48 protein-coding genes (2 of these 48 only partly in view) are annotated in these 57671 nt (G+C 68.3%); 27 read left to right on the plus strand and 21 right to left on the minus strand.

All coding sequences use genetic code 11. The annotated features are described in order from the left end of the window. The 4 genes in view from MYL53_RS10920 to MYL53_RS10935 are tightly spaced (at most 40 nt apart) and all read left to right on the plus strand, a layout consistent with a single transcriptional unit that may run on beyond the window. Positions 1-660, plus strand: the final stretch of a protein-coding gene (locus MYL53_RS10920) for an ABC transporter permease (RefSeq protein WP_247853882.1). The gene continues 1041 nt to the left of window position 1, outside the view; the window shows 660 of its 1701 coding nt (coding positions 1042-1701); its start codon lies off the left edge, out of view; the stop codon is at positions 658-660. 8 nt (positions 661-668) lie between these two features. Beyond that, complete coding sequence (locus tag MYL53_RS10925) at positions 669-1319, plus strand: ATP-binding cassette domain-containing protein (RefSeq protein ID WP_247853885.1); 651 nt, start codon at positions 669-671, stop codon at positions 1317-1319. A 40-nt stretch (positions 1320-1359) separates the two neighbouring features. Further along, the gene (locus MYL53_RS10930; RefSeq protein WP_247853886.1) at positions 1360-1998 is read left to right on the plus strand and encodes a sigma-70 family RNA polymerase sigma factor; all 639 of its coding nucleotides are present in this window, start codon (positions 1360-1362) and stop codon (positions 1996-1998) included. After that, complete coding sequence (locus MYL53_RS10935; RefSeq protein WP_247853888.1) at positions 1995-2186, plus strand: zf-HC2 domain-containing protein; 192 nt, start codon at positions 1995-1997, stop codon at positions 2184-2186. The genes MYL53_RS10930 and MYL53_RS10935 overlap by 4 nt, the downstream gene beginning before the upstream one ends. On the opposite strand, the gene MYL53_RS10940 is transcribed toward MYL53_RS10935, so the two are convergent. The 10 genes from MYL53_RS10940 to doeA form a co-directional block, all read right to left on the minus strand. Next, positions 2171-2848 (minus strand): haloacid dehalogenase type II, encoded by a 678-nt coding sequence (locus MYL53_RS10940; protein ID WP_247853891.1) that lies wholly within the window; start codon positions 2846-2848, stop codon positions 2171-2173. The two genes, MYL53_RS10935 and MYL53_RS10940, sit on opposite strands and share 16 nt — an antisense overlap. A 201-nt stretch (positions 2849-3049) precedes the next feature. Beyond that, positions 3050-4459 carry an aminotransferase gene (locus MYL53_RS10945; RefSeq protein WP_247853892.1) on the minus strand — a complete coding sequence of 470 codons (1410 nt, stop codon included), beginning with the start codon at positions 4457-4459 and terminating at the stop codon, positions 3050-3052. Positions 4460-4748: 289 nt separating this feature from the next. Further along, positions 4749-6230, minus strand: coding sequence for an NAD-dependent succinate-semialdehyde dehydrogenase (locus MYL53_RS10950; RefSeq protein WP_247853896.1), 1482 nt, complete (start codon positions 6228-6230; stop codon positions 4749-4751). Between the two features lie 183 nt (positions 6231-6413). Next, positions 6414-9191: an aminotransferase class I/II-fold pyridoxal phosphate-dependent enzyme gene (locus MYL53_RS10955; RefSeq protein ID WP_247853897.1), complete on the minus strand. Its 2778-nt coding sequence runs from the start codon at positions 9189-9191 to the stop codon at positions 6414-6416. 178 nt (positions 9192-9369) lie between these two features. After that, the gene (locus MYL53_RS10960) at positions 9370-10359 is read right to left on the minus strand and encodes a C45 family autoproteolytic acyltransferase/hydrolase (RefSeq protein ID WP_247853898.1); all 990 of its coding nucleotides are present in this window, start codon (positions 10357-10359) and stop codon (positions 9370-9372) included. A gap of 59 nt (positions 10360-10418) precedes the next feature. Further along, a complete protein-coding gene (locus MYL53_RS10965; protein WP_247853900.1) occupies positions 10419-12038 on the minus strand; it encodes a biotin carboxylase in 1620 nt (539 codons plus the stop codon). 38 nt (positions 12039-12076) lie between these two features. Then, entirely contained in the window at positions 12077-12946 is an 870-nt protein-coding gene (locus MYL53_RS10970) for a carbon-nitrogen hydrolase family protein (RefSeq protein WP_247853902.1), read from the minus strand. A 169-nt stretch (positions 12947-13115) separates the two neighbouring features. Continuing rightward, positions 13116-13595, minus strand: coding sequence for an Lrp/AsnC family transcriptional regulator (locus MYL53_RS10975; RefSeq protein ID WP_247853903.1), 480 nt, complete (start codon positions 13593-13595; stop codon positions 13116-13118). Positions 13596-13716: 121 nt separating this feature from the next. Further along, positions 13717-14751 (minus strand): N(2)-acetyl-L-2,4-diaminobutanoate deacetylase DoeB, encoded by a 1035-nt coding sequence (doeB, locus tag MYL53_RS10980; RefSeq protein ID WP_247853906.1) that lies wholly within the window; start codon positions 14749-14751, stop codon positions 13717-13719. Positions 14752-14761: 10 nt separating this feature from the next. Beyond that, positions 14762-15961, minus strand: coding sequence for an ectoine hydrolase DoeA (gene doeA / locus MYL53_RS10985; RefSeq protein ID WP_247853908.1), 1200 nt, complete (start codon positions 15959-15961; stop codon positions 14762-14764). A 206-nt stretch (positions 15962-16167) separates the two neighbouring features. On the opposite strand from doeA, the gene ehuR reads away from it, so the two are divergent. From ehuR to MYL53_RS11010, 5 genes are all read left to right on the plus strand, one after another. Then, positions 16168-17571 carry a MocR-like ectoine utilization transcription factor EhuR gene (ehuR, locus tag MYL53_RS10990; RefSeq protein ID WP_247853912.1) on the plus strand — a complete coding sequence of 468 codons (1404 nt, stop codon included), beginning with the start codon at positions 16168-16170 and terminating at the stop codon, positions 17569-17571. A gap of 17 nt (positions 17572-17588) precedes the next feature. Beyond that, positions 17589-18524 carry a 2-hydroxyacid dehydrogenase gene (locus tag MYL53_RS10995; protein WP_247853915.1) on the plus strand — a complete coding sequence of 312 codons (936 nt, stop codon included), beginning with the start codon at positions 17589-17591 and terminating at the stop codon, positions 18522-18524. 124 nt (positions 18525-18648) lie between these two features. Next, positions 18649-21090 carry a membrane-bound PQQ-dependent dehydrogenase, glucose/quinate/shikimate family gene (locus MYL53_RS11000; RefSeq protein WP_247853916.1) on the plus strand — a complete coding sequence of 814 codons (2442 nt, stop codon included), beginning with the start codon at positions 18649-18651 and terminating at the stop codon, positions 21088-21090. A gap of 139 nt (positions 21091-21229) precedes the next feature. Further along, on the plus strand, positions 21230-21799 hold the full coding sequence (locus MYL53_RS11005) for a nicotinamidase (protein WP_247853917.1): 570 nt from the start codon (positions 21230-21232) through the stop codon (positions 21797-21799). Positions 21800-21810: 11 nt separating this feature from the next. Next, the gene (locus MYL53_RS11010; protein WP_247853918.1) at positions 21811-23166 is read left to right on the plus strand and encodes a nicotinate phosphoribosyltransferase; all 1356 of its coding nucleotides are present in this window, start codon (positions 21811-21813) and stop codon (positions 23164-23166) included. A 27-nt stretch (positions 23167-23193) separates the two neighbouring features. On the opposite strand, the gene MYL53_RS11015 is transcribed toward MYL53_RS11010, so the two are convergent. After that, entirely contained in the window at positions 23194-23751 is a 558-nt protein-coding gene (locus tag MYL53_RS11015) for a DJ-1/PfpI family protein (protein ID WP_247853919.1), read from the minus strand. Positions 23752-23951: 200 nt separating this feature from the next. On the opposite strand from MYL53_RS11015, the gene MYL53_RS11020 reads away from it, so the two are divergent. Further along, positions 23952-24608, plus strand: coding sequence for a hypothetical protein (locus tag MYL53_RS11020; RefSeq protein WP_247853920.1), 657 nt, complete (start codon positions 23952-23954; stop codon positions 24606-24608). Positions 24609-24699: 91 nt separating this feature from the next. Continuing rightward, positions 24700-25632 carry a LysO family transporter gene (locus MYL53_RS11025; protein ID WP_247853921.1) on the plus strand — a complete coding sequence of 311 codons (933 nt, stop codon included), beginning with the start codon at positions 24700-24702 and terminating at the stop codon, positions 25630-25632. A gap of 147 nt (positions 25633-25779) precedes the next feature. On the opposite strand, the gene MYL53_RS11030 is transcribed toward MYL53_RS11025, so the two are convergent. Continuing rightward, positions 25780-27297 carry a carbohydrate porin gene (locus MYL53_RS11030; protein WP_247853922.1) on the minus strand — a complete coding sequence of 506 codons (1518 nt, stop codon included), beginning with the start codon at positions 27295-27297 and terminating at the stop codon, positions 25780-25782. A 354-nt stretch (positions 27298-27651) separates the two neighbouring features. Between MYL53_RS11030 and MYL53_RS11035 the strand changes: the two genes are divergently transcribed. The 15 genes from MYL53_RS11035 (at position 27652) to MYL53_RS11105 (ending at position 45752) form a co-directional block, all read left to right on the plus strand. Beyond that, a complete protein-coding gene (locus tag MYL53_RS11035; protein WP_247853923.1) occupies positions 27652-28920 on the plus strand; it encodes an ABC transporter substrate-binding protein in 1269 nt (422 codons plus the stop codon). Between the two features lie 15 nt (positions 28921-28935). Then, entirely contained in the window at positions 28936-29910 is a 975-nt protein-coding gene (locus MYL53_RS11040; RefSeq protein ID WP_247853933.1) for a carbohydrate ABC transporter permease, read from the plus strand. Beyond that, a complete protein-coding gene (locus MYL53_RS11045) occupies positions 29907-30749 on the plus strand; it encodes a carbohydrate ABC transporter permease (RefSeq protein WP_247853935.1) in 843 nt (280 codons plus the stop codon). Before MYL53_RS11040 ends, MYL53_RS11045 begins: the two co-directional genes overlap by 4 nt. Before the next feature lie 26 nt (positions 30750-30775). Continuing rightward, complete coding sequence (locus tag MYL53_RS11050; RefSeq protein WP_247853936.1) at positions 30776-32398, plus strand: alpha-glucosidase family protein; 1623 nt, start codon at positions 30776-30778, stop codon at positions 32396-32398. A gap of 47 nt (positions 32399-32445) precedes the next feature. Next, the gene (locus tag MYL53_RS11055) at positions 32446-33552 is read left to right on the plus strand and encodes an ABC transporter ATP-binding protein (protein WP_247853937.1); all 1107 of its coding nucleotides are present in this window, start codon (positions 32446-32448) and stop codon (positions 33550-33552) included. Between the two features lie 70 nt (positions 33553-33622). Beyond that, positions 33623-35287, plus strand: coding sequence for an alpha-amylase family glycosyl hydrolase (locus tag MYL53_RS11060; protein ID WP_247853938.1), 1665 nt, complete (start codon positions 33623-33625; stop codon positions 35285-35287). A 73-nt stretch (positions 35288-35360) separates the two neighbouring features. Beyond that, positions 35361-36650 carry an ABC transporter substrate-binding protein gene (locus tag MYL53_RS11065; RefSeq protein ID WP_247853940.1) on the plus strand — a complete coding sequence of 430 codons (1290 nt, stop codon included), beginning with the start codon at positions 35361-35363 and terminating at the stop codon, positions 36648-36650. A 72-nt stretch (positions 36651-36722) separates the two neighbouring features. Beyond that, complete coding sequence (locus tag MYL53_RS11070; protein ID WP_247853942.1) at positions 36723-38369, plus strand: alpha-amylase family glycosyl hydrolase; 1647 nt, start codon at positions 36723-36725, stop codon at positions 38367-38369. Between the two features lie 94 nt (positions 38370-38463). Next, positions 38464-39513 (plus strand): LacI family DNA-binding transcriptional regulator, encoded by a 1050-nt coding sequence (locus MYL53_RS11075; protein WP_247853943.1) that lies wholly within the window; start codon positions 38464-38466, stop codon positions 39511-39513. 85 nt (positions 39514-39598) lie between these two features. After that, positions 39599-41035 (plus strand): ATP-binding protein, encoded by a 1437-nt coding sequence (locus MYL53_RS11080; RefSeq protein WP_247853945.1) that lies wholly within the window; start codon positions 39599-39601, stop codon positions 41033-41035. Further along, positions 41032-41745: a response regulator gene (locus MYL53_RS11085; protein WP_247853947.1), complete on the plus strand. Its 714-nt coding sequence runs from the start codon at positions 41032-41034 to the stop codon at positions 41743-41745. The genes MYL53_RS11080 and MYL53_RS11085 overlap by 4 nt, the downstream gene beginning before the upstream one ends. Positions 41746-41859: 114 nt before the next feature. Beyond that, positions 41860-42525, plus strand: coding sequence for a hypothetical protein (locus tag MYL53_RS11090; protein WP_247853949.1), 666 nt, complete (start codon positions 41860-41862; stop codon positions 42523-42525). A 182-nt stretch (positions 42526-42707) separates the two neighbouring features. Continuing rightward, the gene (betT, locus tag MYL53_RS11095) at positions 42708-44759 is read left to right on the plus strand and encodes a choline BCCT transporter BetT (RefSeq protein ID WP_247853951.1); all 2052 of its coding nucleotides are present in this window, start codon (positions 42708-42710) and stop codon (positions 44757-44759) included. 141 nt (positions 44760-44900) lie between these two features. Next, positions 44901-45266: a DOPA 4,5-dioxygenase family protein gene (locus tag MYL53_RS11100; RefSeq protein WP_247853953.1), complete on the plus strand. Its 366-nt coding sequence runs from the start codon at positions 44901-44903 to the stop codon at positions 45264-45266. A 12-nt stretch (positions 45267-45278) separates the two neighbouring features. Further along, positions 45279-45752 carry a CreA family protein gene (locus tag MYL53_RS11105; protein WP_345740372.1) on the plus strand — a complete coding sequence of 158 codons (474 nt, stop codon included), beginning with the start codon at positions 45279-45281 and terminating at the stop codon, positions 45750-45752. 117 nt (positions 45753-45869) lie between these two features. Here the strand turns inward: MYL53_RS11105 and adhP are convergent, their stop codons facing one another. Both adhP and exaC read right to left on the minus strand, forming a co-directional pair. Continuing rightward, positions 45870-46895, minus strand: a complete 1026-nt coding sequence (gene adhP, locus MYL53_RS11110; RefSeq protein ID WP_247853954.1) for an alcohol dehydrogenase AdhP — start codon at positions 46893-46895, stop codon at positions 45870-45872. Between the two features lie 155 nt (positions 46896-47050). Further along, the gene (exaC, locus tag MYL53_RS11115) at positions 47051-48571 is read right to left on the minus strand and encodes an acetaldehyde dehydrogenase ExaC (RefSeq protein WP_247853956.1); all 1521 of its coding nucleotides are present in this window, start codon (positions 48569-48571) and stop codon (positions 47051-47053) included. Positions 48572-48727: 156 nt separating this feature from the next. Between exaC and MYL53_RS11120 the strand changes: the two genes are divergently transcribed. Then, a complete protein-coding gene (locus tag MYL53_RS11120; RefSeq protein ID WP_247853957.1) occupies positions 48728-49423 on the plus strand; it encodes a response regulator in 696 nt (231 codons plus the stop codon). Here MYL53_RS11120 and MYL53_RS11125 read toward each other — a convergent pair. The 7 genes from MYL53_RS11125 to MYL53_RS11155 form a co-directional block, all read right to left on the minus strand. After that, positions 49408-50769, minus strand: coding sequence for an ATP-binding response regulator (locus MYL53_RS11125; protein ID WP_247853959.1), 1362 nt, complete (start codon positions 50767-50769; stop codon positions 49408-49410). The genes MYL53_RS11120 and MYL53_RS11125 overlap by 16 nt on opposite strands. Beyond that, a complete protein-coding gene (gene nosP, locus MYL53_RS11130; RefSeq protein ID WP_247853961.1) occupies positions 50753-51904 on the minus strand; it encodes a nitric oxide-sensing protein NosP in 1152 nt (383 codons plus the stop codon). The genes MYL53_RS11125 and nosP overlap by 17 nt, the downstream gene beginning before the upstream one ends. 109 nt (positions 51905-52013) lie before the next feature. Further along, a complete protein-coding gene (locus tag MYL53_RS11135) occupies positions 52014-54191 on the minus strand; it encodes an ATP-binding protein (protein ID WP_247853963.1) in 2178 nt (725 codons plus the stop codon). Between the two features lie 17 nt (positions 54192-54208). Further along, the gene (locus MYL53_RS11140; RefSeq protein ID WP_247853965.1) at positions 54209-54751 is read right to left on the minus strand and encodes a putative pterin-binding protein; all 543 of its coding nucleotides are present in this window, start codon (positions 54749-54751) and stop codon (positions 54209-54211) included. Between the two features lie 85 nt (positions 54752-54836). After that, on the minus strand, positions 54837-55652 hold the full coding sequence (locus MYL53_RS11145; protein WP_247853967.1) for a DUF2189 domain-containing protein: 816 nt from the start codon (positions 55650-55652) through the stop codon (positions 54837-54839). A gap of 158 nt (positions 55653-55810) precedes the next feature. Further along, a complete protein-coding gene (locus tag MYL53_RS11150; protein ID WP_247853969.1) occupies positions 55811-56239 on the minus strand; it encodes a universal stress protein in 429 nt (142 codons plus the stop codon). 12 nt (positions 56240-56251) lie between these two features. Further along, positions 56252-57671: the 3' portion of a TRAP transporter permease gene (locus tag MYL53_RS11155; protein WP_247853971.1), read on the minus strand. 1175 nt of this gene lie beyond the right edge of the window; 1420 of the gene's 2595 nt are visible here — the last part of the coding sequence; its start codon lies off the right edge, out of view; the stop codon is at positions 56252-56254.

Raw genomic sequence — 57671 nt, forward strand, 5'->3', positions numbered from 1 at the left:
GCCTGGCGCCAGGGACTCGCGTCTGGCGCCACGCCGCTGGCCCACACCGCGAGTCTGGGGCTCGCCTCGACCCTGCTGGCGCTGGCGCTCGCGATCGGCTGCCTGGAGGCCGAGGCCCTGCGCCGCAGAACGCTCGCGCCGAGGACGCAGCTGATCCTCTACCTGCCGCTGCTGGTGCCGCCGGTGGCCTTCCTCTACGGCCTGGTGCAGTGGCAGGCCCAACTGGGGCTGGCCGCCGGCTGGCTGGCGGCGGCGTTGGGCCATGCTTTGTTCGTGCTGCCCTATGTGTTCCTGACGCTTGCCGAGAGCTATCGACGGCTCGACCCGCGCTGGGGCCAGGTCGCCGCCGCGCTCGGCGCCTCGAAGGCGCGCGTGTTCTGGCGGGTGAGGCTGCCGCTGCTGGCCGCGCCGATCGGCGCAGCCGCCGCGGTGGGCTTCGCCGTCAGCGTCGGTCAGTATCTGCCGACCCTGCTGCTCGGCGGCGGCCGGCTGGCGACTCTGACCACCGAGGCGGTGAGCCTGGCCAGCGGCGGCGACCGCCGCCTGACCGCGGTCTTCGCGCTGGGCCAGCTGGCGCTGCCGGCGCTGGGCTTCATCCTGGCCGCCGGCCTGCCGCGGTGGCTGTTTCACCATCGCGTTTCTGATTCCACCGCGACATGAGCCACGCCATGCCCGAACCGAGCCCGCTGATCCTCGACGACGTCGTCATCACACGGAGCGGCCGCCCGCTGGTGGCCGTGGACGCCCGCATCGCCCCCGGCGAGGTGCTGACCCTCATGGGCCCTTCGGGCGTCGGCAAGTCGACCCTGCTGGCCCAGGTCGCCGGCTTCCTCGCGCCGGCCTTCGAGGCCGGCGGGCGCATCCGGCTGGGTGACGACGACCTGACGGACGCGCCGCCGGAGCGGCGCCGGCTGGGGCTGCTGTTCCAGGACCCGCTGCTGTTCCCCCACTTGAGCGTGGGCGGCAACCTGGCCTTCGGGCTGCCCGCCGGCGACGGCCGGGCCGAGCGACGCCGGCGGGTGGACGCGGCGCTGACCGATATCGGGCTGTCCGGCTTCGCCGACCGCGACCCGGAGACGCTCTCCGGCGGCCAGCGCGCCCGGGTGGCGCTGATGCGGGTGCTGCTGGCCGAGCCACGGGCGATGCTGCTCGACGAACCCTTCTCGCGGCTCGACGCGGCGCTGCGCGACGAGATGCGCCGGCTGGTGTTCGCTCGCGTGCGCGAGCGGGGCCTGCCGACCCTGATGGTGACCCACGACCGGGAAGACGCCGAGGCCGCCGGCGGACGCGTGATCACGCTCACGGCGCCCGGGCACTAGGCTGGGAACATGACGAGGACATGGACGACGAGGAGACACGGTGACCGCTCATTCCGATCCGGCCGACCACGAGTTCCCCGATAAGGAGCGCCCCCATGAGGAGCGCTCCGACGAGGAACGCCGACAGCGCCTGGCCGCGGTGCGCCCGCGCCTGGTGTCCTTCGCGCTGATGCATCTGCGCGATCGCACCCAGGCCGAGGACGCCGTGCAGGAGGCGCTGGCCGCGGCGCTGGAGAAGAACGCCAGCTTCCGCGGCCGGTCCGGCTACGAGACCTGGGTGTTCGGCATCCTCAAGCACAAGATCCTCGACCTGATGCGCGCCCAGCAGCGCCAGGGCCGCTGGACGCCGCTGGAGGACGAAGACACCGACGACGCCGTCGACCGCCAGTTCCACCGCGACGGCCACTGGAATCTCGAGGCCCGACCACGCAGCTGGGGCGAGCCGGAGGCGACCTTCGAGAGCGAGCGTTTCTGGCGTGTCTTCGACGCCTGCATGATCGCCCTGCCGGAGCACCTCGCCCGGGTGTTCTCGCTGCGCGAGCTGATGGGGCTGTCCACCGACGAGATCTGCCGGACGGTGGGCATCGGGGAGAGCAACTGCTGGGTGATGCTGCACCGCGCCCGCCTGCGCCTGCGGGCCTGTCTCGAGCGCGGCTGGCTTGAGGAGGACACCCCATGATGAAGTGCAAGCAGGCCACGCGCCTGATGTCGCTCGCGCTCGACCGGCCGCTGACCCGGAGCGAGCGGCTGTCGCTGCGGTTTCATCTGGCGATCTGCGGCGCCTGCCGGCGTTGTGAGCGACAGTTCACGCTGCTGCACCGGGTCGGCGAGCGCTACCGACCCGGCGACGATCACGACACCAGGTAGTCGGCCAGCGCCTCCAGGTCGGCCACGGTGACGTCCGGCTCGATGCCCCAGGGGTCGAACGGCGCCTCGGGATTGCGCCGCACCCAGGCCGCATGGAGGCCGGCATGGCGCGCGCCGATCACGTCGAAGGGATTGCTGGAGACCAGCCAGGTGTCGGCCGATTCGGCCTCGAGGCGCTGGCGCAGATGGAAGTAGACCGCCGGATCGGGCTTGAAGCGCTTCACCTCGTCGACGCTGACGATCTCCTCGAAGCGGTCGCGCAGCCCGGCCGCGGAGAGCAGCCGGGTCACCGCCTCCTGGCTGCCGTTGGAGAAGGCCACGCAGCTGACGCCGGCCTCGGCCAGCCGCGCCAGCGCCTGCTCGGCCTCGGGGAAGGCCGGCAGTCGGCCGTAGCTGCCCATCAGGTGATCCTTGTCGGCCTCGGAGAGCCGGGTCTGGAGCGCGCGATCGGTGTACTCCAGCGCCTCGCGGGTGCAGCGGGCGAAGTCCACGTAGGCGCCCATCAGCCCGCGACGGAAGCTGTACTCGAGCTGCTTGTCGCGCCAGCGGCGCGAGAACTCGGCCGCCCGCGACGGCTCGTCGAGGCGTTCCTCCAGTTCGGTGACCACCCCATGGGTGTCGATCAGGGTGCCATAGACATCGAAGGCCAGTAGCGTCGCCATGGGCGTCTTCCTCCACACGATAAACCTTTCCAAGACTGGGCCAGCATCGGGCCGGGCACAAGGGGACGAAGGGGGAAGGAGTGAGATGCGAGGTGCGAGGGGCGAGGTGCGAGGGGGAAGGAGACGAGGGGCGAGGGGCGAGGGAAGCGTCAACGAGAAACGCCGCGGCGAGGCCGCGGCGTTCGTGGAAGGCGAGCGCGATCAGGCGGTCTGCAGCACGCCTTCGCGGACCAGCTCGTCGGTGACCTTGTTCACCGCGCGCTCGGTGCGAGCGATGATCTCGTCGATCTCGTCTCGAGTGGCGACCAGCGGCGGGGCGAAGCCGAGGATGTCACCCTGCGGCATGGCGCGGGCGATCAGGTTCTCCTCGAGGGCGGCGGCGGCGATGCGCGGCGCGACCTTGAGCGACGGGTCGAAGTGGGCGCGCTTCTCCGGATCGGCGGAGAACTCCAGCGAGGCCAGCATGCCGACGCCGCGCGCCTGGCCGACGATCGGGTGGTCGCCGAAGGTAGCGGCCATGCGTTGCTGCAGGTAGGCGCCGGTCTCGGCGGCGTTGGCGGTCAGGCCCTCACGCTCGATGATCTCCAGGTTGGCCAGGCCGGCGGCGCAGCCCAGGGCGTGGCCGGAATAGGTCCAGCCGTGGCCGATCGGACCATATTCGCCGGTGCCCTGCTCCAGCACCCGCCACACGCGGTCGCCGACGATCACCGCGGACAGCGGCTGATAGGCGCTGGTCAGGCCCTTGGCGGTGGTCATCAGGTCCGGCTTGATGCCGTAGTGGTGGCTGCCGAAGTCGGCACCGATGCGCCCGAAGCCGCACACCACCTCGTCGGCGATCAGCAGCACGTCGTACTTCGCCAGCACGGCCTGGATCTCGTCCCAGTAGCCTTCCGGCGGCGGCACGATGCCGCCGGTGCCGAGCACCGGCTCGCCGATGAAGGCGGCCACGGTGTCCGGGCCCTCGGCCAGGATCATCTCCTCGAGCTTGCTCGCGCAGTGCCTGGAGAACTCGCGCTCGGTCATGCCTTCCTGCTCGGCGGCGCGGTGATAGTAATACGGCGCCTCGGTGTGCAGGATGCCGTTCATCGGCAGGTCGAACTGGTCGTGGAAGGCCTTGAGACCGGTCAGCGAGCCGGTGGCGATGCCGGAGCCGTGGTAGCCACGCATGCGCGAGATGACCTTCTTCTTCTGCGGACGACCGAGCACGTTGTTGTAGTAGCGCACGATCTTGAGCTGGGTCTCGTTGGCATCGGAGCCGGACATGCCGTAGTAGACCTTGGACATGCCGGGGCCGGCCAGCTCGAGGATCTTCTCGGACAGGGCGATCTGCGGCTCGTTCGAGTGCCCCACATAGGTGTGGTAGTACGACATCTCGAGGGCCTGCTGATAGATGGCCTCGGCCACCTCGGTGCGGCCATAGCCGATGTTGACGCAGTACAGGCCGGCGAAGCCGTCGATGAACTCGCGGCCGTCCTTGTCGACGATATGGATGCCCTTGCCGCCGGTGATCACGCGGCCCGGCGCGTCGCCGTGGGCGAAGTCGCGCAGGTGGGTGGAGGCGTGGAAGGTCACCTTGCGGTCGCGATCGATCAGATCCTGATGGGTGGTCATGCGTGTCTCCAGTTAGGCTCCCCGACTCCGGCGGGGAGGATGTTCGTCGTTCGTTATGTCAGGACCGGCCACCGCCGGTCCTCTGTTCCTGAACCCGCGCCGCTCGGGCACGGGTTGCTGAAAAACTTCTGCCTCAATACAAGAGAGCTCTGCGAGCGACGACCAGACAAGGCGGATCCTGGAGAGAACAGCGGAGTTTACGTTCTGTAAATGAGCATGTTCGATCGGACTCGCGCCCGAGACAGGATCCAACGACGTATGGTCGAGCGCAGCAGGCTCCCGGATAAAGCTAGCTCCCGGAAACGGAACCCAGGGCGCCGAGACAGTAGTACTTCGTCTCCAGATACTCGTCGATGCCGGTCACGCCGCCCTCACGGCCCAGGCCCGACTGCTTGACGCCGCCGAAGGGCACCGGCGGGCCGGTCATCTTCACCGAGTTGACCGAGACCATGCCGTACTCCAGCGCCCGCAGCAGCTTCCAGATGCGGCGGATGTCATGGGTATAGACATAGGCCGCCAGGCCGTACTCGGTGTCGTTAGCCATCGCAATGACCTCGTCGTCGTCGCGGTAGGCGGTGATGCCCGCTACCGGGGCGAAGTTCTCCTCGCGCCAGACCTTCATCTGCGGCGTCACCCCGGTCAGCAGGGTCGGCATGAAGAAGTTCTCGCCCGGCGCCTGATTCTGGTCGCCGGCCACCAGACTGGCGCCGCGGGAGACGGCGTCGTCGACGATGGACGCGGCCTTCTCCACCGCCTGGCGGTGGATCAGCGGACCCAGGTCGACCTCGCCGTCCAGGCCGTTGCCCACGGTCAGCGCCGCCATGCGCTCGGCGAACTGCTCGACGAAGTCGTCGTGGATCGATTCGTGCACCAGGATGCGGTTGGCCGCCAGGCAGTCCTGACCGGCGGTCTGGAACTTGGCCGCCACCGCAGCAAAGGCCGCTTCCTTGGGGTCCATGTCCGGGCCGACGATGAAGGGCGCGTTGCCGCCGAGCTCCAGCGACACCCGCTTGACGGTGTGGGCGCACTGCTCGATCAGCAGCCGGCCGACGCGGGTGGAGCCGGTGAACGACAGCGCCTTGATGCGATCCTCATCGCACAAGAGCTTCGAGACCTCGGCGGCGTCGCCCAGCACCACGTTGAAGATGCCGGCCGGGATGCCGGCCCGCTCGGCCAGTTCGGCCAGCGCCAGCGCCGAGAACGGCGTCTCGTGGGCCGGCTTGACGATCACCGGGCAGCCGGCGGCCATGGCGGCGGCGGCCTTGCGGGTGATCATCGCCAGCGGGAAGTTCCATGGCGTGATCAGCGCGGCGATGCCCACCGGCTCCTTGAGCGTGCCGAGCGCAGCGTTGGGGATGTGGCTGGGGATGGTCTCGCCGAAGGTACGCTTGCCCTCCTCGGCGAACCAGCGCACGAAGCTGGCGCCGTACTCGACCTCGCCGCGGGCGTCCGGCAGCGGCTTGCCCTGCTCGCGGGTCATGATCAGCGCCAGATCCTCGCGGTGGGCCTGCAGCAGGTCGTACCAGGCCAGCAGGCGCTCGCAGCGTTCGTCGGCGCGCAGCGCCCGCCAGTGCACGTAGGCCGCCTCGGCGGCGTCCACGGCGGCAGTGATCTGGGCCGGCTCGAGCAGCGGAATATGGCCCAGCAACTCGCCGGTGGCCGGATCGACGACCGCGTCCTCGCGGCCCTCGTCGCCGTGGGTCCATTTGCCGTCGACATAGGCGTACTGCCGGAACAGGCGCGGGTCGTCGAGCATGTTGGACAGCGTCATAAGCACCTCCCCTGAAACGCCGATGCAGGATCGTATCGGCGATGACATGGCTCCGCGGCGGTTGCCGCGTGATGGTGTCAGGGTAAGGCAGGAAGGCGGGCGGGAGTTTTTGAAGTCAGGCGCCGGGAACGAGGCGATTTTTCGTTCCGGCGCCGTAGAGTTGCGATTTTTTTTGTGCCGCCTTCAGTACGCCGGAGGCTCGGCCAGGGTGGCCTCGGTGAACACCAGCAGACCCAGTTCCGGGCGATAGCCGTGGATCTCCTTGACGTCCAGGGCCTGCAGGAAATGCAGGATCTCCTCGCTGACCACCTGCCCCGGCACCAGCACCGGAAAGCCCGGCGGATAGGGGATCACGAAGCTGGCCGAGACCACGTCCCGCCCCGCGCGCATCTGGGCCTGAAGCTCGCCGTTGACGAAGCTCAGGTACTCGGTGTTCTCCTCGTCGTAGCTCAGGAAGTAGGCGCTGCGGATGTCGCCTTCCTGGGTCTCGGCGCCGCGCCGGAAGCCGTCGTGGAAGCGGCTGAAATCCGGCAGCGGCGGCAGCTCCTGGGTCAGGGAGTGAACGCGGCGCTCGATGATCTTGCGCTCGGGACGACTGCTCTCTTCCCAGCGGTATTCGAGTTCCCTGGCGATCTTCATTAGCACGTCGAGCAGGTAGGCGATGGCCCCCCGGGAGGTGCCGATGTTGGTCATGAACAGCACGGTGTTGCGCGAGGTCTTGTTGATCTGGATACCGTACTTGTTCATCAGGTACTCGTTCTTGAAGGCATCGCCGTCGACCCCGGTGGCGCCGATGGCGATGGTGACCCGGGTGGGGTCGACCACGAACTCGTCGCGGGCCCAGGCCTCCTCCATCTGGTTCCAGCCGGTGACCGGGTCGTAGTAAGACTCGACCCCCGACTCCCGGTAGGCGGCGGGCACCATGTCGCTGTTCTTGAGCACCCGGAAATATTTCTGCAGCAGCGGCTGGGTATAGAGTTGCTCGCGCAGCGACAGCGCCGTCTCGACCTGGGCGTGCACCAGCTCAAAGCCCTCCATCTCCGCCTGCATCCGGCCCACGTCCAGCGAGGCCACGATCTGGTAGTTGGGCGAGGTCGAGGTGTGGGTCATGTAGGCCTCGTGGAACGGCGCCTCGACCTTCTGGCGGAAGTCCTGGTCCCAGACATGGATCATCGACCCCTGACGCAGCGAGGTCAGGGTCTTGTGGGTCGAGTGGGTGGCGTAGGTGCGGATGCGCACGAGGTCGGGGTCGGGCATCAGCGGCCGGTCGAGCCAGGTGGCGTCGTCCTCGGGATCGAGGGCGTCGAACTCGGCCTTCCAGGCCGCATACTCTTCCCGATAGGCCTCGCTGCGATAGCGGTCGCGCAGCGTACGCGCCGCGTGCATGGCGGTGCGCGGGCGATAGGTGGGGTTGAAGGAGGCAAAGGCGAACCAGGCCTCGTCCCACAGGAACACCAGGTCCGGCTTGATCGCCAGGCACTCCTCCATCACCCGCCGCACGTTGTAGACCACGCCGTCGAAGGTGCAGTTGGTCAGCAACAGCATCTTCACCTTGTCGAGGGTCCCGGCCCGCTTGTGTTCGAGCAGGGTCTTCTTGATCTCGTTCAGCGGCACCGCCCCGTACATCGAGTAGTCGTGGAGCGGATAGGAATCCAGGTAGCTGACGTGGGCACCGGCCAGCACCATGCCGTAGTGGTGGGACTTGTGACAGTCGCGATCGACTAGCACGATGTCGCGGGGCTTGATCAGCGCCTGGACCACGATCTTGTTGGCCGTGGAGGTGCCGTTGGTGACGAAGAAGCTCTGCCGCGCGCCGAAGGCCCGGGCGGCATACTCTTGGGCCTTCTTGATCGGCCCGTAGGGCTGCAGCAGGGAATCCAGACCGCCCGAGGTCGCCGAGGTTTCGGCCAGGAAGATATTGATGCCGTAGAAGTCGATCATGTGTCCCGCCCAGTGCGAGCGGGTCACCGATTTGCCGCGCGAGATCGGCATGGCATGGAAGACGCCGGTGGGCTTCTTGCTGTACTCGCGCAGGGCGTCGAAGAAGGGCGTGCGATAGCGGTCGTCGATGGCGCGCAGGATGGTGTGGTGTTGCTCGATATAGTCGGTCTCGCGATAGAAGATCCGCTTGAAGAAGCGCAGGTCGCGGCTCGCCGTGGCCTCCACGTCGCCGCTGGTAACCAGGAACTGGTCCACCTCGGGGCGCAGCTCGTTGATCATCGAGCTGAGCAGGATGCTGCGCTCCGCCTCCGAATGGGTCTCCAGCGACTGCTCGGACAGCCCCTCGAGGTAGCCGCGCAGGGCGCTGAGGTTGTACTTCGACTTGAAGGGGAAATCGAAACGGATCAGGCAGGCCTGGATGTTGGGATTGACCAGTACCGCGATCAGGGCGTCCTCGAAGCTGCGGGCGGTGACCACGTCGTAGACGAATCGGTCCTCGGGGCGGCGCAGGTTGTGGAAGGCCTCGCGGACCACCTCTTCTTCCTGTGGCGAGCAGTTGTCGACGATCAGCAGCTCGAAATAGGGCTGGGCCGAGCTGTTGGAGGCCGGGTGGCCGCGTCGCAGCTGGTTGAGGGCGTCCAGGGTCTCCAGGTCCTCGGCGTCGGCATCGGTCTCGCTCAGGTCGACGTGGCGACGCCGGTAGGACTCGCTGATCAGCGCGCGCACCAGACGCTTGACCACCTTCTCGAGCAGCACGTACTCCTCGCGGTCGAACAGCGCCCATATGTGCCGGAAGTCCTCCTTGGAGGGAAAGGCATGGTAGTCCTCGATGATCTCCAGGCGGGTGAGCTTGACGTCGATCGCCTTGATCAACTGGCGCTCGCCACCTTCGTCCTTGAGGCGCACCAGATGACCGAGATCGCGCTTTAGCGCGTTCCAGGTATCGGCGCGCAGCTGGGAAATCTTGTGGTAAAAGCCCAACGCGGTATATGACGTTTCGGTATGGCTGCTCTCGTGCATGGCGGTCCCCTCATGGCTCTTGTTCTGCACCCGTTCAGAGGGTGTTTACAAACTACTACGCTCGGCCATACGGCGTTGAAATCAGCCTCAAAATGCTCATTTACCAGCTCGTAAACTCCGCTTTTTCGGATGATTTCGCCTTGTCTTGCCGTCGCTCGTGACTTTTGTAAACACCCTCTCAGCCCGTATAGAGCCCCCGCGCCCCGTAGCGCACGGTGATGCGCTCCTCGGGAAAGTCGTCGAAGCCCAGTTCAAGGGCGAGCCCCGGCCAACGGAAGCTGGCTCGCCCCTCGGCCGGACGATAAACGGCGGTGTAGATGGTCCCCAGGCCACGGCCGTAATCGTGACGGAACAGCGGCGGCGCCGCGAAGGCAGACACGAAACGCGCCTCGCTGGTGCTCTCGTCGTCCACCAGGATCGATAGCTGGCGTTCGCGGATCAGCGTTTCCGACGCCAGGGCATGGGCATACCACTCGATCTTCTTCTGGTGATTGGTGGCCACCGGCACGCGGCGGATGCTGGCCCGGCGATCGGGCGCAATCATCGCCGTCACGTAACGGCCGGCCCGGTCGGCAACCGTGATGTTATAGGCCATGTGCGTGGGGACCCGGGCCAATACCTCGGAAGCCTGATGCACGTCGTCACAGGTCTCCAGCACGTAGCGCAGTATGATCGGCGCGCCGAAGCCGTCGCCCACCGCCTTGCGTCCGCCGAACGCCAGGGAGACCGTCAGCCCGGCGTCGTTCATGCCGTCGAGCACGCCCCACAGGCAATCGGACATGGCGATGACCCGGCGCTGGTTCCAGCGGCTGTAGAGGATGGTGCCCTCGCACAGCTCCGGCGGGTAGTCGTAGTTGCGGGCCAGCACCGTCGCGGACGGCCGGGCCAGCACTGCCTGGGAACAGCCGGTGATATAGGCCGGCGGACGATACAGGCTCAGCAAGCGAGCGCTGAGATCGCCTCCCCCGGCCAGCTCGCACAGGCTCCGATAGGTGCCCACCAGCTCGGGCATGTGGCGTCGCAGGGCGTTAAAGCAGGCCAGGTAGGCGGGCCGTTCGCGTTCGCCCTCGCTCAGATACCACTGCTCGTAGGCCGGCCAGTGGTAGTCGAACAGCGACTGCCACTTGGGACCCGGTGCCTCCTCCCGTACGGTGCGAAAGTCCAGCATCTTGTCCGGCCCGCCCCAGGGCGTCCTGCCCGGTGGCGGGCCGGGGTGGTGTCTCCCGCTCATAGGATCTTGAAGTTGCCGCCGCCGATGGCATGGCTGACGGCGATCTCTTCCACCACCGGGTCCTGGAGGGGCTGGCCGGCGAACTGGCCGCGAATGCCCTCGATCCACGCCTTGGCCCGCTCGGTGAGCTGGAAGTCGTCGTCCATCAGCCGCCCGCGGGTGATCAGAATGCCGAGATCCGCGCCCTCATAGCGGAAGTCTCCCTCGCCGCTGATGCGCAGGAAGAAGGCCTCGCGTTCGTTCTCGGCGGCGTGGGGATGGGAGTCGTAGTGGTCGTAGGCGATACTGCCGTCCGACTCCATTCGCCACACCCCGGAGGCCGGTGCCGCCGTGAGCAGGTCGACGCTCTCCTCGGTGTGCTTGATCACCAGCTGGCTCCAGCTGTCGATGCTGTCGGGATGCGACCAGCGCTCGTTGATCTCGGCGATGTCGAGATCGAAATCCTGGTCGGAAAACTCCAGCAGGTGAAACAGGAACAAGGGGATATCGGAGTGGGCGAAGGCCGCCACGTTGGTCAGCGAGCTGGCCCCGGTGACCCGCGGGTTGAGCTCGCCGAGATAGACGTCGCCGCCGTCCATGTCGATCAGAAAGTCGAGCTCGAAGTAGCCCCGGTAGCCCTCCTCGCGCAGCGCCTCGCCGAACTTGAAGGTGTACTCCCGGGCCTTGTCGCGCACCGTCTGGCTGAAGGCCCCGGCGAACATCTCGTTGCCGCACCAGCCGCCCTTGTAGGGCGTCAGCGACTTGAAGCCGACGAGCTCGGTCATCAGCGGGCCGACCACGGTCCCGCTGCGGGTGGCACAGGCCTCGATGGCCGAGCCTCGGCAGTTGATGCGCTTCATGATCTTGACCTCGGGCTCGGCCTCGATCTCCTCGGCGACCTTGTAGTAGTCGTCCTCGCTGGCGATGAAGAAGGTGGTATGCCCGGAGTCGCCGTAGGCGGTCTGCACCACCAGGTCGGTGCCGAGCTCGCGGCTGACGTCGAGCAGTTCCTGGTAGCTACCCACCTTGGCCAGCACGTTGGGCACGCTGGGCACGCCGGCCTTGTTGCCGATGCGCACGGTCTCGATCTTGTTGTCCATGCGCGAGCGCAGCGCCGCCGGCGGGAAGGCGACCTTGAGCCCCAGCTGGTCGCAAATCTCCTCGGTGTGCTCGTCGAACATCAGGAAGGTGGCGATGCCGCCGTCGTCGCCCTGGGCGCGGGACTGGATGAAATCGATCACCTCCTTGTGCTCCAGGAGGTAGTTGTTGATGTCCTCGATGCCCTCGAAGTCGCGGGGGAACTTCTCCCGGGGCACGAAGACGTTGCGCTGGCGCCGGTCGAAGCAGTCGATGTAGTTGATGTGGCGGAAGTTGCCGACCCAGTCGCCGATTCCCAGCAGGTTGAAGTTGGTCGCCGAGATGAAATAGATCGGCCGCTTGTTGTTGAGAAAATGACGACGGACATCGGCAATGCTTGTTATTTTGCTGCTCATCGTGGTCGCTCCCTGAGGGTCTTCGGAAGCCCCGCGTCCCGCCGCGGCAGGGGCGGAACGCTCGGGCTGGTCGCCGCCGGCGTCACCGGCGGCCGCGGACGAATGGAACAGGCGACGCAGGCCATCGAGGATTCGGGCGAACATGGGGGCTCCTCAATTCCGGAATTGTTCCTGCGAGACGGTCAGTACTCCTCAATATTAGTTCGTTGTGGCTTTTCGAGTGGCCCCAGGGTATCCAGGAAGGGCGAGGAGCCGCTCTCGTGGCGATACAGCGTGAAGTCGACGCGCCGGTCCCGGAAGCTCTTGAGCGGCTGCCCCAGGCCGCGCAGGCCAGTCTCGCGCTCGCGACGCACGCGGCTCAGATCGACCTCCACGGGCATGATCTCCTCGCCGGTGCCGGCCTGGTGGATGACGTCGCCGGACGGCCCGACCACGATGGAACGCCCGTTGCCGATGGCCCCGGCCCCGTTGATGTCAAAGAAGTAGCACTGGTTGACCGCGGCATTGGTCCGAGCGATCGACAGCTCGATGTCGCGGTCGATGGTATCGGTCATGGTCGGATGCAGGATCACCTCGGCGCCCATCGCCGCCAGGGTGCGGGTGGTCTCGGGGAACCACATGTCGTAGCAGATCGACACGCCGAAGCGCCCCACCTGCGGCACGTCGAAGACGACGAACTCCTCGCCGCTCTCGACGCCGGCCTCGTAGGGACGGAACGGAAACATCTTGCGGTAGCGCGACACGACCTCGCCCCGAGGGTTGATCACCGACAGGGTGTTATAGATGGCGTCACCGGCCTGCTCGAACATCGAGCCCGGAATCAGCCAGATGCGGTGTTTCTCGGCCAGGTGGCAGAACACCGCCTCGGCATGGCTGGGCAGCGGCTGGGCGTGATGCGGCGAGGCGCCCATCGGCATCAGCTCGCTGAACATCACCATCTGCACCTGGGGAAAGCGGCCCATCAGCACCTCGATGCGATGGCGCATGGCGTCGGTATTGTCGCCGTGATGCAGGGCGTGCATCTGGACACCGGCAATCGTGAAGTAGGACATGTCATACCCTCTGCGTCAGGCGATCTCGAATCACTGCAGGCGGCCGGCGCCACGCATCGTGCTACGCCGGAGGGATCGCCCGGCGTGGGGGAAACCCCACCGCTCCTCTAGCTTATGCCACGTGCGGCGGGGCGAATCAACGCAGCAGGAACGACGCCGCCTGCCGTCTTCAGTCGGACACGAAGTCGCCGACGGCAAATCCGCTGTCGGGCCGCTTGACGCGCTTGGTGACGATGTAGGTGAAATAGCGCTCGATGCCGACGTCGGACATCAGCCAGGCGTCGATCAGGCGTTGGTAGGCATCGATGGAAGCGGCCTCGAACTTGACCAGGTAATCGACGCCCCCGCCCACGGCCACGCACTCGGTGGCCTCCGGGGTGTCGCGGACCAGGGCCTCGAAGCGGGCGAAGCTCTCGGCGTTGTGGGTCTTGAGCTCGATCTGCACCCAGACCGGCGTGCGGGGCTTGAACACGGCCGGGTTGATCCGTGCCCCGTAGCCCTCGATGACGCCGGCCTTCTCGAGCCGCCGCACCCGCTCCCAGCAGGGACTGACCGAGAGGTTGATCGCCTCGGCCAGCTTCGACTTGGTGATGCGCCCGTCGCGGGACAGGATCTCGAGGATCTTGAGGTCGTAACGATCGAGCTTCATGTCAGACCACCATCCCAGCTGATTGCGCTCGGCCATGCCGCGTTGAACAGCGTCTCAAGATGCTCATTTCCCCCTCGTAAACTCCGCGCTTTCGGCGCTGTTCGCCTTGCCTGGCCGTCGCTCATTGGCGCTGGGGCTGATCGGCGTCGAGCGAATCGACCACCTCAGCGATCACCGCGATGGTGTCGCCCATGTTGACGTTGGCCGGGAAGCGGCGCGCCATCAGCAGGCCGTCGCGTTCGGCGCGGTACTCGATGGGCACGGCACCGCTGCGGGTCATGTCGTAGACCCGGGCGATCACCTGGCCGTTCTCCACCGTCTCGCCCAGCGCCACCGTCAGCTCGAGCAGCCCGGAATGCTCGCTCTGCACGTAGCAGCTGGCATCCGGCATATCGAGATAGACCTGGGGCTCGGCGGGCGTCTCGATCTCGCCCTCGACCAGCCCGAAGTGAACCAGGAAGTTGTGGATGCCGCGCTCGGTGATGGCCAGGCTCTGCGGCGTGGAAGTGCCGCCGCCGCCGAGCTCGGTGGCCACGAACACCTTGCCCTGGCGCTCCACGGCGGTGTCGAACAGCGCCTCGGCGTCGAGCTCGAACATGATCATGGCGTAGGGGGCGCCGAACGCCTTGGCGCCGTCCAGGGCGCGGCGTTGCTGGTCGGCATCGTCGAGCACGTGGGAAGCGGCGAAAGGCACGATGTCCAGGGTGCGGCCGCCGGAGTGCAGGTCGAGCACCGCATCGCTCATCGGCACCAGAATGCGGGTGAAGTAGTCGGCGATCTTCTCGGTGACGCTGCCGTCCGGGTCGCCGGGGAAGCTGCGGTTGAGGTTGCCGCCGTCCATCGGCGAGGTGCGCTTGCCGGCCTGGGCCGCCGGGGTGTTCATCATCGGCACGATGATCACCCGACCGCTGACCTCCTCGGCGGCGAGCGAGCTCGAGAGCTTCTGCAGCGCGGTGATGCCCTCGTACTCGTCGCCGTGGTTGCCGCCGGTCAGCAGCGCGGTCGGGCCCTCGCCGTTCTTGACCACGGTGATCGGGATCATCACCGCCCCCCAGGCCGACTCGTCGTTGGAGATCGGCAGCTTGAGGAAGCCGTGCTGGACACCGTCGGCCTCGAAGTCGACGGTGGCGGCGATGGGGCTCGGTCGCTTGCTCATGGGATGCTCCTTACTTGACGAACAGCTGGCGGGGGAAGTCGGCCAGCGTCTCGCAGCCGTCCTCGGTGATCAGGATGCTCTCGGTGATTTCCAGGCCCCAGTCGTCGACCCACAGGCCGGGCATGAAGTGGAAGGTCATGCCGGGCTCGAGGATGGTCTCGTCGGAGGGGCGCAGGCTCATGGTGCGCTCACCCCAGTCCGGCGGATAGCTGATGCCGATGGGATAGCCGCAGCGCGCGCCGCCGCGGTCGAAGCCGTACTTGTCCATGGCCGCGCCCAGCGCCATGGCGATGTCCGCGGTGCGGTTGCCGGGTTTCGCGACTTCGAGGCCGTGCTCGATGCCCTCGAGCAACGCCGACTCGGCGCGCACGAACTCCGCCGGCGGCCGGCCGAGGAACACGGTGCGCGACATGGGTGCGTGATAGCGCTTGAACACCCCGGCGATCTCGAAGAAGGTGCCCTCGCCCTCGCGGAACGGCGTGTCGTCCCAGGTCAGGTGCGGCGCGGCGGCGTCCTTGCCGGTGGGCAGCATCGGCACGATGGCCGGGTAGTCGCCGCCGTAGACCTTGCCGTGCTCGTCCTTCCAGCCCTCGATGCCGACCCGGTAGATCTCCGAGACCAGCTTGCTCTTGGGCAGCCCCGGCTCGATCACCTCGAGGATGCGCGAATGCATGCCCTCGACGATGCGCGCCGCGATGCGCATGTACTCTATCTCCTGGGCCGACTTGATCGCCCGGCACCAGTTGACCAGGCCGTTGGCGTCCATGAAGCGGGCGTGGGGCAGCTCGCGCAACAGCGACTGATAGGCCTTGGCCGAGAAGTAGTAGTTGTCCATCTCCATGCCTACCACGCCCTGGTGCCAGCCGCGATCGGGCATGATCGACTGGGCCAGATACTCCATGGGGTGCATGTCCGGATTCTGCACGTAGTGATCCGGGTAGTAGGTGAGGTTCTCGGGGTCCATCCAGCAGGTGCGCAGCGCCCCGTTGGCGTCCATGCGCCGGCCGTACCACACCGGCTCGCCCTCGAGCCCGAGCAGCACGCACTGGTGCACGTAGAAGGACCAGCCGTCATAACCGGTCAGCCAGGCCATGTTCGAGGGGTCGCTGATGATCAGCACGTCGATGCCACGGCTCGCCATTTCGGCACGGACCTTCCACAGTCGGCCGGCATATTCCTCGCGGGTGAAAGGAAGGGAAACCTGAATCATGAAATCGCTCGTCCAACGATCACGTCACCGATACCGGCCACCTCCATTCCTGGAGATGCCGGGGCGCCAAGGCGGTTGACGGCCATGCGAGGGGCCGCTTGAATTGTCATGATTGATGACAGCACAATGCATGACAATTTCAGTCAATGTCTTTCTGCCGATACTAGCACCCCCACTTGGCCGACGGTCAAAGGCTTTATTGGATCATGACAATCGACCTGACACCCTTTCTTCAGGACAGCGGTCCCAAGTACCTGGCCATCGCCCGGGCCCTCTCCGAGGCGATCCGCCAGGGCGAGCTCGCCCCCGGCACCCGACTGCCGCCGCATCGCCGGCTGGCCGAGACGCTGGGCGTGAGCGTGCAGACCGTCTCACGGGCCTACGCCCAGGCCGAGAAGATGGGCCTGGTGCAGTCGCGGATCGGCAGCGGCACCTGGATCAACGCCTTGGACGACGCCCGGGAGTCGGCCTACCTGCGCGGCCAGGAGCCGCGCCAGGAGAGCACGCTGGTCGACCTCTCCATCGCCCACCCGGTGTGCACGCCGGGTCACCAGCTGCGCTTTCGCGAGACCCTGGCCTCATTGGCCGAGCAGCTGCGCCCCGAGGTGATCGCCGCCAACCGCCCCATCGCCGGCCTGCTCCACCAGCGCGAGCGCGCCAGCGACTGGCTGGCCGAGCGCCTCGGCGTGCCGGGCGGCCCCGAGGACCGGGTACTCTGCAACGGCGCCGCCCATGGCCTGATGCTGGCCATCTCCACCGTGGTCCAGCACGGCGACCTGGTGCTCACCGAGGCGCTCACCGACCATGGCCTGATCGCCCTGTCGCGCACCCTGGGCTTCCAGCTGCGCGGCGTGGCCATCGACGAGCGCGGGGTGATTCCCGAAGCCCTCGACCTGGCCTGCCGGCGCCTGCGTCCCCGCGCCGTGTGCCTGACGCCCACCCAGCTCAACCCCACCGGGGCAACCATGGACGAGGCCCGGCGCGATGCCGTGGCCCGGGTGCTCGATCACCACGGCGTGTGGCTGATCGAGGACGACGTCCATGCCCTGCTCGAGCCGCCGGGGCTGACGCCGCTTGCCGCCCGGCTGCCGCACCTGTGCTTTCATGTCACCAGCCTGACCAAGGTCACCCTGCCGGGGCTGCGCGCCGGCTATCTCAGCGTACCCCGCGGTCAGCTGCACCACACCCTGCCGCGCATGCGCGCCACCACCTGGATGGCCACGCCGCTGATCTTCGAGCTGGCCGACGCCTGGATCGCCGACGGCACCCTGGCGCAGCTGGCCGACGAACAGCGCCAGCGGCTGAACGAGCGCCAGCGCCTGGCCAGCCGCCTGCTCGACGGCCACGACGTCAGCGCCCGCCCCTCCAGCCTGCATCTGTGGCTGTCGCTGCCCGCCGCCTGGCGGCCCGAGGAGCTGCAGCAGCAGGCCGAGCAGGAGGGCATGGCCGTCACCACCGCCACGCCCTTCATGGTCGAGCAGACCCCGGCGCCGCGGCGCATCCGCCTGAGCCTCGGCGCCGAGCCGGACCTCGAACGCCTGGAAGGCGCCCTGTCGCGCCTCGCCGCGCTGCTCGACGAGGCCCCGCCGCCGATGCAGATCATCTACTGACCCGAGGGAGAACGCCGATGCGAGTCCTGGTCCATACCGATGCCGCCGAGGCCTGGCGCGACGCCCTGGCCGAACGCCTGCCCGAGGCCGAGATCCTCACCAGTGCCGCCCCCGCCGACGAGCGCCGCCGCGCCGACTATCTGGCGGCCTGGAAGCCCCCTGCCGAGCTGCTCGGCGAGCTCACCGCGCTCAAGGGCATCGTCAACCTCGGCGCCGGGGTCGATGCACTGCTGGGCAACCCCGCCCTGCCCGCAGGCGTGCCCATCGTCAAGCTGCGCGACGCCGGCATGGCGGGGCCCATCGCCGACTACGCGCGCTACGGGGTGCTGCACTTCCAGCGCGACTTCGACCGCTACCGCCGCCAGCAGGCCCGCGGCGAGTGGCGCGAGAGCCCGCCGGTCGACAAGGCCGACTGGCCGGTGGGCGTGCTCGGGCTCGGCGCCATCGGCGCCAGGGTGGCGCAGGCGCTGGTCGACGACGGCTTCCCGGTGCACGGCTGGAGCCGTTCGCCGAAATCGCTGCCCGGCGTGACCTGCCATCACGGCGACGACGGCCTGCGCGACCTGCTGCCCGAGGTGAAGAGCCTGGTGCTGCTGCTGCCCGGCACGCCCGCGACCCGCGGCATCATCGATGCCGAGGCCCTGGCCGCCCTGCCCGAGGGCGCCAGCCTGATCAACCCGGGGCGCGGCAGCCTGATCGACGAGGCCGCGCTGCTCGACGCCCTGGGCGACGGCGAGGCCGAAGGCCGGCTGCGCGGCGCGCTGCTCGACGCCTTCCCCGAGGAGCCGCTGCCGGCATCGAGCCCGCTGTGGTCACATCCGCGGGTGCTGGTCACCCCGCATATGGCCGGCCCCACGCCGCTCGGCGAGGCACTCGACCAGGTGGCCGAGGCGCTGCGCGCCATGGCAGCCGGCGAGGAGATCGAGACCATCGATCCCGACGCCGGCTACTGATTCCAGGGTCGGCAGACGTGGGGTGATCCACCCGACTATTTTGATAGCTTCCAAACTAATTCAATCGCCTTGTGTTTCCCGGTGACTTAAAATGAGAGGCCTAATCACCGGAAGGATGCGAGGCATGAACGATACGAAACGGGGGGTATCCCCGCCCATCAAGGGGTTACTGATTCTCATAGGCGCCGTGTTCGCCTTGCTCGGGCTGGGGCTCGCCGTCGGCGGCGGCATGCTGATCGGCCGCGGCGGCAGCTGGTACTACCTGCTGATGGGCCTGGCGCTGCTGGCCACCGGCGTCGAGATCGTCCGCGGCGGCACCCGGGCACTCGGCATCTACGTGGTCGCCTTCCTGGCGACCGTGGCCTGGGCCTTCTGGGAGGCCGGCCTCGACTTCTGGGCGCTGCACGCACGCCTGTTCACCTTCGTCTGCGCGCTGTTCGTGCTGTTCCTGGTCCAGCCGCTGATCCTTCGGCGCGCCGGGCGTCGGCCCCAGAAGGGCGTCGCGCTCGGCGCCGCAGGTGCCACCCTGGTGGCGATCGTGGCCATGGTCTGGGGCATGTTCCAGCCCCACGGCATCCACAATGGCGTGGCCGCCACCGGCCAGACACCGGTCACCGACACCGATCGCCAGGTCGATTGGGATCACTACAGCTCAGATGGCAGCGGCAGCCGCTTCGCCGCTCTCGACCAGATCGATCGTGACAACGTCGACGAGCTGGAGGTCGCCTGGACCTTTCATACCGGCGACACGCCGCTGAGCCCGACGGGTGCCGGATTCGAGGACCAGACGACTCCGTTGCAGATCGGCGACTCGGTCTATATCTGCACCTCTTCCAACACCGTCATCTCCGTCGACGCCGATACCGGCGAGGAGAACTGGCGCCATGCGTTCCCGACCGACACCAAGACCTGGGTGCGCTGCCGCGGGCTGGCCTACTTCGATGCCGACAAGCCGGTCAAGCAACCCACCCTCGGCGATGCCTCACCGGTCCCCGAGCCGTCGCTGCCGGCAGATGCCAGCGCCTGTCGCCGCAGGCTCTTCATGAACACCATCGATGCCGAGCTGGTAGCCCTCGATGCCGAGACCGGCGAGCTATGCGAAGGCTTCGGCGACGGCGGCACCGTCGACCTGAAAGCCGGGCTGGGCAACGCCGAGGCGCCGCTGTACTCGCTGACCTCGGCGCCGACCGTGGCCGGTACCACCGTGGTAGTCGGCGGGCGCGTCGCCGACAACGTCGCCCTGGACATGCCCGGCGGCGTGATGCGCGGCTTCGACGTCATCACCGGCGAGATGCGCTGGGCCTTCGATCCGGGCAACCCGGAGCAACGTGACGCGCCGAGCGGCGGCGAGACCTACGTGCGCTCGACGCCCAACGTCTGGGCCGCCATGACCTACGATCCCGCCACCAACACGATCTTCATGCCGGTCGGTAACGCCGCCATCGACCTGTGGGGTGCCGAGCGCACGCCGGAAGACGAGGAATACGGTGGCACCATGCTGGCGCTTGACGCCACCACCGGCGAAGAGAAGTGGCACTACCAGACGGTGCGCCATGACCTCTGGGACTACGACGTGCCGATGCAGCCGACGCTGATCGATTTCCCCGACGGCGAGGGATCGACCACCCCGGCGCTGACCTTCGGCACCAAGGTCGGCCAGATCTTCGTGCTGGATCGCCTGACCGGCGAACCGCTGACCGAGGTCATCGACAAGAAAGTTCAGCCGGCGAATATCCCCAACGAGAAATACGCTCCGACCCAGCCAGTCTCCGTGGGCATGCCGCAGATCGGCGCCCAGCACCTGACCGAGGCGGACATGTGGGGCGCCACGCCCTTCGACCAGCTGATGTGTCGCTACATCTTCAAGGGCTACCGCTACGACGGCTTGTTCACCGCACCGGACACCGACTATTCGCTGTCCTTCCCGGGCTCGCTCGGCGGCATGAACTGGGGCGGCTTCTCCTACGACCCGACCGCCCAGACGCTCTACGTCAACGACATGCGCCTGGGCCTGTGGGTCCACATGGAACCGCAGGACGAGAACGCCGCGGCCTCCGACGGCGGCGAGGCCGTCAACGCGGCCATGGGCGCGGTGCCGCTCAAGGGCACGCCCTACTCGGTGGTCAAGGACCGCTTCCTGTCGCCGCTGGGCATTCCCTGCCAGGAGCCGCCGTTCGGCACCCTGACCTCAATCGACATGAAGACCCAGTCGGTCAACTGGGAGGTGCCGCTGGGCACCATCCAGGACACCGTGATGTTCGGCACCAAGCTGCGCCTGCCGATGCCGGTCGGCATGCCGACCATCGGCGGCTCGCTGACCACCCAGGGCGGCCTGACCTTCTTCGCCGCGACCCAGGACTACTGGCTGCGCGCCTTCGACTCCGCCACCGGCGAGGAAGTGTGGAAGGCTCGCCTGCCGGTCGGCAGCCAGGGCACGCCGATCGCCTATCGGTCGCCGGAGACGGGCAAGGAGTACATCGTCATCTCCGCCGGCGGTGCGCGCCAGTCGCCGGATCGCGGCGACTACGTCATTGCCTACGCGCTGCCGGACGCACTCACGAACTGAGCTCGACCGCCACGCACGACGATCCGCGGGGGCCTTCGGGCCCCCGCGTTACGTTGTGAGCCCGGCCTCCCCCCTACACGAACACCGGCGCAGGGCATACGCTGAAGAGGAGACGTCACCGACCTCGAAGGAGGAGCCGATGCCTCATACCCAGGTGAAATACGGCCCCACGGACGCGCTGCTGGTGGTCGACATGCAGAACGACTTCTGCGAGGGCGGCGCCCTGGCCGTCGCCGGCGGCAACGCCCTGGTGCCGGGCATCAATGCCGAGATCGCCGCCGCCCGGACGGGCGACGCGCTGATCATCGCCTCCCGGGACTGGCACCCCATCGACCACGTCAGCTTCGTCCACCGCGGCGGTCCCTGGCCGGTGCACTGCGTGCAGGACACCCCGGGCGCGGCCTTCCATCCTGACCTCGATCTCGACGACGCCACCCTGCGCGTCAGCAAGGCCACCGCCTTCGACGCCGACGCCTATTCGGCCTTCGACGGCACCGGCCTGGCCGGCTACCTGCGCGAACGCGGCGTCACCCGGGTGATCGTCTGCGGCCTGGCGCTGGACGTCTGCGTGCGCGCCACGGTGCTCGACGCCAGGCAAGCGGGCTTCGAGACATGGCTGCTCGAATCGCTCAGCGCGGCGGTGGACCCGGACGCCGTGGCCGACTGTCGGGCCGCCTTCGCCGAGGCCGGCGCCGCGGTGATGCCATGAGGGGCACCAGCATGAGCCATATCGCCCCGCTGAGCGTCGACGACGACGAGCTGGTGCTGCTCACCGATCTCTACCAGCTGACCATGACCCAGGCCTACTGGAAGGAGGGCATGGCAGAATCGGCCACCTTCAGCCTGTACTTCCGCCGGCTGCCGCCCGAGCGGCGCTTCATGCTCGCCTGCGGCCAGCAGTACGCCGCCGAACGGGTCAGCCGGCTGCGCTTCACCGATCGCGTCCTGGCCAGGCTGGCCGAGGTCGATCATCTGGAGCCGGCCTTCCTCGACTGGCTGGCCGACTGGCGCTTCGAGGGCGACATCTGGACGCTGCCCGAGGGCACGCCGGTGTTCGCCGATGAGCCGCTGCTGGAAGTCGACGCGTCCATCGCCCAGGCCCAGCTGCTCGAGAGCCTGATCATGAATCTGGTGCAGCTCGAGACCGTGCTGGCCTCCAAGGCGGTGCGCGTGGTGATGGCGGCCCGTGGCCGGCCGGTGGTGGACTTCGGCCTGCGCCGCATGCACGGCGTGGACGCGGCGGTGCGCGGGGTGCGCGCCTATCGCGCGGCGGGGCTTTCCGGCACCAGCAACGTGCTCGGCGGGCTGCGCCACGGCCTGGCGCTCAACGGCACCATGGCCCACAGCTATGTGCTGGCCCACGACAGCGAGCGCGAGGCCTTCCGCGCCTTCGCCCGCCACTATCCCGGCACCACCCTGCTGGTGGATACCCACGACACCCTGGCCGGCGTCGAGAAGCTGATCGCGCTGATGCGGGAGGAAGCGGGACTGGAGGTCGGCGCCATCCGGCTCGACTCCGGCGACCCGGGCGAGCTGGCACGCGACGCCCGGGCGCTGCTGGACGCAGCCGGTCATGCGGAGGTGAAGATCGTCGCCAGCAGCGGCCTCGACGAGCACGCCATCGAGGCGCTGCTGGCCGACGGCGCGCCGATCGACGCCTTCGGCGTCGGCACCCGGATGGGCGTGGCCGCCGACGCCCCGGTCATCGACCTGTCCTACAAGCTGGTGGAATACGCCGGGGAACCGACGATCAAGCACTCCCCCGGCAAGATCAATCTGCCCGGGCGCAAGCAGGTGTTCCGCCGCCACGACGCCCACGGCGGCTATATCGGCGACGTCATCGCCGGCCGCGACGAGCGCGTGGAGCACGCGACGCCGCTGCTGGTGCCCTGCGTGGTGAACGGTCAGGCGGCGCCAGACGCGATGGCGGCGGCCGACACCGCCCGGGAGCGGGTCGCCCGGGACCTCGAGCGCCTGCCGGCCAAGCTGCGCCGGCTAGCGCCACTCGAGGGCGAAGGCGGCTATCCGGTCACGCTGTCCGAGCGCCTCGCCCGCCAGGCCGGCGAGGCGCCATGACGGTTTTCCTGACTCCAGCGCCACTCCTTACAGCAGCTCGTTGAAGCGTGCCAGCCAGGCCGGATGCGCCGGCCAGGCCGGGGCGGTCACCAGCTTGCCGCTGACGATGGCCTCGTCCATGCCGATCTCGGCATAATCGCCGCCGGCCAGATGCACCTCCGGGGCGCAGGCGGGATAGGCCGAGACCCGGTAATCGGCCAGCGACACCGCGGCGGCCAGCAGCTGGGCGCCGTGGCAGATCGCGGCCACCGGCTTGTCGGCGTCGAAGAAGTGACGCACCAGCTCCAGCACCCGCTCGTCCAGGCGCAGGTACTCCGGCGCCCGGCCGCCGGGAATCACCAGCGCGTCGTAGTCGTCGGCGGCGACCTCGGCGAAGGTGGCGTTGAGGGTGAAGTTGTGCCCCGGCTTCTCGGTGTAGGTCTGGTCGCCCTCGAAATCGTGAATGGCGGTGCGGATACTGTCGCCCTCGCGCTTGTCGGGACACACCGCCTCCACCTGATGGCCCATGGCCTGCAGGGCCTGGAACGGCACCATGATCTCGTAGTCCTCGACGAAGTCGCCGGCGATAAGCAGCAGTCTGGCCATGACAACACCTCCTGTGAAAGACGAAAATGGGAGCCTGCCTCGCCAGCCTAACCGCTCGCCGATGACTCGGCCATGTCATCGATTCGGACATGTCATCGAGATAGCCATCGACAAGGCCGTCGAGCATGTCGGCGGGGAACCCGACGGCCGCCGCGCCCTCTCAATCGAACCATGCCCTCTTGCCTCGCGAGGACTGCCCGATGCCGATTCTCCTTCCGCGCCGCGCCCGGCTGCTGGGCCTGGCGCTGTGCCTCACCGCCCTGCCGAGCCTGGCCGCCACCGCGCCCCGGCCCTTCGACGCCCGCTACCACCTGGAAGTCTCGGGCTGGCCCGACGTCGATATCCAGCACCGCCTGGCACACGAGACCGGCCACTGGCAGAGCGAGATGCGCGCCAGCCTGCCCGGCGCCAGCGGCCACGAATGGGGCCGCTTCCGGCTCGACGCCGACCGCATCCACTCGCTGCACTACGCCGCCGGCTACTCGCTGCTGGGCATCCGCCGCTCCTACTCGCTGGACGACGCCGCTCTCGCCCCGCTGCCCGACCGCCAGAGCGCGCTGGTGGCGCTGGCCCGGCGCGTCATCGACGACGCCGACGGTCAGGGCCGGCTGCGCTACCGCGATCACCGCGGTCGCGAGAAGCGGCTCGACTACCGGGTGCTGGACCGCGACCCCGTGACGCTGCCGGCCGGGCACTTCGAGGCGGTGCACGTGGCCCTCACCGAGCCCGACGAGGACGATCGCCGCATGGAGATGACCTTCGACGCCCGGCGTCCGGGCCTGCTGCTGGGCATGGACTACTATCGCGACGGGGAGCGCAAGAGCCGGCTATCGCTGACCCGGTTCGGCGACGACTGACGCCGCTGCCATGGCGGCGGCAAGCTGCTAGAGTGGGCGGTTTTGGCCGTCGCCGACGGCCCGAACGACACGAAGAGAAGGAACTCTCGCCATGCTCTCCGGACTGCTGATCGTCCTGCTGCCGCTGATCCTGGGCTACCTGGTCCGGGTGCATCGCGACGCCGTCATGGCGGCCATCAACCGCGGCGTCAACGCCTCGATCTACGCCATCCTGCTGCTGATGGGCGTAAGTCTGGCCGGGCTCGACGACCTCGGCGGCCAGCTCTCGCGCATGGGCGGCCAGGCCCTGGCGCTGCTCGCCGTGACCTCGGCCTGCAATCTCGCCGCCCTGGGCTGGCTGTCGCGTCGGCTGAGCCTCGAGGTCGACCCCGGTCGCGCCGTGGCCGGCGCGCCTACCAGCAAGCTGGCCGCCATGGCCGGCTCGCTGGCGCTGGTCGGGGTGGTGGTCGCCGGCATCGTGCTCGGCCTTACGATCCATGCCCTGTTCGGCGCCGCCGAGGCGCCCTTCGCCTGGGCCGGACGCCTCTCGGAATGGGTGCTCTACGCCCTGCTGGCGCTGATCGGCTGCCAGCTCAGGAACTCCGGCATGCCGCTCAGGCAGATCCTGCTCAACCGCCACGGGCTGGCCATCGCCGTGGCCCTGGGGGCGAGTTCGCTGCTCGGCGGGCTGCTCGCCGCCCCGCTGCTCGACCTGCGCTGGAACGAGGGCCTGGCCATGGCCGCCGGCTTTGGCTGGTACTCGCTGTCCGGCATCCTGATCGGCGACGCGCTCGGCCCGCTGCTCGGCGGCGTGGCCTTCTTCAACGACCTGGGCCGCGAGCTGCTGGCCTTCGTGATGATCCCGCTGGTGATCGGCCGCCATCCGGCGCTGGCCATCGGCTACGGCGGCGCCACCTCGATGGATTTCACCCTTCCCGTCATCCAGCAGCACGGCGGCGTGAGCTGCGTGCCGGTGGCGGTGGTCTCGGGCTTTATCCTCTCGTTGCTCTCGCCGCCGCTGATCCTGTTTCTGCTGACGCTGTAACGCTGTCCTCGGACACCATCCTCTCGCTGCGCTCTCTGTCTTCACGCCGCTGATCCTGTTCCTGCTGACGCTGCAGGCCACAACGAAAACGCCCGCGACCGAGGTCGCGGGCAAGCATCGAAACAGCGCTCGGTCGGAGCCCTCGCGTCAGAACCAGATCTCGCTCTGCACCCCGAAGGTCCACTCGTCACCGGTGAAGCCGTCGCTGCCAAAGGCATCATCCGCGGAATAGTCGTTGAGCTCCTCGTCCCAGTCGCTCCATGAAGCGAACAGGCGAATCTCCGGACGCTGCCAGAAGCCGCCCACCTGGGGCTTGAAGGTCGGGGCGACGGTGAGCTTGGTATAGCCGCCCTCGACGGCATTCCGGCTGCTGTACCCCTGGGGGTCGAGGTCCATCCACTGGTAGCTGCCCTCGTACTGCATCTCGAAGTTCTCGGTCAGCTCGTTGGCCAGGCGCACGTTGAAGGTCGCCCAGTCATACTGGTCGCCCTCGACATAGCGATCCTCGCTGGTCTCGGCCAGGATCGCCGGCGCCACGCGCCACTTGGGCGCCAGATAGGTGGTGCCGTACAGCGCGAGGCGGGTCGCGGTGGCATCCTCGCTCAGGTCGCCGTTGGAACCGAGGCTCTTGGTCTCGGCCCCCAGCCCCTCGCCGTGCAGTACCGCCGCCTTGAAGCTGCCGTCGCTCAGGCCGAAGAAGCTGTCGCCGTGATAGGCCACCATGGTGTGGACGCCGTCATCCGCGGCATCGACGTTGCCCTCGGTCATGCGCTCGTCGTTGTCAGTGGCGTTCATGCCGCTGACCATCCACTGCCAGTTTCCGAAGTAGTTGTTGGACGTGAGAATCAGGTTATCGGTGCTGCCGGTGTCCTCTACCGGGTTCATGCTGTCGACCGGGAAGTCAGTGAAGCTACGTCCGTAAAGGGACAGGTTCGACGTCCAGTTGTCGGCCAGCTGCATGTCGTAGATGCCGCCACCGGTACCGGCCAGGAAGATGACGTCACTGTCCATCCAATGGATATCGAAGTTGTCGCGGTCGAAGCGCTTGCCGGCCCAGATGGAGGCATTCTCGAAGGGCCCGGTGAAGCTCGGCAGATCGCTGAGTTCGACGTAGACCTGGCGCACGTTGAGGCTGGACTCGTCGGACGTCCAGTCGTTACTGGTCTCGACGCCGTCGGCGATCATGGTGCGATAGTGGGCCTTGGCGCCGTTATCGAAGCGCATCTTGTAGTTCAGCACGGCCTCGGCGTAGGTATCCGGCTCGTTGCCCAGACGCCCCACGGCGCCACCCTGGGCGCCCGCCGGCGTCAGATAGGGGCCGCCCTCGGCGCTCTTGCCACCGTCACCGATCAGCAGCCCCGAGCGGGCATAGGCGTTGAAGGAGAAGCCTTCCTCGCCGCTGGCCTGGCGCTCCACGGCCGCCAGCCGGGATTCCAGCTCCTCGCCGGACAGGCGCTCTGCCATCTCCTGCTCGGCCTCGTCGGCGCGGCGTTCGGCGGCCGCAGCACGCTGTTCGGCAGCGACGATGCGCTGCTCGAGTTCGGCCAGGCGGGACTCGAGGTCGCTCGAGGTCTGGGCACTGGCCAGGCCGCTGGCGCTCAGGGCGGCGGCGGCAACGGCCATGACGAGCGGTGACTTGCGCGGGCGTTGGGTCGGAATTGTCATCGTGATCAATGCCTTTGTTGTTGTCGCGTGAGATCTCGATTGCGTCCGGGGCAAGCCCGCGCGACCCGACCATGGGCAACACGGCGCGTCCGAACTTAATCGTTTCAGACGGTAGTGGGAATAAAACACGAAAAACACCCGACTTATGTCTAAAAGCCAATGCAATCCTCAAAAAAACAGTAATTAAACGACATTTGGCGCCCATGGACGGCTTTTTCACGACCAAAGTCTAGGTTGCGCCACGGACGTCTCGTCGCTTAACTGAGCGTCAAATCTTAAACGATTAAGACGCGTCGGCATCGCTCTCGTCATCGTCATGCCGACCCCGACAACAACAAGCGACGAGGATATGCCATGCAACGCAAATCCCTGGTTCTCTCTGGACTCGCCCTGCTGGGCGCTTCATGCGCCACCCCGGCCCTGTCGGCCGAGCTGACCATTTCCTGCGGCGCGGTGGGCGCCGAGCTAGAGCTCTGCCAGCAGGGTGTCGAAGCCTGGGAGGCCGAGACCGGCCATGAGGTCGAGATCGTCTCCACCCCCAACTCCTCCACCGAGCGGCTGTCGCTCTACCAGCAGATCCTGTCGGCCCGCTCCGGCGATATCGACGTGCTGCAGATCGACGTGGTCTGGCCGGGCCTGCTGGCCAACCACCTGCTCGACCTGAAGGAGACCCTCGGCGCGGACGCCGCCGCCGGCCACTTCGACGCCATCGTCGCCAACAACACCATCGATGACCGGCTGGTGGCGATGCCCTGGTTCACCGATGCCGGCGTGCTCTACTACCGCAAGGATCTGCTGGCGCAATACGGCTTCGCGCCGCCCGAGACCTGGCAGCAGCTGACCGATATCGCCACCGAGGTCCAGGCCGCCGAGCGCCAGGCCGGCAACGACCAGATGTGGGGCTATGTGTTCCAGGGCCGCGCCTACGAGGGGCTGACCTGCAACGCCCTGGAGTGGGTGGCCAGCCAGGGCGGCGGCACCATCGTCGACGCCGACGGCGAGATCACCATCGACAACGCGAACGCCGCCGCGGCGCTCGACCTGCCCGCCGGCTGGATCGGCGAGATCACCCCTCAGGGGGCGCTCAACTACACCGAGGAAGAGGCCCGCGGCATCTTCCAGTCCGGCAATGCGGTGTTCATGCGCAACTGGCCCTATGCCTGGTCGCTGGCCCAGAGCGAGGACAGCGAAGTGGCCGGCAAGGTCGGCGTCATCAAGCTGCCTCATGGGCCGAATGGCGAGAGCGCGGCCGCACTGGGCGGCTGGAACCTGGCGGTATCCAAATACAGCGAGAATCCCGAACTCGCCTCCGAGCTGGTGGCCTACCTGACCGGCGAGGCCGAACAGAAACGCCGCGCCATCGAGGCAGCCTACAACCCCACCATCACCTCGCTCTACGCGGACGAGCAGGTGCTCGAGGCGGTGCCCTTCTTCGGCACCCTCTACGACACCTTCACCAACGCCGTGGCCCGTCCCTCCGCCGTCACCGGCGACAACTACGGCCGCGTCAGCAACGCCTTCTTCAACGCCGCCCACGCGGTGCTGTCCGGCGATCAGAGCGGCGCCGAGGCGGTCTCGCAGCTGGACGGCGAGCTGTCGCGCATCAAGCGTCGTCGCTGGTAATCCGGGAGGCCCACCATGTCGACACCCATCACCGAACAGGCGACGCCCGCACGGCGTCGCCCCCGGGCGGGCTACCGCGGCACCAAGGTACGCCGCCAGCGGGTCCGCGCCGCCTGGAGCTATCTCGCGCCGATGCTGGTCGCGCTGGCCCTGGTGGCCGGCTGGCCGCTGCTCCGCACCTTCTACCTGAGCCTCACCGATGCCTCGCTGTCGGACACCGCCGGTGCCACCTTCATCGGCCTCGAGAACTACCTGGTCTACGACGACGGCGCCTGGTACGGCCTGCTCACCGATCCCGTGTGGTGGACCTCGGTGTGGAACACCGTCTACTTCAGCGTCGTGTCGGTGTCGCTGGAGGTGGTCTTCGGCATCATCGTCGCCCTGCTGCTCAACGCCGAGTTCAAGGGCCGCATGCTGGTGCGGGCCGCGGTGCTGATTCCCTGGGCCATCCCCACCATCGTCTCGGCCAAGATGTGGGCCTGGATGCTCAATGACCAGTTCGGGATCATCAACCACCTGCTGATGGCGCTGGGACTGATCGACGCGCCCCTGGCCTGGACCGCCGACGCCGATCTCTCCATGTGGGCGGTGATCATGGTCGACGTGTGGAAGACCATTCCCTTCGTCGCCCTGCTGGTGCTGGCCGCCCTGCAGATGCTGCCCAAGGACTGCTACGAGGCCGCCGAGGTCGACGGCATTCATCCGGTCAAGGTGTTCTTCCGCGTGACCCTGCCGCTGATCACCCCGGCGCTGCTGGTGGCGGTGATCTTCCGCCTGCTCGATGCCCTGCGCGTGTTCGACGTGATCTACGTGCTGACCTCCAACTCGACCAGCACCATGACCATGTCGATCTACGCCCGCCAGCAGCTGGTGGAATTCCAGGACGTGGGGTATGGCAGTGCCGCCTCGACGCTGCTGTTCCTGATCATCGCCCTGGCCGTGGTGATCTATCTGTACCTGGGCCGCCGTCAACTGGGAGTCGATCAATGAACCCGTATCAGCTCATCAAGCTCGCCAAGCGCGTCGGCCTCTACGCCCTGATCGCCGTGGTGATGGTCTACGCCATCTTTCCCTTCTACTACGCCGTGATCACCTCGCTGAAGCCGTCCAGCGAGCTGTTCCGGGTCGACTTCTGGCTGTCGTCGCTGGACTTCTCCAACTACGTGGCGATCTTCAGCGAGGGCAGCTTCGTACGGGCCATCTTCAACTCCATCTTGGTGGCGGTGTCGGTGGTGGCCATCGCCCTGCTGCTGGGCATCACCGCCTCCTATGCCCTGGGCCGGGTGCGCTTCCGCGGTCGCACCACGGTGATGCTGACGATCCTCGGCGTGTCGATGTTCCCCCAGGTGGCGGTGCTCTCCGGCCTGTTCGAGGTGATCCGCACGCTGAACCTCTACAACAATCCGGGCGGGCTGATCCTGAGCTACACCATCTTCACCCTGCCCTTCACCGTCTGGGTGCTGACCACCTTCATGCGCCAGCTGCCCATGGAGCTGGAGGAAGCCGCGATCATGGACGGCGCCACGCCCTGGGTCACCATCACTCGCGTGTTTCTGCCGCTGATGTGGCCGGCCATGGCCACCACCGGGCTGCTGGCCTTCATCGCCGCCTGGAACGAGTTCCTGTTCGCCCTGACCTTCACCCTCACCGACGACCAGCGCACCGTGCCGGTAGCCATCGCCCTGATCTCCGGCGGCAGCCAGCACGAGCTGCCCTGGGGCCCGATCATGGCCGCCTCGGTCACCGTCACCGTGCCGCTGGTGATTCTGGTAATGATCTTCCAGCGCCGCATCGTCTCCGGCCTCACCGCCGGCGCCGTCAAGGGCTGAGCCTCATGTCATCAAGGACCATGACCATGCAAGACAACCTGAGCTGGTGGCGCGGCGGCGTCATCTACCAGATCTATCCGCGCAGCTTCATGGACGCCAACGGCGACGGCATCGGCGACCTGGCCGGCATCACCGAGAAGCTCGACTACGTGGCGAGCCTGGGCGTCGACGGCATCTGGCTGTCGCCCTTCTTCACCTCGCCGATGAAGGACTTCGGCTACGACGTCAGCGACTACCGCGACGTCGACCCGATGTTCGGCACCCTGGACGACTTCAAGGCGCTGCTGGCACGGGCCCACGAGCTGGGCCTGAAGGTGATGATCGATCAGGTGATCAGCCATGCCTCCGACCAGCATCCCTGGTTCCAGCAGAGCCGTCAGGACCGCACCAATTCCAGGGCCGACTGGTTCGTGTGGGCCGACCCCAAGCCGGATGGCACGCCGCCCAACAACTGGCTGTCGATCTTCGGCGGCTCGGCCTGGACCTTCGACTCCCGGCGCCGGCAGTACTATCTGCACAACTTCCTGGCCAGCCAGCCGGACCTCAACTTCCACCATCCCGAGGTCCGTCAGGCCCAGCTCGACAACCTGCGCTTCTGGCTGGAGCTCGGCGTCGACGGCTTTCGCCTGGACACCGTCAACTTCTACTTCCACGACGCCGAACTCACCGACAACCCGCCGGTGCCGGCGGGCGAGGCCAAGACGCTCGGCGCCCCGGACAGCAACCCTTACACCTGGCAGCGCCACGTGCATGACCTCAGCCGTCCGGAGAACCTCGACTTCCTGCGCGAGCTGCGCGCGCTGATGGACGCGTTCCCGGGGACCACCACGGTAGGCGAGATCGGTGACGACAGCCCGCTCGAACGCATGGCCGAATACACCGCCGGCGGCGACAAGCTGCACATGGCCTACGGCTTCGATCTGCTCAACGAACCGCATTCGCCGGCCTATATCCGCGAGGTGATCGAACGCTTCCAGCGACTGGCCGGCGATGCCTGGCCGTGCTGGGCGCTGTCGAACCACGACGTGGTGCGCAGCGCGACCCGCTGGGGCGCCGACGAGGACCCGCTGGCCTATCCCAAGGTGACGCTGGCCATGGTGCTGTCGCTGCGCGGCAGCGTCTGTCTCTACCAGGGCGAGGAGCTCGGCCTGCCCGAAGCCGAGGTGCCCTTCGAGCGCCTCCAGGATCCCTACGGCAAGGTGCTGTGGCCGGAATTCAAGGGCCGCGACGGCTGCCGCACACCGATGCCCTGGACCGACGGGCCCCAGGCCGGCTTCACCACCGCTACCGTGGAGCCCTGGCTGCCGATCGACGCACGCCACCTGCCGCTGGCCGTGGCGCGCCAGCAGGATGACGCCGACTCGGTGCTCAATGCCACACGCCGCCTGCTGTCCTTCCGCCGCGAACACCCGGCGCTGATCGACGGCGACCTCGAACTGGTCGACGTCGGCGACGACCTGCTCGGCTTCATCCGCGAAGGGCACGACGAACGCCTGCTGTGCGTGTTCAATCTCGGCGGCGAGCCCATGAGTACGACGCTGCCCATGTCCGGCCCTCCGCTCACCGGCCATGGCTTCGACGCCTCGCTCGACGACGACACCCTGACGCTGCCGCCCTATCAGGCGGCCTTTCTTCAGCTCGACCGATAACACCCGACAAGAAAGCCGGCCCCGAGAGGCCGGCGAGGAGTCGCAAGATGGCAAGCGTGACGCTCGACAAGCTCAACAAGGTCTTCGGCCACACCCATATCATCAAGGACGTCGACCTCGAGATCGGCAACGGCGAGTTCGTGGTCTTCGTCGGCCCCTCGGGCTGCGGCAAGTCCACCCTGCTGCGGCTGATCGCCGGGCTGGAATCGATCACCGACGGCGACCTGAAGATCGCCGGGGACGTGGTCAACGACCTGCCGCCCCGGGAACGCGGCGTGGGCATGGTGTTCCAGTCCTACGCGCTCTACCCGCACATGACCGTCTACGAGAACATGGCCTTCGGCCTCAAGCTGGCCAAGACCGCCGGCGACACGGTCCACGAGCGGGTGATGGAGACCGCCCGCATCCTGCAGCTCGAGGAGCTGCTCGAGCGCAAGCCGAAGGCGCTCTCCGGCGGCCAGCGCCAGCGCGTGGCGATGGGCCGGGCCATGGCGCGGGAACCGCGCATCCTGCTGTTCGACGAGCCGCTGTCCAACCTCGACGCCTCGCTGCGCGTGCAGATGCGCAACGAGATTGCCCGCCTTCACCATCGGCTGGGCTCGACCATGGTCTACGTCACCCACGACCAGGTCGAGGCCATGACCCTGGCCGACAAGATCGTGGTGCTGCGCGCCGGGCGCATCGAGCAGGTCGGCAGCCCGCAGACGCTCTATCAGCAGCCCGCCACCAAATTCGTGGCCGGCTTCATCGGCTCGCCGACCATGAACTTCATGCCGGCGGAGCTCCTGGGTGGCGATGACCAGGGATGCAAGATCCAGGCGGCGGGGCTCGGCGAACTGGCCCTGCCCCAGGACGCCGGCGGCGAGTCTCCCGGCGCCGAGCTGACGCTGGGCGTGCGTCCCGAGCACCTGCGCCTGGCCGAAGCCGAGGGCGACAACGCCTTCGAGATCGTCAACGTCGAGTATCTGGGCAACGAGGTCTACGTCTACCTGGAGCCCAAGGCCGGCGACACCCTGCTGATCCATCGCAGCGAGGCCCCTAGCCGCTGGGCGATCGGCCAGCGCGTGGCGCTGGTGCCGGAGCTCGAGCACGTCCACCTGTTCGACGGCCAGGACCGCGCCCTGGCGATGATCGGACAGCGCCGCGCCGCCTGATCCGGCCCCGGATTTCCCCTTACTCTTCTCACCGTGACGGGAGCCTCGGCTCTCGTCCCCGGAGACTCGTATGCCGCTGACTCCCCTTCGACGCGACGACCAGCCGGACTGGTGGCGCGGCGCGGTGATCTACCAGGTCTACCCGCGCAGCTTTCTGGACACCAACGGCGACGGCATCGGCGACCTGCAGGGCGTGATCGACCGGCTCGATTACATCGCCTCTCTGGGCGTCGATGCCATCTGGCTGTCGCCCTTCTTCACCTCGCCGATGAAAGACTTCGGCTACGACGTCAGCGACTATCGCGGCGTCGATCCGATGTTCGGCACCCTCGAGGACGTCGACCGCCTGGTCGAGGCGGCCCATGCCCGCGGCCTCAAGGTCACCATCGACCAGGTGCTGTCCCACAGCTCCGACCAGCATCCCTGGTTCCAGCAGAGCCGCCAGAGCCGCGACAATCCCAGGGCCGACTGGTACGTGTGGGCCGATCCCAAGCCCGACGGCGCCCCGCCCACCAACTGGCAGGCCATCTTCGGCGGCTCCGCCTGGCAGTGGGACACCCGCCGCTGCCAGTACTACCTGCACAACTTCCTGGCCGAGCAGCCGGACCTCAACTTCCGCAATCCGGAAGTCGTGGAAGCCATCCTCGGCGAGGTACGTTTCTGGCTGGAACGCGGCGTCGACGGCTTCCGTCTGGATGCCATCAACTTCTGCACCCACGGCGATCTTCGGGATAATCCTCCCAGAGAGGAGGTCGTGGAGGGCTTTATCGGGGTACGCCCCGACAACCCCTACGGCTACCAGCGCCACCTGTACGACAAGACCCAGCCGGAGAACCTGGCCTTCCTCGAACGGCTGCGCGCGCTGCTCGACGAGTATCCCGGTACCACCAGCGTCGGGGAGGTCGGCGACGACGATGCCCTGGGCGTGATGGCCGACTACACCCGGGGCGGCAACCGGCTGCACATGTGCTACTCCTTCAACCTGCTCACCGAGCAGGCCGCGCCCGAGGACCTGCTGGCACCGCTGACCGAGATGGAGGCCCGCATCGGCGACGGCTGGCCGTGCTGGGCGCTGGGCAACCACGACGTCACCCGCCTCGCTACCCGCTGGGGCGCCGAGGGCGAGGCCGCCAGGCTGCGGCTCTATCTCGCCTTCCTGCTCACCCAGCGCGGCAGCGTCTGCCTCTATCAGGGCGAGGAGCTGGGCCTGCCCGAGGCCGAGCTCACCTTCGAGCAGCTGGTCGACCCGGCCGGCATCACCTTCTGGCCGAGCTACAAGGGACGCGACGGCTGCCGCACCCCCATGCCCTGGCGGGCCGAAGCGCCCCACGGCGGCTTCTCCAGCGCTTCACCCTGGCTGCCGCTGCCGGACGCCCACCGCGCCCTGGCCGTGGATCGTCAAGAGCGCGATCCGGACTCGCTGCTCAACGCCACCCGCGCCTTCCTGGCCTTCCGCCGCCGGCACCCCTCCCTGGTCAAGGGCGAGATCCGCTACCACCCGCTGCGCGACGACGTCATCTGCCTCGAGCGGGTGCATGGCGACGAGCGGCTGCTGGTGGCGCTCAATTTCGCCGACGCGACCCGCGAACTCGACGCTCCCGGGAGCGCCTGTGCCCTCGACGACGCGCCGGTGATGATCAACGGCGTCTGGCGGGATGGCCGACTGACGCTTCCCTCCTGCGGCATCGCCATCGCCCGCTGCCCGGACGACGTCCGCTGGACACCCGCTCCCTGAGCGTCGATGCCGGGAGGCCCCCTCCTGGCAAGACATGACGGCATGGCCCCAACAACGACAAGACGAGGATCCCATGAAGACATCGATTCGCCTGCTCACCCCGCATCGCCCACTGATCGCCGGCCTGCTGCTCGGCGGCTCGGCGCTGGCCGCCGGGCCCGCGCTCGCCACCGAGATCGCCATCGCCTGCGGCTCCGGCGATGCCGCCGACTACTGCCCGACCGCGGCCCGGCTCTGGGCCGAGACGACCGGCAACAGCGTAAAGGTCGTCTCCACGCCCAACGGCACCACGGAGAAGCTGTCGCTGTATCAGCAGCTCTTGGGCAGCGAATCCAGCGATGTGGACGTGCTGATGGTGGATATCGTCTGGCCGGGTATGCTGGGCAACCATCTGGCCGATCTCTCGGAGTACCTGCCCGAGGACGCCACCGACGGCTTCTTTCCGGCGCTGATCGACAACAACACCGTCGATGGCCGCCTGGTCGCGCTGCCCTGGTACACCGACGCCGGCCTGCTCTACTACCGCAAGGATCTGCTCGAGAAATACGACCGGGAGGTGCCGACCACCTGGCAGCAGCTGACCGAGACGGCCCGGTTCATCCAGACCGCCGAGCGCGAGGGTGGCAACGACGACTTCTGGGGCTACAGCTTCCAGGGACGCGCCTACGAGGGACTGACCTGCAACGCTCTCGAGTGGGTCGCCAGCTACGGCGGCGGCACCCTGGTCGACGGTCAGGGAGACGTCACCATCGACAATCCCCGCGCCGCCGCGGCGCTGGACATGGCCGCCTCCTGGATCGGCACCATCGCGCCGGAGGGCGCGCTGAACCACACCGAGGAAGAGACCCGCGGCATCTTCCAGTCCGGCAACGCGCTGTTCCTGCGCAACTGGCCCTACGTCTGGTCGCTGGCCAACGGCGAGGGCAGCGAGGTAGCCGGCAAGATCGGCATGGCGCCGCTGCCCCGCGGCCCGGAGGGCGAGCCCGCCGCCACCCTCGGCGGCTGGAACTTCGCCGTGTCGCGCTATTCCGAGCATCCCCGGCTGGCCGCCGATCTGGCCGCCTTCATCACCTCCCCCGCGCAGCAGAAGGCCCACGCCCTGGAGAAGGGCATGAACCCCACCCGTGAAGCGCTCTACCAAGACGAGGAGGTGCTGGCCCGCAACCCCTCCATGAGCGATCTCTACGAGACCCTCGCCAACGGCGTGCCGCGTCCGGCCACCGTCACCGGCGATGCCTATGCGCGGGTCTCCAACGCCTTCTTCAACCGCACCCACCAGGTGCTCTCCGGCGAGCTGGACGGCGCCAGCGCGGTCCAGCAGCTGGGCCGCGAACTCGAGCGTCTCGGCCGGCGCGGCTGGTAGGCCCCTTCCTGCCGCCCGGCCACAGACGCCACGGCCGGGCGGCCACTCCCTGTCAGCGAAAGGTATCCTTGCATGACGCTTTCCCAACGACGTCGGGACGCCCGGCACGACTGGTGGCGCGGCGCCACGATCTACCAGATCTATCCGCGTAGCTTCATGGACGCCAACGGCGACGGCATCGGCGATCTGCCCGGTATCACCTCGCGGCTCGAGCACGTGGCGAGCCTCCATGTCGACGCCATCTGGCTGTCGCCCTTCTTTACCTCGCCGATGGACGACTTCGGCTACGACGTCGCCAACTATCGCGACGTCGACCCGATGTTCGGCACCCTCGACGACTTCCGCGCCCTGGTCGACCGCGCCCACGAGCTCGGGCTGCGAGTGATCATCGACCAGGTGCTGTCGCACAGCTCGGACCGGCATGCCTGGTTCCAGGAGAGTCGCCAGGACCGCACCAATCCCAGGGCCGACTGGTACGTCTGGGCCGACCCCGAGCCCGACGGCAATCCGCCCAACAACTGGATGGCGGCCTTCAGCGGTCGCGCCTGGACCTTCGACGCCCGGCGCCGGCAGTACTACCTGCACAACTTCCTGCCCAGCCAGCCGGATCTCAACTTCCATCATCCCGAGGTACAGCAGGCCCAGCTCGACAACCTGCGCTTCTGGCTGGAGCTCGGCGTCGACGGCTTCCGCTTCGACGTGGTCAACTACTACTTCCACGACCGCGCCCTGACCGACAACCCGCCGATGCCCCGCGAGCGGGTCCAGCCCGGCAACCCCCAGAGCTATCAGTTCCAGCAGCACAACATCGAGCAAGCGGAAAACCTGGCCTACCTCGAGCGTGTTCGCGCGCTGCTCGACGAATATCCCGGCTCGACCACCGTGGGCGAGATCGGCGGCAACGATCCGCTGCCGACCATGGCCGCCTACACCGCCGGCGACTCGCGACTGCACATGGCCTACACCTTCGACCTGCTGGACAGTACCGGCGACGCACGCGAGCTCCATGAGGTGCTGGCCCGCTTCCGTGAGCTCGGCGACGACACCTGGCCGTGCTGGGCACTCTCCAACCACGACGTCGAGCGCAGCGCCAGCAGCTGGGGCCAGGCGCGTGCTCTGCTGGCGCTGACGGTGCTCTGCTCACTGCGCGGCAGCCTGTGTCTCTATCAGGGCGAGGAGCTGGGCCTGCCTGAGGCCGAACTGGCCTTCGAGGATCTGCAGGATCCGTTCGGCATCAACCTGTGGCCGGAGGTCAAGGGACGCGACGGCTGCCGCACGCCGATGGTCTGGGACGAGACCGCCAACGGCGGCTTCTCCGACCACGGCGTCGCCACCTGGCTGCCGGTCGACCCGCGCCATCGGCCGCTGGCCGTCACGCGCCAGGCGCAGGACACCGACAGCCTGCTGCATCGGGTTCGCCGACTGCTGAAGCAGCGCGCCGGCAGCGATGTCCTGCGCCGCGGCGACCAGCGGCTGATCGCCCCCGAGGCGCTGCCCGACGGCGTCTTCGGCGTGATCCGCACGCTTGGCGACCGGCGACTGCTGTGCCTGGCCCATCTCGGCCATGGCGACACCCCGTCTGATATCGCCCTCGACGGGCTGGCCGCCGGCCTCGAGCACGGCCATGTCCTCGACCTGCCGGGCATGCCGACGCCCCAGCGGCAGGGCGGTGCCCTGCGTCTGTCCCCCGGTGCCGCCGCCTGGCTGGACCTCTCCTGATTCGGACGCCGCCGCGCGGCGGCGGCTGTTCATCGTCACCATGGGCGGCTATGCTAGGCGCCTAACTAAATCGATTCAGACAGCGAGCCTTCCCGTGCCTTCGTCACGCCGTATCACCCTGAAGGAGCTGGCCCGTCACCTCGGGGTGTCCACGGCCAGCGTGTCCAACGCCTTCAACCGCCCGGATCAGCTCTCGCACGCCCTGCGCGAGCGGATCCTCGCGGAGGCTCGGCGCCTGGGCTATCGCGGCCCCGACGCCAAGGCCCGTAGCCTGCGCACCGGCCGCTCGCAGATCGTCGCGGTGCTGCTCGCCGAGAGCCTGACCTACAGCCTCAACGATGCCGTGGCCAGCGAGCTGCTGTCGGGCATCGCCGAGGTGCTGGACGCCCACGGCCACACCCTGCTGCTGCTGTCGGGGCGACAGGCCAACGACCGAATGCCGGACTCGGCGAGCATCGCCGACGGCTTCATCGTCTATGGCCTGATGCCCAGCCCCGCGCTGCTCGGCGACCTGCCTTCGCAGCGCCCCCAGGTCGCGGTGGACTTCGACATCGAGGGCCGGGCCAGCGTCCATGTGGACAACGAGCCCGCGGCTCACGCCATCGCCCGTCATGCGCTGAAGACGCCGCCGCGCCGCGCCGGCATCATCAACCTGCGCCTCACCGAACGGGCCTGCAACGGCCGCATCGACGCCGACCAGGCGCTGCTGTCGGCACATCAGACCATCACTCGCGCGCGGCTGGACGGCTTCTATCGCGCCTTCGACGAGTGCGGCCTCGACCCCGCATCGGTGCCGATGTGGAACATCGAGGAGAACACCTTCGATGTCTGCACGCCTGTGATCGAGGCGATCCTCGACCTTCCCGACGCCGAGCGGCCCGACCTGCTGCTGTGCATGTCCGACCGTATCGCCCTGACGGTGCTGACCCTGGCCGAACGGCGCGGCCTGCGGATTCCCGAGGACCTGCGCATCACCGGCTTCGACGGCATCGCCGAGGGCCAGTATCGCTCGCCGCGACTGACCACGGTCCGCCAGGACAGCGTCGAGAAGGGGCGCATCGCGGCACGCACGGTGCTGGGGCTGGAAGCGGCCACGTCCCGCCTGCTCACCACCGAGCTGCTGGTCGGCGAGACCTGCCCCTGAAGGGACTTGCACCGGAATTGCATCCTCCCGCCGGCTCGTTGCGCTACGCTGGGCCTCTTTGCCGCTGCCGCCAAGAGCCCGTGCCATGTCCCTTCGCCACGCCCTGAACCCGGCCGTGTCCCGACTCGGGGTCAAGCTGTTCGCCATCATTCTGGTGGTCAACGTCGCCATCGCCGGGCTGGTGTTCATCGCCGTGTCGCGCAGCCTCGATCAGGGCTTCATCGAGTATCTGGACCGTACCCAGACCCAGCGCGCCGAGACCCTGGCCACCGGGCTCGCCGACGAGTGGGCGCGGCGCGGCGACTGGCAGTGGCTGCGCCAGTCGCCGCGGGCCTGGCGTCACGTAGTGCGCCGCCAGCTGTGGCCCGGCGAGGCGCCGCCGGAGGGCCTGGAGCGCGGCCTCGGCGATCCCAAGGACTTCGTGCTCCACGACGCCAACGGCCTGCCGGTGATCGGCCTGCCGCCGGACAACGACCTGGAAGCCGCGGAGCTGCGCTGGCTGCCGATCCTCAGCGGCGGCGAGCGGGTCGGCACCCTGGGCTATCGGCCGCCGCAGCAGCTGATGGCACGCATGGATCGCATCTTCCTCTCGCAGCAGCGGCGCAACCTGACCATCATCGTCGTCGCCCTGGGGCTGGCCTCGCTGCTGCTCGCCGGCGGGCTGTCCTGGTGGCTGGGGCGCCGGGCCCGCGGCATGATGCTGGCCACGCGCCGCCTCACCGAGGGCGACTACAGCATTCGGCTGCCCGAGCGCGGTCGCGACGAGCTGTCGAGCCTGTCGCGGGACTTCAACGTGCTGGCCGCCACCCTGGAGGCCAGCCGCGAGGCCCGAAGCCGCTGGGTCTCGGACATCGCCCACGAGCTGCGCACCCCGCTGGCCGTGCTGCGCGGCGAGATCGAGGCGATGCAGGATGGCATCCGCCCGCTGGATCTGGACAGCCTCGGCTCGCTGGGTCAGGAGGTCGGCCAGCTGGAGCGCCTGGTGGCCGACCTGCGGCTGCTGTCGCAGAGCGACGCCGGTGCCCTGGAGGTACAGCTGGCGCCGCTGGACCTGGCTGCCAGCCTGGGCGACCGCCTCGACGAGGCCGATACCTGGCTCAAGGATGCCGACATCACGCTCGAGACCGACATCACCGGCCCGGCCTGGATCCGTGGCGACACCCAGCGCCTGCGCCAGCTGTGGACCAACCTGCTCGACAACACCTGCGCCTACACCCATACGCCAGGACGGCTGAGGGTCACGCTGACTCACGTAGGCGACCATTACCGGCTGTGCTGGGAGGACAGCGCGCCCGGCGTGCCCGAGGCGGAGATGCCGCGGCTCACCGAGCGCCTCTACCGGGTCGAGGGCTCGCGCAACCGCGCCAGCGGCGGCAGCGGCCTGGGCCTGTCGATCGCCATGGCCCTGGCCCGCGCCCACGGCGCCGAGATGACGCCCAGTGCCTCGTCGCTCGACGGGCTATGCTGGACCCTGACCTTCCCCGCCATCGCCGATCATCAGCTCAGGGAGGAAGACGCATGAGCACAACGGAACTCGCGACCGATACCGTCCTGATCGTCGAGGACGAACCCAAGATCGCCCGCCTGGTGGCCGACTACCTGACGGGCAGCGGCTTCACGCCGCATCATGTGGAGCACGGCGACGCCGTGTTGCCTTGGCTGGAGGAGCGCGAGACGCTGCCCGAACTGGTGCTGCTGGACCTGATGCTGCCCGGCACCGACGGCCTGACGCTGTGCCGCGAGATCCGCCAGCGCTGGCCGAAGGTCGCCATCATCATGCTCACCGCTCGGGTCGAGGAGGTCGACCGCCTGCTGGGCCTGGAGCTCGGCGCCGACGACTACATCTGCAAGCCGTTCAGCCCCCGCGAGGTGGTGGCCAGGGCCCGCGCCGTGCTGCGCCGCAGCCGCGCCGCCACCGCGCCGGAGGAGGCACCGGAAGAGGCCCAGCTGAGCCTAGACGACGAGGGCTGGCGGGCGCTGGCCGACGGCCACGACCTGGCGCTGACCGCGGTGGAGTTCCAGCTGCTGCGGGTGATGATGCACTCCCCCGGGCGCATCTTCTCCCGCGAACAGCTGATGGATCACATGTATCGCGACCACCGCATCGTCTCCGAGCGCACCGTGGACAGCCACATCAAGAAGCTGCGCAAGAAGATCGCCGAGGTCTGGCCCGAGCGCGAGATCATCCGCTCGGTCTACGGCGTCGGCTACAAGTACCAGCCGGAGGAGTGATTCCAGGGCGCGCGTCGGACGGCGTCCTCGAAGTTTGCACGCTGGCTGCAAACCGCTTGCACGCCCGGGAGCGACAGTGAGGGTGTCCATTCGAGGCCAAGAGGATTGCCCGAGATGAAACCGACGCACCTGACCCGCAAGCTGTTCGCCCCCGCCCTGCTCGCCGCCGCCATCGCGCCGCTGGCGTTCTCCGCCAGCGCCGGCCAGGGCGGGCCCCACGGCCAGCCCCAGCCGGGCGGCTTCCACGCCGAGCAGCGCGAGGCGCTGTTCGAGCGAGCCGGCATCGACGCCGAGACGCGTGACGAGCTCGCCGAGGCCGAGCAGCAGCACCGCGATGCCCTCCGCGAACTGAACCAGGACTACCGCGAGCAGATCGACGGCATCCTCGATGACGAGCAACGCGCAGCCATCGACGAGGCCCGCCAGGAGATGCGTCAGGAGCACCGCGCCGAGATGCGTGAGGCCAGGCAGGAGCGCGTTGACGCCGTGATCGACGGCTGGGACCTGAACGATGAGACCCGCCAGTCCCTCGACGAGCTGCGCCAGTCCTTCATGGACAACGCCAAGGCGCTGCAGCAGCGGACGTTCGATTCCCGAGACGAGCGCCGCCAGGCCTGGCTGTCACTGCGCGACGAGCACCGCGAGGCCCTGAGCGAGCTGCTGACCGAGGAGCAGATCGGCGAACTGGAACAGGCCATGCGACCGCCCCATGACGGCCCCGGCCATCGCGGCGAGCGAGGCCATCACGGCAAGCCGGGCCCGCATGGCGACGCCGAATAACGCTTCCATTTCAAAAAGTTGACTCCCCTCAACGCCCGGCCCTTGGCCGGGCTTTTTCGTCCCTGAACACTAATTTTGATTCGCCTTTACGGCCGGCAACTTGCAGCCTCCGAGGGATGTGCGTATTTTATTTGAACGTTCATTCAAAAAAGAGTCGCCCCTGCGACAGGAGTCATTTGCGAATGTCGGATAACACCGCCCATCCCGAGCGACGAGATCGCATCAATCGCACCGTCTTCCACGGCAGCGTGACAGGCATCCTGGTCTTCCTGGTGCTGACCATGACGTTCACCGAGGAGGCCGGCGCCTTTTTCGACGCCGCCCTGGCCTGGGTGAGCGACACCTTCGGCTGGTACTACATGCTGGCCGCCGTGGCCTACCTGGTATTCGTCGTCGTCGTCGGCTGCTCCCGCGTCGGCAACATCCGCCTCGGCCCGGACCATGCACGCCCCGAGTTCTCGCTGGTGTCCTGGGCCTCGATGCTGTTCGCGGCCGGCATCGGCATCGACCTGCTGTTCTTCTGCGTCGCCGAGCCGCTATCACACTACCTGACGCCGCCCGATCTGCAGCCGGAGAGCGCCGAGGCGCTGCGCGCCGCCGTGCCCCAGACCTTCCTCCACTGGGGGCTGTCCGGCTGGGGCATGTACGTGCTGATGGGCATGGCGCTGGCCTACTTCAGCTATCGCCATCGCCTGCCGCTGGCCATCCGCAGTGCCCTCTATCCGCTGCTGGGCAAGCGCATCAACGGCCCGATCGGCAACGCCGTGGACATCACCGCGGTGATCTCCACCGTGTTCGGCATCGCCACCAGCCTCGGCATCGGCGTGATGCAGCTGAACTACGGCTTGACCTTCATGTTCGGCGTGCCCGAGAGCCTGACCACCCAGGTGGTGCTGATCGTGCTGGTGATGATCCTGGCCACCATCTCGGTGATCACCGGGGTCGAGAAGGGCATCCGTCGGCTGTCCGAGTTCAACATGGCGCTGGCCATGGCACTGCTGCTGTTCGTGCTGTTCGCGGGCGATACCCTGCACCTGCTCGACGCGATGGTGCTCAACGCCGGCGACTACCTGAGCAGCTTCGTCGCCAAGAGCTTCGACACCTACGCCTACGCCGGTGCCGATGCCCAGCAGTGGAAGGGCTGGTGGACCATCTTCTTCTGGGGCTGGTGGATCGCCTGGACGCCCTTCGTCGGCCTGTTCCTGGCCCGCATCTCCCGCGGCCGCACCATCCGCGAGTTCATCTTCGGCGCCCTGCTGCTGCCGCTCGGCTTCATGATGGCCTGGATGTCGATCTTCGGTAACAGCGGCATCGACATGGTCGCCAACCACGGCCTCGCCGAACTCGGCCAGCAGGCGCTGAATGCGCCGCAGACCACCATCTACACCTTCCTGGAGCAGTATCCGTACATCGGCATCACCGCCTCCGTGGTGACGATCCTCGGCATCGTGTTCTTCGTCACCTCCGCCGACTCCGGCGCCCTGGTGCTGGCGAACTTCACTTCCATCCTGTCGGACGTGAACCACGACGCCCCGATCCGCCTGCGCGTGTTCTGGTCGGCCACCATCGGCCTGGTGACCGTGGCGCTGCTGATGGCCGGTGGCCTCTCGGCGCTGCAGAGCGCGGTGGTGATCACCGCCCTGCCCTTCTCGCTGGTGATCTTCGCCATCATGGCCGGCATGACCCGCGCCCTGAAGCTGGAATGCACCAAGGCCGACACCCGCCGGCAGGTCGGCGGCATGGCGCCCGGCGGCGACTGGCGCGAGCGGCTGGACCGGGCCCTGGACACCTCCAACCGGGCCGGCGCCGCCGCCACCCTGGAGCACGCCATCCGCCCGGCCCTGAACCAGTTCGCCGAGGAGCTCGTGAGCCGCGGCCAGTCGGCCACGGTGACCGAGGAAGAGGTCGAGGGCGAGCCGCTGCGTCAGCTGACGCTGCAGGTCGACTTCGACGACGCCGCCAGCTTCGTCTACCAGGTGCGGGCCCACCGCCTGCGCACCCCGAGCTTCCTGCCGGTGGACGACGACTACTACGTGCGCTTCGACGTCTACCTCAACGAGGGCGGCCTGGAGCAGGACCTCAACGGCTACAGCCGCGCCCAGGTGATCCACAACGTGGTCACCGAGTACGAGAGCCATCTCTACTTCCTGGCCCGGGCCGGCCAGGAGAACGGCAACGTCCAGGCGATGCCGGGCTCGGTGGGCGAGCCGCCCCAGGACCTCAACCCGGCCTGAGCCTGACGCTCCGTGCCCTGACGACGGCGACCCTCGGGTCGCCGTCGTCGTTTGTGCCCATGGGCAACGGGCGGGTGCGGTGGCGGTGAAGCCGGCGCCCGGCTACGGTAGGCTGAGGTTTTGCCTCGCGAGAACGCCGCCATGTCCGATCCCACCCCGCTCGACCCGGCCCGCATCCGCCACTATCACGCCCACCTCTACTATTGCGACGCCGCCGGCCTGGCCGAGGCGCGCCGCGTCGCCGAGGCCGCCGCCGCGCGCTTCGAGATCCGGGTGGGCCGCTTCCACGAGCGCCCGGTGGGCCCCCACCCGCTGTGGAGCTGCCAGCTGTCCTTCGCCGCCGACGCCTTCGGCGAGATCGTGCCCTGGCTGGCGCTCAACCGCGGCGACCTGGACGTCTTCGTGCACCTGGGCACCGGCGACGACCGCTTCGACCATACCCAGGGCGCCATGTGGCTGGGCCACAGCCACCCCCTGGACCTGAGCCAGTTCGGCGACGAGACCTGACGGGACATTGACGTGTTGATACTGCGTACCACCCTGATCGGCCTGCTCCTGGCAGGGCTCGCCGGCTGCGGCAACGACCACGAGGTCGGCGACGTCTCGCTGGGCCTGTTCACCACCAAGGACATCAAGATCGAGAGCCTCGTCGATCCCAAGATTCCCGGCGTGACCTGCCATCTCAGCAACATCGACGCCGACCTGGACCTGGCCGATCCATCCGACACCAGCCTGGCCTGCCGCCAGACCGGACCGATCACCGCGGACATGCTCACCGACATCGACACCTCGCCGTCCGGCGAGCTGCTCTACCGCCGCTCCCAGAGCGTGCTGTTCAAGAGCCTGAAGCTGCGCCGCATCTACGATGCCGAGAGCCAGTCGCTGCTGTACCTGGCCTACACCACCAAGGAGAGCAGCGGCAGCTTCAAGCATGCCCTGAGCAGCGTGCCGCTGTGGGGCACCCAGGCCTGGCAGTCACGCGCGTCTCCCTGACGCTCGTGCCGCGCGGCCGGAAAAGCCCTCGTCCCGAGCCAGCACGGGTGCAAAAAAGGCGGGGCGCGACCCGAGTCGCGCCCCGCCTCGTTCAGGGCCCACGGACGAACCGGACGACTACTGCATGTCGAGCACCACCCGCCCTTCGATCTTCCCGGCGATCATGCGCTGGAAGACGTCGTTGATGTTCTCCAGCTTGTCGGCATGCACGGTGGCCTTGACCTTGCCCTCGCCGGCGAAGTCCAGCGCCTCCTGCAGGTCCTGGCGGGTGCCGACGATGGAGCCGCGCACGGTGATGCCGTTGAGCACGGTATCGAAGATCGGCAGCGGGAAGTCACCGGGCGGCAGGCCGTTGAGCGAGATGGTGCCGCCGCGGCGCACCATGCCCTGGGCCTGCTCGAAGGCCTTGGGCGAGACCGCGGTGACCAGCACGCCGTGGGCGCCGCCGATCTCGCGCTTCAGGTAGGCCGCCGGATCGGTGGTCAGAGCGTTGACCGTCACGCTGGCGCCCAGGCGTCTGGCCAGCGCCAGCTTGTCATCGTCGATGTCCACTGCGGCGACGTTGAGCCCCATGGCCCGGGCGTACTGCACTGCCATGTGGCCGAGGCCGCCGATGCCCGAGATCACCACCCACTGGCCTGGGCGGGTATCGGTCATCTTGAGGCCCTTGTAGACCGTCACGCCGGCACACAGCACCGGCGCGATCTCCAGGAAGTCGGCGTTGTCAGGCAGACGCCCCACGTAGCCCGCATCGGCCAGGGTGTAGCCGGCGAAGCCGCCGTTCACCGAGTAACCGGTATTCTGCTGCGATTCGCAGAGGGTCTCCCAGCCGCCCAGGCAGTGCTCGCAGTGGCCGCAGGCGGAATACAGCCAGGGCACGCCGACCCGGTCGCCTTCCTTGAGATGAGTCACGCCCTCGCCCACTGCGGCCACGTGGCCGACGCCCTCGTGCCCCGGAATGAAGGGCGGCTCGGGCTTGACCGGCCAGTCGCCGTGGGCAGCGTGCAGATCGGTGTGGCAGACGCCGGAGGCGGCCACCTTGACCAGGATCTCGCCGCGCCCGGGCCGCGGCACCTCGACCTCCTCGAGGCTCAGCGGCTCGCCGAAGGCCCGCACCACGGCGGCTTGCATCGTGCTGTCCATGTCACTTTCTCCTCAACAACGGATAGGGGGCGCCCGCCGCCATGGGGCGGCGGGCGGGCTGCGTCAGGGGAGAATGCCCCGGGTTCGATGCCCGGGGTCGGGGCTTCCCGGAAAGGACTGCGCCATGTCCCGGCGCAGCGATACGTCAGCCTTTCCTAGAAGAAGCCGAGGGGATTGGTGTCGTAGCTGACCAGCAGGTTCTTGGTCTGCTGATAGTGCTCGAGGGCGACCTTGTGGGTCTCGCGGCCGACGCCGGACTTCTTGTAGCCGCCGAAGGCGGCGTGGGCCGGGTACTGGTGGTAGCAGTTGGTCCACACCCGGCCGGCCTGGATGCCACGGCCCATGCGGAAGGCGACGTTGATGTCGCGGCTCCAGACCCCGGCGCCGAGGCCGAACTCGGTGTCGTTGGCGATGGCCAGCGCCTCTTCCTCGTCCTTGAAGGTGGTCACCGCCACCACCGGGCCGAAGATCTCCTCCTGGAAGACGCGCATCTTGTTGTGGCCCTTGAGCAGGGTCGGCTGGATGTAATAGCCGCTGTCATAGGCCGGATCGAAACTCTCCTTGTCGCCACCGGTCAGGAACTCGGCGCCTTCCTCGCGGGCCACCTCCATGTACGACATGATCTTGTCGAACTGCTCCTGGGAGGCCTGGGCGCCAACCTTGACGTCGGTGTCCAGCGGATTGCCGCGGGTGATGGTCGCGACCTTCTCCATCACCTTGGCCATGAAGGCGTCGTAGATGTCCTCCTGGATCAGCGCCCGCGACGGGCAGGTGCACACCTCGCCCTGGTTGAAGAAGGCCAGCACCAGACCCTCGGCGGCCTTGTCGATGAACTCGGGCTCGGCGTTCATGATGTCGGCGAAGTAGATGTTCGGCGACTTGCCGCCCAGCTCCACGGTCGAGGGGATGATGTTCTCGGCGGCGCACTTGAGGATGTGCGAGCCCACTGGAGTCGAGCCGGTGAAGGCGATCTTGGCGATCCGGGTGCTGGTGGCCAGCGCCTGGCCGGCCTCGGCGCCGTAGCCGTTGACGACGTTGACCACGCCCGGCGGCAGCAGGTCGCCGATCAGCTCCATCAGCTTGAGGATCGAGGCCGGGGTCTGCTCGGCGGGCTTGAGCACCACGCAGTTGCCCGCCGCCAGCGCCGGTGCCAGCTTCCATACCGCCATCAGGATCGGGAAGTTCCAGGGGATGATCTGCCCCACCACGCCCAGCGGCTCATGGAAGTGATAGGCCACGGTGTTGGCGTCGATGTCCGCCGCGGTACCTTCCTGGGCGCGGATGCAGCCGGCGAAGTAGCGGAAGTGGTCGACTGCCAGCGGCAGGTCGGCGTTCAGGGTCTCGCGCACCGCCTTGCCGTTGTCCCAGGTCTCGGCCACGGCCAGCAGCTCGAGGTTCTGCTCGATGCGATTGGCGATCTTGAGCAGGATATTGCCGCGCTCGGTGGCCGAGGTCTTGCCCCAGGCCGGGGCGGCGGCGTGAGCGGCATCCAGCGCCTTGTCGATGTCCTCGGCGCTGGAGCGGGGAATCTCGCAGAACGGCTTGCCGTTGACCGGGCTGACGTTGTCGAAGTACTGGCCCTTGACCGGCGGCACGAACTCGCCGCCGATGTAGTTGCCATAGCGCGCGTCGAAGCTGACCAAGGCCTCGGGGCTGCCGGGGTTGGCGTAGATCATGGCGTGTCTCCCGCTGTTGTGGTTATGTGAGTGCCCTCCCAGTCTTGGCCAGTCACGGCGTCTGAGACATACTGCGATGGCAGGAGAGCGCCTCCTCCTTCGGTAGGAGACCCGAAGGGCGACAGGCAGGCGGCCGAGCGACCCAAGGAGTCCCGCATGAATACCCTGATGGTGGCCGACGACCATCCGCTGTTTCGCGAGGCGATCGGCGCGGCGATCCGTGCCGGCCTGCCCGGCTGCCGGCTGCTCGAGGCCGACAGCCTCGACGACGCTCTCAAGGGCATCGCCGAGGAAGAGGAAGACATCGATCTGCTGCTGCTCGACCTGGGCCTGCCCGACGCCGCGGGGCTGGCCGGGCTGGAACGCCTGCGCGAGGCCTGCCCGGCGCTGCCGGTGGTGGTGATCTCCGCCGAGCGTGAACGCAACCTGATCCTCGAGTCGATCGCCCTGGGTGCGGTGGGCTACATTCCCAAGTCGACGCCGCGCCGGGCGATGCTCGAGGCCCTGCGCCAGGTGCTCGGCGGCCAGATCTACCTGCCGCCGGACATCATGCGCCGGCCACCGGCGACACCCGCGGCCGACCACGACTCCTTCCTCGCCCCCGCCGCGCCGGACGCGCCCTCGCCGCTGGACGCCCTCACCGACAAGCAGCTCCAGGTGCTCGCCCGCCTCGCCCGCGGCGAGGCCAACAAGGTGATCGCCCGCGAACTCGACATCGCCGAGACCACGGTCAAGACCCACGTCTCGGCGATCCTGCGCAAGCTCAACGTCGGCAGCCGGGTGCAGGCCATCCTGGCCGCCGACCAGGCCGATCTGGCCGCCCGGCTGGCGCGCCTTCAACCCCGCGACTGACCGCGCTCGGCCTCCAGCCGATGGGCTATCAGCAGCCTCAGCCGCAGCGGCTTCACCGGCTTGAGCAGGCAATCGCAGCCGCACTCCCGCGCCCGCTGCCTGAGCTCGCCGTCGTGGCTGGCGGTGATCACCACTACGCCGAGCCCTGGGTGGTGCCGGCGCAGCCGGTCCGCCACGCTGAGCCCGTCCGGATCGCCCGGGGCCAGGTGATAGTCGACCAGCAGCAGGTCGGCGCGCTCGCGGCGGCTCAGCGCCTCCAGCGCCGCCGGCGTGGCCGCGCAGCGCACCCGACAGCCCCAGCCCTCCAGCAGCGCCGTCATGCCCTCGAGGATCGCCGGATCGTCGTCGAGCACCCAGACCCGGGCCCCGGAGAGATCGGCCAGCCCCGGCAGCGTCTCCGCCGCCGGCAGGTCGCGGCGCCGGCCATAGGGCACCCGGATCGAGAACAGCGATCCGCGCCCGGGTCGCGAGACCAGCCGCAGCGGATGGTCGAGCATGGCGGCGATACGATCGACGATGGCGAGCCCAAGCCCCAGGCCGCGATCGCCCTCGGCCGGATGTGCCACGGCGCGGCGGAACTCGAGGAAGATCGCCTGCTGCTGGGCCTCGTCGATGCCGGGCCCGGTGTCGCCGACCATGATCTCGAGGCCGTCGGGGCGGCGCCGGCAGCCCAGCAGCAGCCGGCCCCGCTCGGTGTAGCGCAGCGCATTGGTCAGGAAGTTGCGCACCACCCGAGCCAGCAGCGCCAGGTCGGAGCCGACCACGGCCTCGCTCGGCACATAGCGGAAGCCGAGTCCCCGGGCGCCGGCCAGCTGACGATATTCCTCGGCCAGCACGTCGAGCAGCTCGGCCACCGGGAAGGCCGCTACATCCGGGGTCAGCACGCCCGCGTCAAGCCGCGAGATATCCACCAGTGTGCCGAGCAGGGCCTCGACGTCCCTGAGCGAACGGCCGATATGGCCGACCTGACGCGCCGCCGCCTCGGGCAGCGCCTGATCCTCCAGGGCGCTGGCGAACAGCCGTGCGGCGTTCAGTGGCTGCAGCAGGTCATGGCTGACCGCAGCCAGAAAGCGTGTCTTGGAGTGGTTGGCCGCCTCGGCTTCGGCGCGGGCCTCCTCCAGCGCCTCCAGGGTGCGATGCAGGCTGTCGGTACGCTCGCGTACCTGCTCGGCCAGCAGCACCGCATGCTCGAAGGCGCCGTACGGCGCGCCGCCGGCCATGCCGGCGGACTCCACCCGTTCGATCAGCGCGCCGCAGATGCGCCGCAGCCGGGCGTTCTCCTCCGCCAGCGCCCGCTCGCGTTCGGTGGCCGGCACGAAGGCCGGCGGTTCAGCGCCGAGATCCAATCGCCACCCCCGTGAAGGTCTGGTTGATGTGCATGCCCTGGTGCTGCTCGCCATAGGTGTTGAAGCCCACCACCCGGGCCTCGGCCAGCCGCCGCGAGGCGTCGTCGAGCTGGCCGAGGGCCTCCAGCTCCAGGCGCCGCAGGAAGCAGTCACAGCCGAGAATCAGCGCCGGCGGGCCGAGACGACGCTGCAGCCGATCCAGCACGCCGGAGAGCTCATCGAGCATCGGCGCCGGCCGCATGGCGGTGAGCGCCAGGCCGTTCTCCACCGCGCAGTAGAAGCGCAACCCGCCGTCGTCGTCGACCCGCTGAATCGAGCGCACGTAGTAGGCCTCGCCGATGCGTACCGCCAGCGGATGGCGGGCGAAGACGCCGGCGTCAAGTTCGGCCACCGGCCGTCCCACCAGACGCGCGTATTCCTCGGCAGCCGGCGCGGCGTTGAGCTCCAGCACCCGCCGCCGCTCACGATCCACCGCGGTGACCACCAGCTTCTCGCCGCGCGGACGCAGGTGATGAGTGGTGAAGACCTCGAAGGGTCGGCGGCTGGCGATCATCACTACCACCGCCGAGGCGTCGTGGAAGCCGCCGTCGGCGTAGACATGAGTGTGGCTCAGCCGGTTGTCGTCACCGGCCGAGCCGCCGAAGCTGGGGATGCCGCCGAGGGCGGCCTCGAGGGTCGCCAGCACCTGTTCCTCGCTGCTGGAGAGGCCGTCGAGCAGCGTCAATACGAAGGGCCGGGCCTCGGCACCGGGCGTCCGGCGCCGGCAGTCGGCCAGCAGGCCGTCGACCAGCCGCTGCGCCTGGGGCAGCGCGAAGGCGTCGAGGTCGGCGATACGGGCGCAGGCGATGGCGAAGTCGTCGCGGTCGAAGCCGATGGCCACGATACAGCCGCGACCGTAACCGGTGGGGGTGATCTCGCCGGCGGTGGTGCAGCCGGCCAGCGGCACGGGCGAGAAGGCGCGCTCCAGGGCCTCACCGAGCGCCGCCAGCGGATAGTCGGCGCTGCAGAAGAACAGCACGAAGCCGAGCTCGGGGCCGGCCAGCGCCTCGGCCAGCTCGGCGGCGGCGCGTTCGGGGTCGCGGCTGTCGCTGGCGGCCGTGCGCGGCGACGAAACGGCGGCGGGAAGATCGGACATGGCGGCCTCTCGGGGACGGAATGGCCGAAGTGTAGGCGGGCGCCGCCGGCGGCCACAATGCGCGGATGGCATGAGGCGCGACGCCTTTCGTGGCGCCGAACGCCCGGCCTCACCCCGCCGCGATCTCGCTATCCAGCGCCGCCAGGGCCTCGTCCAGCCGCTCGCGTAGCGCCATCAGCGTCGTCGCCTCGCCCGCTAGGGCGTCGTCCCGGGCGGCATGCTCGAGGCGCGCGGCCAGCGCTGCCACCCGCACCGCGCCGAGGGCGGCGGATTCACCCTTGAGCTGGTGCGCCAGGCGCTGGGCCGACTCCGCCTCGCCGGCCTCGATCGCCTCGACCAGCGCCGCGATATGATCCGAGGCCTCCTGACGATAGCGCGCCACCAGCGCGCTCAGGGCCTCGGCGTCCAGGCTCTCGTGCAGCGCCGTCACCACCTCGTCGTCCAGCGCGGGCGAGGGAGCGGCGAACTCGGCCTCGGCGTGCGACGGGGCCGCGCCAAGGCCCTGACAGGTCAGATGGCGCTGCAGCACCTTGAGCAGCGAGGCCTGCAGCAGCGGCTTGGCCAGATAGCCGTTCATGCCCGCCGCCAGGCAGCGCGCCTGGTCGCCCAGCGGGCCGCCCGCGGTCATCGCCACGATCGGCATGTCGGCCAGCCAGCCGCCCCGGGAGCGAATGCGCCGGGTGACCTCCAGGCCGTCCATGTCCGGCATCTGCACGTCCATGAACACCAGATCGAAGCGCTCCCGGGCGACGCTGGCCAAGGCCTCGGCGCCGGAGCTCGCCAGGCTGGCGCGACAGCCCAGCTTGGTGAGCATGGCCAGCGCCACCTGCTGGTTGACCGGGTTGTCCTCGACCACCAGCAGGTGGGCGTCGCGCAGGATCGGCCCCGCGCTCGGCGACGCCGACGTCGGCTCATCGCGCGGCGCGCTGGCCGCGACCAGCGGCAGCCAGAACCCGCAGCGGCTGCCCTGCCCCGGCTCGCTGTCGATGCCGATCTCGCCGCCCAGCGCCTCCACCAGCCGCTTGCTGATCGCCAGCCCCAGGCCGCTGCCGCCAAAGCGGCGCGCGGTGCCGGGATCGCCCTGGCGAAAGGGTTCGAACAGCCGTGCCTGCTGCTCGGCGGTGATGCCGCAGCCGGTATCGACCACCGCGAAGCGCAGCCGATCATCGCCGTCGCGCGACACCTCGACCCGGACCTCGCCCTCGTCGGTGAACTTCACGGCATTGGACAGCAGATTCAACAGCACCTGGCGCAGACGGCCGGGATCGCCGACGACATGGGCCGGCAGGGCCGGGTCGATGACGCTCTCGAGGCGCAGGCCACGGGCCTCGGCGTGGGGGCGGAACAGCGACACCGCCCCCTCCACGAGCTCCGACAGGGCCAGGGGCCGGTGTTCGAGCTCCAGGCGCCCGGCCTCGATCTTGGAGAAGTCCAGGATGTCGTTGATCAGCTCCATCAGGCGGCTGGCGCTCTCGTGAATGGTATCGGCGTAGTGGCGGGCCCGCTCGGGCAGCGTCTGCTCCACCAGCAGGTCGCTCATGCCGATCACGCCGTTGAGCGGGGTGCGGATCTCGTGGCTGACGGTGGCCAGGAACTCCGACTTGGCCTGGCTGGCCGACTCGGCGCGCCGCGCCGTGGCCTCCAGCTCGCGGCTGAGCGATTCCAGGGCGCGGCGCGCCTCGGCGTTGTCCCGCGCCTCGCGAAACAGGAAGGTGACCACCAGCATCGCCGCCACGCTCATGCCCAGAATCAGCGCCAGCAGCAGGCCGTAGAGCCACTGCAGGCGCTCGCGCTCCTGGGTCTCGACCTCGGCCAGGTGGCCGTTGACGGTGATGATCAGCCGCTCGGCGGGCTGACTGAGCCGGCCCAGCCGCTCGATCAGCGCCCGGCGCGTCGCCTCGTCCAGGCCGTCCAGGGGCTGAAGCCGTGCGTCCAGCGCCTGCAGCTGCCGTTCGATCTCGTCGACCAGACGATCGGAGCCGGGAATGTCGCCGATGAGGTCGGCGATCTTGCCGCCGCGCAGCAGCGTCAATCGGCTGTAGAGCAGCTCGAAGCGCAGTCGCACCTCCTCCAGCGCCTCGGGGCTCGGCTCGTTCAGCGCCAGATAGCTGCGCAGCTCGATGGCGTCGCGGTCGAGCTTGTAGGCGTGCCAGACGGTGTCGCCGCCGACCCGCCACACCAGGCTGTCCTGGCGCCAGGCGACCAGCCCCACCAGCAGGATGGCGGCGACGAACAGCAGCAGCGCCGAGACGACGCCGAACTTGAGACGCAGCGGGTAGTAGCGCACCGGTGGCTCCTCGTCGGTCAGTGGATCTCGATGCGTGACACCTGCCAGACCGAGCGGAAGCGGATCGTCTCGTTGAGCAGCTCGGGCCGCTCATCGAAGGGATAGAGCACGAACAGCGGGCCGAAGCGACGAATCGGCATGGCCTTGCCGTTGCGCTTCATCGCCAGGATGACGCCGTAGCGACGGAAGTCGCTGACCGGCACCTCGGCCTCGAAGCCGTTGAGCGCGACCACGCGGGCCTGATCGCCATGCGCGTCCACCGCCTCGAGGATCGCCTCGCCCAGCGGTCCCCGGTAGCGTCCGACATCCTCATGCCAGGGCGTATGCGTTTCGATGGTGCGGCCCGGCAGCGCCTCGAGCATGGCGCGATCGAAGCGCGCCACGCCATCGCCGTTGGTGCGCGAGATATCGCCGCTGACGGTCAGCAGCACGGGACCCTCGGGTGGCGCCAGCAGCGGCGTGTCGGGGGAAGAAGAAGCGAAATCGGCCGATGCCGCCTGGACGGCGCTCGTCCAGCACAGCAGGGCCAGCATCAGCGGCAGGAGGCGACGGATGCGCATATCGTGGCTCCGGGGGTAGCAGTCTCGGCGCCAAGAGTACGCGAATCCGATGACAGGGTCAGGTACGGGGTTAACCGCCGCCGACTCAGCCGCCCTCTTCGGTATCGCGCTCGATCCGCACCAGGTCCTCGTAGGCGTGCCAGCTGGCATGGCCGAGCACCGGCAGGACCAGCGCCAGGCCGATATAGAAGGTCGCCATCCCGATCAGCACGCCGCCGGTGATGATGGCGGCCCACAGCATCATCGGGCGCAGGTTGCGGGCCACCGCTCGCAGGCTGGCTTCGATGCCTTCCATGAAGGTCAGGTCCTGGTCCATCAGGGTGGGGATGGCCACCACGCTGATGGCGAAGGCGCCGAAGGCCAGCAGCGCGCCGATCGCCGTACCCAGCGCCAGCATGCCGAGTCCTTCCGGCGTGGTCAGCAGGGTCAGGTAGAGGGTCGCCGGATCGGGCGCGCCGAGGCCGAAGAACAGCGCGAACAGCAGCGTGGCGAAGCGGATCCAGGCGAGGAAGAAGATCATCAGCATGACGCCCATCATCGCCAGCGAGCCGACATGGCCGGCTCCGGCGCCGAAGGCGTCGCCCAGGGTCGGCTCGCGCCCGTCCTCGAGCGCGCGGCTGATGCCATAGCTGCCCACCGCCACCAGCGGGCCGAGGAACATGAAGCCCGCGATCAGCGGCAGCAGCCAGTGCCATAGCCCCAGCCGCATGGCCCCGGCGGTGACCAGCAGGCTGAGCCCGACCCAGAACATCCCATATACCAGGCTCACCGACCTGGCGCGGCGAAAGTCCTCGAAGCCCTCGACCAGCCAGGTGCGCGGCTTGTCCATGCCGACCGGTCGAATGCGGATACGCACGTGGACGTCCGGCTTGTCGTCGTGCTTCGTGGCTGCTGCACACATGGTGACACCCCCGTTGACGCCGCTGAGTCCCGACTCATCTGGTTACTCTAGCCGCTCCCCCGCCACTGCGCCGTGATTCGGATCATCGACGCCTCTGCGAAACGACGACGCCCACGCCCCCGGGCGGGGACGTGGGCGTCGCGGGCGACCCACGGGGATCAGCGCACGATCATCACCGACATCTTGCTGTGGTGCACCACGTGCTCGGCGTTGGGGCCGAGCACGTAATCGGCGAACTTGCGCTTGTTATGGGAGGCCATGACGATCAGGTCGACGTCGAGCTTCCTGGCCGCCTTGATGATCGCCTCCCACGGCGAGCCGTCGACGATCACGCTCTGCACCTGGACGTCATCCGGCACGTGCTGCTGGATGAACTCGTGCTGCGCCTTCGTCACCTCCTCGTGCGCCTTGGCGGCGAAGTCCTCGGGGAAATAGGCGCCGACCAGCGGCATGCGATAGTCCGGCATCACCGTCACCACATGCAGCGAGGCGCCGAAGCTCTTGCACAGCGCCAGCGCCGTCGGCAGCGCCTTGGACCAGGAGGCCTCTTCGTTGAGGTCCACCGGCAACAGGATCTTGCTATACATGGGTCACCTCCATCAGGCAGAGACCGGCTTGGCGCCACGATCGCGCCGCCGCCGCTGCAGCATCACCACCAGGGCCAGTACCAGGAAGGCGGGAATCCACATCCACTCCTTGGTCCAGCGATCCACCGGCGCCTGCACCTGGATGATCTCCTGGTCGAAGTCGAAGCCGAGCTTCGCCGCCTCGCTGCCGTAGGTGACCATGTCGACCATGGCCTTGCCGTCCTCGACGTTGAGCATCAGCCCCAGGTTGGTCAGGCGATCCTCGCCGGTCTCGCCCTCCGGCACCGGCAGGGTCATGTAGGTGGTCATCGGGTCGCCGTAGGCGTCCAGGCCGCTGATCTGGATGCGCAGCGAGGATTCGGGGTCGGCATTGCCCAACGCCTCGACGAACTGCGCCGGCGGCACGTCGCGATAGGGATCGTGGATCATGTCCATCCAGAAGCCCGGGCGGAACAGCGTGAAGGCCACCAGCAGCAGCAGCAGCGATTCGTACCAGCGGCTGCGCGTGAGCATGAAGCCCTGGGTACCGGCGGCGAAGATCAGCATCGCCACCGTGGCCACCACGAACACCAGCACGCCCTGCAGCGGCGAGACGTCGATCAGCAGCAGGTCGGTATTGAAGATGAACAGGAACGGCAGCGCCGCGGTGCGCAGGCTGTAGTAGAACGCCTGGAAGCCGGTGCGCATCGGATCGCCCCCGGACACCGCCGCCGCGGCGAACGAGGCCAGCCCCACCGGCGGCGTCACGTCGGCCATGATGCCGAAGTAGAACACGAACAGGTGCACCGCGATCAGCGGCACAAGCAGCCCGTTCTGTTCGCCGAGCTGGACGATCACCGGCGCCAGCAGCGCCGACACCACGATGTAGTTGGCGGTGGTGGGCAGCCCCATGCCGAGGATCAGGCTGAGCACCGCGGTGAACAGCAGGATCAGCATCAGGTTGCCCATGGAGAGAATCTCCACCACGTCGGCCAGCACCAGGCCCACGCCGGTCTGGGACACGGCGCCGACGATGATGCCCGCCGTGGCCGTGGCGATGCCGATGCCGATCATGTTGCGGGCACCGGTGACCAGGCCGTCCCAGAGATCATGGAAGCCCTCGCGGATGTCCGCACCGAGATTGCTGCGATGGCGGAACATGGCCGTGATCGGCCGCTGGGTGATCATGATGAAGACCATGAACACCGTGGCCCAGAAGGCCGACAGCCCCGGCGACAGGCGCTCCACCATCAGACACCAGATCAGCACCACCACCGGCAGGATGTACTGCAGGCCGACCATCACCGTGGGCCGGGTCTGGGGCAGCTTGTAGACCGGCTCGTTGGGATCGTCGAGCTCCAGTTCGGGATAGCGCGAGGCCACCTTGAGCAGGCCCACGTAGACCGCCGCCAGCACCACGGCCACCACCCAGGGGGTGGCGTCGCCGAGCACC

The sequence above is a fragment of the Halomonas getboli genome, from assembly GCF_023094245.1.
GTDB classification, from domain to species: domain Bacteria; phylum Pseudomonadota; class Gammaproteobacteria; order Pseudomonadales; family Halomonadaceae; genus Halomonas; species Halomonas getboli.

Coding starts and splice junctions, on each gene's coding strand:
- MYL53_RS11005 (WP_247853917.1), top strand. CDS start 21,230: ATGCCTCATACCCAGGTGAAATACGGCCCCACGGACGCGCTGCTGGTG.
- exaC (WP_247853956.1), bottom strand. CDS start 48,571: ATGATCTACGCCAACCCCGGCAGCCCCGAGGCCTTGGTCAGCTTCGAC.
- MYL53_RS11025 (WP_247853921.1), top strand. CDS start 24,700: ATGCTCTCCGGACTGCTGATCGTCCTGCTGCCGCTGATCCTGGGCTAC.
- MYL53_RS11085 (WP_247853947.1), top strand. CDS start 41,032: ATGAGCACAACGGAACTCGCGACCGATACCGTCCTGATCGTCGAGGAC.
- doeB (WP_247853906.1), bottom strand. CDS start 14,751: ATGAGCAAGCGACCGAGCCCCATCGCCGCCACCGTCGACTTCGAGGCC.
- MYL53_RS10965 (WP_247853900.1), bottom strand. CDS start 12,038: ATGTTCGCCCGAATCCTCGATGGCCTGCGTCGCCTGTTCCATTCGTCC.
- MYL53_RS10940 (WP_247853891.1), bottom strand. CDS start 2,848: ATGGCGACGCTACTGGCCTTCGATGTCTATGGCACCCTGATCGACACC.
- MYL53_RS11120 (WP_247853957.1), top strand. CDS start 48,728: ATGAATACCCTGATGGTGGCCGACGACCATCCGCTGTTTCGCGAGGCG.
- MYL53_RS10945 (WP_247853892.1), bottom strand. CDS start 4,459: ATGACCACCCATCAGGATCTGATCGATCGCGACCGCAAGGTGACCTTC.
- MYL53_RS10975 (WP_247853903.1), bottom strand. CDS start 13,595: ATGAAGCTCGATCGTTACGACCTCAAGATCCTCGAGATCCTGTCCCGC.
- MYL53_RS11000 (WP_247853916.1), top strand. CDS start 18,649: ATGAACGATACGAAACGGGGGGTATCCCCGCCCATCAAGGGGTTACTG.
- MYL53_RS11070 (WP_247853942.1), top strand. CDS start 36,723: ATGACGCTTTCCCAACGACGTCGGGACGCCCGGCACGACTGGTGGCGC.
- doeA (WP_247853908.1), bottom strand. CDS start 15,961: ATGATTCAGGTTTCCCTTCCTTTCACCCGCGAGGAATATGCCGGCCGA.
- MYL53_RS11145 (WP_247853967.1), bottom strand. CDS start 55,652: ATGTGTGCAGCAGCCACGAAGCACGACGACAAGCCGGACGTCCACGTG.
- MYL53_RS11045 (WP_247853935.1), top strand. CDS start 29,907: ATGAACCCGTATCAGCTCATCAAGCTCGCCAAGCGCGTCGGCCTCTAC.
- MYL53_RS11090 (WP_247853949.1), top strand. CDS start 41,860: ATGAAACCGACGCACCTGACCCGCAAGCTGTTCGCCCCCGCCCTGCTC.
- MYL53_RS11010 (WP_247853918.1), top strand. CDS start 21,811: ATGAGCCATATCGCCCCGCTGAGCGTCGACGACGACGAGCTGGTGCTG.
- MYL53_RS11060 (WP_247853938.1), top strand. CDS start 33,623: ATGCCGCTGACTCCCCTTCGACGCGACGACCAGCCGGACTGGTGGCGC.
- MYL53_RS10925 (WP_247853885.1), top strand. CDS start 669: ATGCCCGAACCGAGCCCGCTGATCCTCGACGACGTCGTCATCACACGG.
- nosP (WP_247853961.1), bottom strand. CDS start 51,904: ATGTCCGATCTTCCCGCCGCCGTTTCGTCGCCGCGCACGGCCGCCAGC.
- MYL53_RS11100 (WP_247853953.1), top strand. CDS start 44,901: ATGTCCGATCCCACCCCGCTCGACCCGGCCCGCATCCGCCACTATCAC.
- MYL53_RS11050 (WP_247853936.1), top strand. CDS start 30,776: ATGCAAGACAACCTGAGCTGGTGGCGCGGCGGCGTCATCTACCAGATC.
- MYL53_RS11055 (WP_247853937.1), top strand. CDS start 32,446: ATGGCAAGCGTGACGCTCGACAAGCTCAACAAGGTCTTCGGCCACACC.
- MYL53_RS11030 (WP_247853922.1), bottom strand. CDS start 27,297: ATGACAATTCCGACCCAACGCCCGCGCAAGTCACCGCTCGTCATGGCC.
- MYL53_RS11040 (WP_247853933.1), top strand. CDS start 28,936: ATGTCGACACCCATCACCGAACAGGCGACGCCCGCACGGCGTCGCCCC.
- MYL53_RS10935 (WP_247853888.1), top strand. CDS start 1,995: ATGATGAAGTGCAAGCAGGCCACGCGCCTGATGTCGCTCGCGCTCGAC.
- MYL53_RS11150 (WP_247853969.1), bottom strand. CDS start 56,239: ATGTATAGCAAGATCCTGTTGCCGGTGGACCTCAACGAAGAGGCCTCC.
- MYL53_RS10955 (WP_247853897.1), bottom strand. CDS start 9,191: ATGCACGAGAGCAGCCATACCGAAACGTCATATACCGCGTTGGGCTTT.
- MYL53_RS11020 (WP_247853920.1), top strand. CDS start 23,952: ATGCCGATTCTCCTTCCGCGCCGCGCCCGGCTGCTGGGCCTGGCGCTG.
- MYL53_RS11015 (WP_247853919.1), bottom strand. CDS start 23,751: ATGGCCAGACTGCTGCTTATCGCCGGCGACTTCGTCGAGGACTACGAG.
- MYL53_RS10950 (WP_247853896.1), bottom strand. CDS start 6,230: ATGACGCTGTCCAACATGCTCGACGACCCGCGCCTGTTCCGGCAGTAC.
- MYL53_RS11140 (WP_247853965.1), bottom strand. CDS start 54,751: ATGCGCATCCGTCGCCTCCTGCCGCTGATGCTGGCCCTGCTGTGCTGG.
- MYL53_RS11035 (WP_247853923.1), top strand. CDS start 27,652: ATGCAACGCAAATCCCTGGTTCTCTCTGGACTCGCCCTGCTGGGCGCT.
- ehuR (WP_247853912.1), top strand. CDS start 16,168: ATGACAATCGACCTGACACCCTTTCTTCAGGACAGCGGTCCCAAGTAC.
- betT (WP_247853951.1), top strand. CDS start 42,708: ATGTCGGATAACACCGCCCATCCCGAGCGACGAGATCGCATCAATCGC.
- MYL53_RS10960 (WP_247853898.1), bottom strand. CDS start 10,359: ATGCTGGACTTTCGCACCGTACGGGAGGAGGCACCGGGTCCCAAGTGG.
- MYL53_RS11065 (WP_247853940.1), top strand. CDS start 35,361: ATGAAGACATCGATTCGCCTGCTCACCCCGCATCGCCCACTGATCGCC.
- MYL53_RS10970 (WP_247853902.1), bottom strand. CDS start 12,946: ATGTCCTACTTCACGATTGCCGGTGTCCAGATGCACGCCCTGCATCAC.
- MYL53_RS11080 (WP_247853945.1), top strand. CDS start 39,599: ATGTCCCTTCGCCACGCCCTGAACCCGGCCGTGTCCCGACTCGGGGTC.
- adhP (WP_247853954.1), bottom strand. CDS start 46,895: ATGGACAGCACGATGCAAGCCGCCGTGGTGCGGGCCTTCGGCGAGCCG.
- MYL53_RS10995 (WP_247853915.1), top strand. CDS start 17,589: ATGCGAGTCCTGGTCCATACCGATGCCGCCGAGGCCTGGCGCGACGCC.